Annotated in this window: 46 protein-coding genes, 3 tRNA genes and 1 pseudogene (1 of these 50 running past the window's edge); 20 read left to right on the forward strand and 30 right to left on the reverse strand. The window is 66.3% G+C overall.

Features of this window, described 5'->3' with window-relative positions; translation table 11 throughout:
- Positions 1 to 281 precede the first annotated feature (281 nt).
- Positions 282 to 1,208 (reverse strand): NADP-dependent oxidoreductase, encoded by a 927-nt coding sequence (locus BJ960_RS00010; RefSeq protein WP_185985742.1) that lies wholly within the window; start codon positions 1,206 to 1,208, stop codon positions 282 to 284.
- A gap of 154 nt (positions 1,209 to 1,362) precedes the next feature.
- Here BJ960_RS00010 and BJ960_RS00015 point away from each other — a divergent pair, with 154 nt between their 5' ends.
- Positions 1,363 to 2,193, forward strand: a complete 831-nt coding sequence (locus BJ960_RS00015) for an SDR family NAD(P)-dependent oxidoreductase (RefSeq protein WP_185985743.1) — start codon at positions 1,363 to 1,365, stop codon at positions 2,191 to 2,193.
- A complete protein-coding gene (locus BJ960_RS00020) occupies positions 2,190 to 4,358 on the forward strand; it encodes an SDR family NAD(P)-dependent oxidoreductase (protein WP_185985744.1) in 2,169 nt (722 codons plus the stop codon). The genes BJ960_RS00015 and BJ960_RS00020 overlap by 4 nt, the downstream gene beginning before the upstream one ends.
- A gap of 6 nt (positions 4,359 to 4,364) precedes the next feature.
- Here the strand turns inward: BJ960_RS00020 and BJ960_RS00025 are convergent, their stop codons facing one another.
- On the reverse strand, positions 4,365 to 4,709 hold the full coding sequence (locus BJ960_RS00025; RefSeq protein WP_185985745.1) for a hypothetical protein: 345 nt from the start codon (positions 4,707 to 4,709) through the stop codon (positions 4,365 to 4,367).
- 379 nt (positions 4,710 to 5,088) lie between these two features.
- Here BJ960_RS00025 and BJ960_RS17080 point away from each other — a divergent pair, with 379 nt between their 5' ends.
- Entirely contained in the window at positions 5,089 to 7,608 is a 2,520-nt protein-coding gene (locus tag BJ960_RS17080; RefSeq protein WP_185985746.1) for a response regulator transcription factor, read from the forward strand.
- A gap of 2 nt (positions 7,609 to 7,610) precedes the next feature.
- Here BJ960_RS17080 and BJ960_RS00035 read toward each other — a convergent pair whose 3' ends face one another.
- The 3 genes from BJ960_RS00035 to BJ960_RS00045 are packed head-to-tail and all read right to left on the reverse strand — an operon-like array spanning position 7,611 to position 10,287.
- A complete protein-coding gene (locus tag BJ960_RS00035) occupies positions 7,611 to 8,684 on the reverse strand; it encodes a sugar transferase (protein ID WP_185985747.1) in 1,074 nt (357 codons plus the stop codon).
- 36 nt (positions 8,685 to 8,720) lie between these two features.
- Positions 8,721 to 9,149 (reverse strand): hypothetical protein, encoded by a 429-nt coding sequence (locus tag BJ960_RS00040; RefSeq protein ID WP_185985748.1) that lies wholly within the window; start codon positions 9,147 to 9,149, stop codon positions 8,721 to 8,723.
- A gap of 22 nt (positions 9,150 to 9,171) precedes the next feature.
- Complete coding sequence (locus tag BJ960_RS00045) at positions 9,172 to 10,287, reverse strand: glycosyltransferase (protein WP_185985749.1); 1,116 nt, start codon at positions 10,285 to 10,287, stop codon at positions 9,172 to 9,174.
- Between the two features lie 178 nt (positions 10,288 to 10,465).
- Here BJ960_RS00045 and BJ960_RS00050 point away from each other — a divergent pair, with 178 nt between their 5' ends.
- Positions 10,466 to 11,143, forward strand: a complete 678-nt coding sequence (locus BJ960_RS00050; protein ID WP_185985750.1) for a GntR family transcriptional regulator — start codon at positions 10,466 to 10,468, stop codon at positions 11,141 to 11,143.
- A 34-nt stretch (positions 11,144 to 11,177) separates the two neighbouring features.
- Here BJ960_RS00050 and BJ960_RS00055 read toward each other — a convergent pair whose 3' ends face one another.
- The 5 genes from BJ960_RS00055 to BJ960_RS00075 form a co-directional block, all read right to left on the reverse strand.
- Entirely contained in the window at positions 11,178 to 11,510 is a 333-nt protein-coding gene (locus tag BJ960_RS00055; protein WP_185985751.1) for a hypothetical protein, read from the reverse strand.
- Between the two features lie 280 nt (positions 11,511 to 11,790).
- On the reverse strand, positions 11,791 to 12,684 hold the full coding sequence (locus tag BJ960_RS17305) for a glycosyltransferase family 2 protein (RefSeq protein WP_237463779.1): 894 nt from the start codon (positions 12,682 to 12,684) through the stop codon (positions 11,791 to 11,793).
- Positions 12,629 to 13,555 carry a glycosyltransferase family 2 protein gene (locus BJ960_RS17310; protein ID WP_185985753.1) on the reverse strand — a complete coding sequence of 309 codons (927 nt, stop codon included), beginning with the start codon at positions 13,553 to 13,555 and terminating at the stop codon, positions 12,629 to 12,631. The genes BJ960_RS17305 and BJ960_RS17310 overlap by 56 nt, the downstream gene beginning before the upstream one ends.
- Positions 13,552 to 14,631 (reverse strand): polysaccharide pyruvyl transferase family protein, encoded by a 1,080-nt coding sequence (locus BJ960_RS00070; protein ID WP_185985754.1) that lies wholly within the window; start codon positions 14,629 to 14,631, stop codon positions 13,552 to 13,554. Before BJ960_RS00070 ends, BJ960_RS17310 begins: the two co-directional genes overlap by 4 nt.
- On the reverse strand, positions 14,628 to 16,163 hold the full coding sequence (locus BJ960_RS00075; RefSeq protein ID WP_185985755.1) for a lipopolysaccharide biosynthesis protein: 1,536 nt from the start codon (positions 16,161 to 16,163) through the stop codon (positions 14,628 to 14,630). Before BJ960_RS00075 ends, BJ960_RS00070 begins: the two co-directional genes overlap by 4 nt.
- Positions 16,164 to 16,229: 66 nt before the next feature.
- Here BJ960_RS00075 and BJ960_RS00080 point away from each other — a divergent pair, with 66 nt between their 5' ends.
- From BJ960_RS00080 to BJ960_RS00095, 5 genes and pseudogenes are all read left to right on the forward strand, one after another.
- Positions 16,230 to 17,666 carry a hypothetical protein gene (locus tag BJ960_RS00080; RefSeq protein ID WP_185985756.1) on the forward strand — a complete coding sequence of 479 codons (1,437 nt, stop codon included), beginning with the start codon at positions 16,230 to 16,232 and terminating at the stop codon, positions 17,664 to 17,666.
- Positions 17,611 to 17,754 (forward strand): annotated as a pseudogene (locus BJ960_RS17315) (hypothetical protein); the annotation flags it as partial. The gene BJ960_RS00080 and the pseudogene BJ960_RS17315, both read left to right, overlap by 56 nt.
- 15 nt (positions 17,755 to 17,769) lie before the next feature.
- Entirely contained in the window at positions 17,770 to 18,957 is a 1,188-nt protein-coding gene (locus BJ960_RS16495) for a tyrosine-protein kinase domain-containing protein (protein ID WP_307814722.1), read from the forward strand.
- A gap of 55 nt (positions 18,958 to 19,012) precedes the next feature.
- Positions 19,013 to 19,573, forward strand: coding sequence for an arsenate reductase/protein-tyrosine-phosphatase family protein (locus BJ960_RS00090; protein WP_185985758.1), 561 nt, complete (start codon positions 19,013 to 19,015; stop codon positions 19,571 to 19,573).
- A gap of 90 nt (positions 19,574 to 19,663) precedes the next feature.
- Positions 19,664 to 20,308 (forward strand): GntR family transcriptional regulator, encoded by a 645-nt coding sequence (locus BJ960_RS00095; RefSeq protein WP_185985759.1) that lies wholly within the window; start codon positions 19,664 to 19,666, stop codon positions 20,306 to 20,308.
- A gap of 1 nt (position 20,309) precedes the next feature.
- Here BJ960_RS00095 and BJ960_RS17085 read toward each other — a convergent pair whose 3' ends face one another.
- The 9 genes from BJ960_RS17085 to BJ960_RS00140 all read right to left on the reverse strand — a co-directional run bounded on the left by BJ960_RS17085 (position 20,310) and on the right by BJ960_RS00140 (position 32,698).
- Entirely contained in the window at positions 20,310 to 21,428 is a 1,119-nt protein-coding gene (locus BJ960_RS17085) for a glycosyltransferase (RefSeq protein ID WP_185985760.1), read from the reverse strand.
- 782 nt (positions 21,429 to 22,210) lie between these two features.
- Positions 22,211 to 24,097 carry an Ig-like domain-containing protein gene (locus BJ960_RS00105; protein ID WP_185985761.1) on the reverse strand — a complete coding sequence of 629 codons (1,887 nt, stop codon included), beginning with the start codon at positions 24,095 to 24,097 and terminating at the stop codon, positions 22,211 to 22,213.
- Positions 24,098 to 26,029: 1,932 nt separating this feature from the next.
- A complete protein-coding gene (locus BJ960_RS00110; protein ID WP_185985762.1) occupies positions 26,030 to 26,224 on the reverse strand; it encodes a hypothetical protein in 195 nt (64 codons plus the stop codon).
- Between the two features lie 397 nt (positions 26,225 to 26,621).
- A complete protein-coding gene (locus BJ960_RS00115; protein WP_185985763.1) occupies positions 26,622 to 26,873 on the reverse strand; it encodes a hypothetical protein in 252 nt (83 codons plus the stop codon).
- Between the two features lie 270 nt (positions 26,874 to 27,143).
- Positions 27,144 to 27,353 carry a CDGSH iron-sulfur domain-containing protein gene (locus tag BJ960_RS00120; protein ID WP_185985764.1) on the reverse strand — a complete coding sequence of 70 codons (210 nt, stop codon included), beginning with the start codon at positions 27,351 to 27,353 and terminating at the stop codon, positions 27,144 to 27,146.
- The gene (locus BJ960_RS00125) at positions 27,350 to 28,408 is read right to left on the reverse strand and encodes an iron-containing redox enzyme family protein (protein WP_307814720.1); all 1,059 of its coding nucleotides are present in this window, start codon (positions 28,406 to 28,408) and stop codon (positions 27,350 to 27,352) included. The genes BJ960_RS00120 and BJ960_RS00125 overlap by 4 nt, the downstream gene beginning before the upstream one ends.
- A 109-nt stretch (positions 28,409 to 28,517) precedes the next feature.
- On the reverse strand, positions 28,518 to 30,758 hold the full coding sequence (locus BJ960_RS00130; protein ID WP_237463778.1) for a bifunctional alpha,alpha-trehalose-phosphate synthase (UDP-forming)/trehalose-phosphatase: 2,241 nt from the start codon (positions 30,756 to 30,758) through the stop codon (positions 28,518 to 28,520).
- Between the two features lie 215 nt (positions 30,759 to 30,973).
- Positions 30,974 to 31,047, reverse strand: a tRNA-Arg gene (locus BJ960_RS00135).
- Positions 31,048 to 31,096: 49 nt separating this feature from the next.
- Positions 31,097 to 32,698 carry a fatty acyl-CoA synthetase gene (locus tag BJ960_RS00140; protein ID WP_185985766.1) on the reverse strand — a complete coding sequence of 534 codons (1,602 nt, stop codon included), beginning with the start codon at positions 32,696 to 32,698 and terminating at the stop codon, positions 31,097 to 31,099.
- Positions 32,699 to 32,841: 143 nt separating this feature from the next.
- Between BJ960_RS00140 and BJ960_RS00145 the strand changes: the two genes are divergently transcribed.
- The 3 genes from BJ960_RS00145 (at position 32,842) to BJ960_RS00155 (ending at position 38,336) form a co-directional block, all read left to right on the forward strand.
- Positions 32,842 to 33,387 (forward strand): adenine phosphoribosyltransferase, encoded by a 546-nt coding sequence (locus BJ960_RS00145; RefSeq protein WP_185988068.1) that lies wholly within the window; start codon positions 32,842 to 32,844, stop codon positions 33,385 to 33,387.
- A 35-nt stretch (positions 33,388 to 33,422) separates the two neighbouring features.
- Positions 33,423 to 36,512, forward strand: a complete 3,090-nt coding sequence (locus BJ960_RS00150; RefSeq protein ID WP_185985767.1) for a DUF2207 domain-containing protein — start codon at positions 33,423 to 33,425, stop codon at positions 36,510 to 36,512.
- Positions 36,513 to 36,593: 81 nt separating this feature from the next.
- The gene (locus tag BJ960_RS00155; protein ID WP_372430611.1) at positions 36,594 to 38,336 is read left to right on the forward strand and encodes an AMP-binding protein; all 1,743 of its coding nucleotides are present in this window, start codon (positions 36,594 to 36,596) and stop codon (positions 38,334 to 38,336) included.
- Here the strand turns inward: BJ960_RS00155 and BJ960_RS00160 are convergent.
- Positions 38,333 to 39,358: an o-succinylbenzoate synthase gene (locus BJ960_RS00160; RefSeq protein WP_185985768.1), complete on the reverse strand. Its 1,026-nt coding sequence runs from the start codon at positions 39,356 to 39,358 to the stop codon at positions 38,333 to 38,335. The genes BJ960_RS00155 and BJ960_RS00160 overlap by 4 nt on opposite strands.
- A 190-nt stretch (positions 39,359 to 39,548) precedes the next feature.
- On the opposite strand from BJ960_RS00160, the gene BJ960_RS00165 reads away from it, so the two are divergent.
- The 4 genes from BJ960_RS00165 to BJ960_RS00180 all read left to right on the forward strand — a co-directional run bounded on the left by BJ960_RS00165 (position 39,549) and on the right by BJ960_RS00180 (position 43,571).
- Positions 39,549 to 40,352 carry a VIT1/CCC1 transporter family protein gene (locus BJ960_RS00165; protein ID WP_185985769.1) on the forward strand — a complete coding sequence of 268 codons (804 nt, stop codon included), beginning with the start codon at positions 39,549 to 39,551 and terminating at the stop codon, positions 40,350 to 40,352.
- Between the two features lie 46 nt (positions 40,353 to 40,398).
- Positions 40,399 to 41,313: a 1,4-dihydroxy-2-naphthoyl-CoA synthase gene (locus BJ960_RS00170; protein ID WP_185985770.1), complete on the forward strand. Its 915-nt coding sequence runs from the start codon at positions 40,399 to 40,401 to the stop codon at positions 41,311 to 41,313.
- A 63-nt stretch (positions 41,314 to 41,376) separates the two neighbouring features.
- Entirely contained in the window at positions 41,377 to 42,621 is a 1,245-nt protein-coding gene (locus BJ960_RS16505; protein ID WP_307814719.1) for an AMP-binding protein, read from the forward strand.
- The gene (locus tag BJ960_RS00180; RefSeq protein WP_121074567.1) at positions 42,618 to 43,571 is read left to right on the forward strand and encodes a 1,4-dihydroxy-2-naphthoate polyprenyltransferase; all 954 of its coding nucleotides are present in this window, start codon (positions 42,618 to 42,620) and stop codon (positions 43,569 to 43,571) included. The genes BJ960_RS16505 and BJ960_RS00180 overlap by 4 nt, the downstream gene beginning before the upstream one ends.
- Here BJ960_RS00180 and BJ960_RS00185 read toward each other — a convergent pair.
- On the reverse strand, positions 43,535 to 44,866 hold the full coding sequence (locus BJ960_RS00185; RefSeq protein ID WP_185985771.1) for an acyltransferase family protein: 1,332 nt from the start codon (positions 44,864 to 44,866) through the stop codon (positions 43,535 to 43,537). The genes BJ960_RS00180 and BJ960_RS00185 overlap by 37 nt on opposite strands.
- A 499-nt stretch (positions 44,867 to 45,365) precedes the next feature.
- Between BJ960_RS00185 and BJ960_RS00190 the strand changes: the two genes are divergently transcribed.
- Genes BJ960_RS00190 through BJ960_RS00200 form a run of 3 tightly spaced genes read left to right on the forward strand, consistent with a single transcriptional unit; the run spans position 45,366 to position 49,561 of the window.
- Positions 45,366 to 47,186 (forward strand): ABC transporter ATP-binding protein, encoded by a 1,821-nt coding sequence (locus BJ960_RS00190; RefSeq protein ID WP_121074561.1) that lies wholly within the window; start codon positions 45,366 to 45,368, stop codon positions 47,184 to 47,186.
- Entirely contained in the window at positions 47,183 to 49,009 is a 1,827-nt protein-coding gene (locus tag BJ960_RS00195; RefSeq protein ID WP_185985772.1) for an ABC transporter ATP-binding protein, read from the forward strand. The genes BJ960_RS00190 and BJ960_RS00195 overlap by 4 nt, the downstream gene beginning before the upstream one ends.
- Before the next feature lie 9 nt (positions 49,010 to 49,018).
- Entirely contained in the window at positions 49,019 to 49,561 is a 543-nt protein-coding gene (locus tag BJ960_RS00200; RefSeq protein WP_185985773.1) for an HPP family protein, read from the forward strand.
- 60 nt (positions 49,562 to 49,621) lie between these two features.
- On the opposite strand, the gene BJ960_RS00205 is transcribed toward BJ960_RS00200, so the two are convergent.
- The 8 genes from BJ960_RS00205 to serS all read right to left on the reverse strand — a co-directional run bounded on the left by BJ960_RS00205 (position 49,622) and on the right by serS (position 55,490).
- Positions 49,622 to 49,825 carry a hypothetical protein gene (locus BJ960_RS00205; protein ID WP_121074552.1) on the reverse strand — a complete coding sequence of 68 codons (204 nt, stop codon included), beginning with the start codon at positions 49,823 to 49,825 and terminating at the stop codon, positions 49,622 to 49,624.
- A gap of 83 nt (positions 49,826 to 49,908) precedes the next feature.
- Positions 49,909 to 50,304 (reverse strand): hypothetical protein, encoded by a 396-nt coding sequence (locus tag BJ960_RS00210; RefSeq protein ID WP_185985774.1) that lies wholly within the window; start codon positions 50,302 to 50,304, stop codon positions 49,909 to 49,911.
- A gap of 82 nt (positions 50,305 to 50,386) precedes the next feature.
- Entirely contained in the window at positions 50,387 to 51,439 is a 1,053-nt protein-coding gene (locus BJ960_RS00215; RefSeq protein ID WP_185985775.1) for a hypothetical protein, read from the reverse strand.
- A 150-nt stretch (positions 51,440 to 51,589) separates the two neighbouring features.
- A tRNA-Ser gene (locus BJ960_RS00220) sits at positions 51,590 to 51,681 on the reverse strand.
- 58 nt (positions 51,682 to 51,739) lie between these two features.
- Positions 51,740 to 53,023, reverse strand: coding sequence for an LCP family protein (locus BJ960_RS00225; RefSeq protein ID WP_185985776.1), 1,284 nt, complete (start codon positions 53,021 to 53,023; stop codon positions 51,740 to 51,742).
- Positions 53,024 to 53,180: 157 nt separating this feature from the next.
- Positions 53,181 to 53,271 (reverse strand) — tRNA-Ser (locus BJ960_RS00230).
- 92 nt (positions 53,272 to 53,363) lie between these two features.
- Positions 53,364 to 54,215, reverse strand: a complete 852-nt coding sequence (locus BJ960_RS00235) for an HAD family hydrolase (RefSeq protein WP_185985777.1) — start codon at positions 54,213 to 54,215, stop codon at positions 53,364 to 53,366.
- 3 nt (positions 54,216 to 54,218) lie between these two features.
- Entirely contained in the window at positions 54,219 to 55,490 is a 1,272-nt protein-coding gene (gene serS, locus BJ960_RS00240; RefSeq protein WP_185985778.1) for a serine--tRNA ligase, read from the reverse strand.
- A gap of 42 nt (positions 55,491 to 55,532) precedes the next feature.
- Between serS and BJ960_RS00245 the strand changes: the two genes are divergently transcribed.
- Positions 55,533 to 56,546, forward strand: a complete 1,014-nt coding sequence (locus tag BJ960_RS00245; protein WP_185985779.1) for a diacylglycerol/lipid kinase family protein — start codon at positions 55,533 to 55,535, stop codon at positions 56,544 to 56,546.
- A gap of 7 nt (positions 56,547 to 56,553) precedes the next feature.
- Here the strand turns inward: BJ960_RS00245 and BJ960_RS00250 are convergent, their stop codons facing one another.
- Positions 56,554 to 57,671 carry the 3' portion of a hypothetical protein gene (locus tag BJ960_RS00250; protein WP_185985780.1) on the reverse strand. Its footprint extends 58 nt past the window's final position, so only the last 1,118 of its 1,176 coding nucleotides appear in the window; its start codon lies beyond the right edge, outside the window; it ends in the stop codon at positions 56,554 to 56,556.

Consider the following 57,671-nt stretch of genomic DNA (forward strand, 5'->3'; position numbering starts at 1 on the left):
CGACATCGTGAGCCCGCGCGGCGCGACGTTTTGCAGGACGATGAGCGCCTCGAACTGGGCGCCGGAGAGCCCGTGTTCGTCCTTGATGCGTGCGGAGAAGTACTCCCACAGGCGCCGCTGCCCGATGAGCAGGAGGCGCCAGAGCTCTTGCGTGTCGTGCGAGGCGAGCATGTGGGTCTCCTGTGGTGGTGGGGGTCGAATCGCTGGCGAGAGCGGCGCCGGTCGGCGCCGGGGCTACGCGCCCAATTATCTCAGCGTCTGTCCAGTAGCGCTCTGACCCGTCACTGGACGAGGTGTGGGTTGTCGGAGAGGTCGAGCACGAGCTTGCCCCGCGCCCGCCCCGCGTCGAGGCGACGATGGCCCTCGACGATCTCCGTGAACGGGATTGAGGTCGTGGGGGCGACAAGGTCGCCAGTGGTGAGTGCGGCGAGCAGCTCAGCCAGCACGGTACGGTCGCGCCGCGTCCGTACGAGCGGGATCCCGTGCGAGGCCGCAGTTTCGGGGACCAGGGTGATGGCCTGTTGGCCTCCGGCGAGCAGCGCCGCGGCATACTCGCCGGCCTCGGGCGTTCCTGCGAGGTCGATCGAGGCTGTGACACTCGCGGCGCCGGCGACGCCGGTGATCCGATCCGCGAGGCCGGGACCGTAGCTCACCGGGAGGCCCCCGAGGCGTGTGACGTGGTCGTGGTTCGCCGCGGAGGCCGTGCCGATGACGCGCAGGCCGCGCGCGTGCGCGAGCTGGGTGAGGATCGTGCCGACGCCGCCGGCGGCGCCGTGTACGACGATCGTGTTGCCGGCCGCCAGCTCGAGCGCGCCCAGCGCGGTCATCGCCGTGCTCCCGACCCCGCCGATCCCGGCGGCCGTATCCCAGGAAATCGCCGTCGGCTTGGGGATCAGTCGGCTGGCATCGGTGACGACGAGGTCGCTGTTTGCGCCCTGGACGCCCCACCCAATCACCGCATCTCCGACCTGCAGGCCGGCATCGCGGGTCTCGGCGATCACGCCAGCGAACTCGGTGCCGAGCGCCAGCGGGACGGTCCCGCCGAAACTGCCCGAGCGAATACGTGCGTCGACCGGGTTCATTCCCGACGAACGGACGGCGACGCGCACCTCACCCTGCGCAAGGCCTCGACTGGGGAGGTGTTCCAGCTGGATGACCTCGGGCGGGCCGAAGTGCCGGACGATTGCGGTACGTGCGTGAAGTGACATGGGGGTTCCTTGGCGTTCGAGCCGCGCGACTGATGCGCACGGGGTGTTTTCTCTGTAACTACAGGTAATTGGCAGACATTCCCGATGCGGGAATGGGAGTCGTCTATCTGTAGTTACAGGTAATTGAGTCCGCGAGAGGAAAGAGGAATCGCTCATGACAAGCACCGTCCAGGAACCGCAGGCAGACGGGATCGACCTCACTGGCCGACGCGTCGTTATCCCCGGGGGCACCGGCGCCGTCGGGGAGGGCATCGTGCGCGCCTGGCTGCGAGCCGGCGCCGAGGTCATCGTGCCCTCCCGCACCGCAGAGCGGGTTGCCGAGTTCACCGACGTGCTCGGTGACGAGGCCAACCTGGGCGGGCTGCACTTCGTCGTCGGTGACTATACGACGTTCGACGGTGCCGAGACGCTGGCCGAGCAGATCACGCACGAGTTCGGTGCAATCACTGACGTCATCGCATCAATCGGGGGCTGGTGGCAGGGCAAGCCGCTGTGGGACGTGAGCGAAGCTGAATGGGACCGCTACTTCGTGGGGCTCACCACCGCGCACGTCGCCCAGGTGCGCGCGTGGATTCCGCGGCTCCCGCAGGACGGAAGCTACCAACTCATTCTCGGCGGCAGTGCCACGACGCCGGTGCCTGGCTCGTCGATCATCAACATGGAACAGGCCGCTCTGCTCATGATGCGGCAGGTACTTGCCGCCGAGGTTGGCGAGCAGCGGCGCGTCACCTCGTTGGTGCTCGGGCCCGTCGCCACGAGGCTCAGGCATCGAGTGGATCCGACGTGGGTCTCGAGCGAGGAGGTCGGGCTCGCGACCGCCGCGGTTGCCGCCCAGCCAGCGGTCTCGGCGGTCGACCTGGAACTGCGATCCAAAGCCGACCTACGCGAACTGCTTCAGCGGCTCACCGGCTCCAGTGACTCCGGCGAGGCCGGCGAGCCGGCCGGCCGGCCGGGTGACTCCACCGAGAGGGAGGCACGCGCATGACCGCGACGGACACCACCGTGCCCCGCAACGTGCCGACACTTGCGGGTCGCCGAATCGTCATCCCAGGGGGTACCGGCGGTGTCGGCGAGGGCGCCGTTCGGGCCTGGCTGCAGGCCGGCGCGGAAGTGATCGTGCCGACGAGAAACGCGGCCCGGGGCGCGGAGCTCCGACGCATGCTCGGTCAGGATGGGGGCCGGAAAAGCCTGCACATCATGGAGATTGAGTACGGCACGTTTGGCGCGGCAGAGCGCCTCGCGGCAGCGGTCCGCGAGGAGTACGGCGAGGTCACCGACGTCGTCGCGTCGGTCGGTGGCTGGTGGAGCGGCGATGGGATCTGGGCCGTCACCGAATCCGAGTGGCAGCGGTTCTTTCTTGAACTGGTCACCACTCACGTCGCCCTGCTGCGCGCGTTCGTCCCCGGGCTGCCCACGGGTGGCACGTACTCGCTCGTGCTTGGCGGGTCGGCGTTCACTCCGGTCCCGGGCTCCGCGATTATCTCGATGGAGCAGGCCGCGCTGCGGATGATGCGGACGGTCGTCGCGGCCGAGGCCGAGGGCAGAGTCGGCGTCCACGGCCTGCTGCTCGGACCGGTCGCGACGCGACACCGGCCGTATGTGGACGCAGACATGATCACTGCGGATGAGGTCGGCAGGGTGACGGTGGGCTACGCCGCCGCGGCGAACGCGTCGTCCGAGGCCGTGCTGCGCACGCACGCCGACGTCGCGCGCGAGCTCGAACGTGTTGGCTACCCGCCGCATCTCATCGCGGACGCGAGCTCCGAACCGGTTCGCCCGGCCGTCCCGCCGGCCCGGGCCGAGGCCGCCTGGCCGCCACTCCCCGCGGAGCTCGAGGCGCTGACGCTGAGCGCCTCGGACGCGCTGTATCCGAGCGTCCGGTCGAGCTACATGCGGCAGGGCGCACCCCGAGCGGTGATCCGACCGCAGAACGACGAAGACGCCGCCGCCGCACTCGCCTATGCGGCGCAGGTCCGCCGTGAGGTGGGTGACGACGTGCCACTCAGCGTTCGATCCGGCGGGCACGGCATCGCCGGGACGTCAACGAACGACGCGGGGATCATCATCGACCTCGGGCGCCTCAACGCGGTCGACCTTCGGGATCCAGGCAGCGGCCTGCTGCGCGTGCAGGGCGGCGCCCGCTGGGGCGACGTCGCACAGGTGCTCACCCCGCACGACCTCGCGCTGACCACGGGAAACTTCGGCGACACCGGCGTCGGTGGACTGGCGACGGCCGGCGGACACGGGTACTTCGCTCGCTCCCAGGGCATGACCCTTGACTATGTGCGTCGCGTGAAGCTCCTCACCGCTGACGGAAACGTGAGGTGGGTCGACGCGGAGCACGAGCCCGAGCTCTTCTGGGCCGTGCGCGGCGGCGGCACGCAGGTCGGCATCGCGCTCGAGTTCGAGTTCGAGGTCCCGCGGCTCCACTCCAACGGGGGCCGCGCGAACATCATTCACCAGGAGATCCAGTACGTCGTCGCTGACCTGTCGGACTTTGTCGAGGCGTGGGGGCAATGGATGCGCGAAGCCCCGCGCGAGGCGGTGAGCTTCCTCATGTTGCAGCGGGGGCGTGCCGGCGAGTTCGTCGTCGCGGGCCGCACCGTGTGGGCTGGCGACGACATCGGCGCGGCGACACCCACGCTGCTGGCAGCGCGGGAGCTCGGCGCCGTCGTACACGAGTCCGTGCAGGCGCTCTCCTACCCGCAGATCATCCCCACACCGCACAGCCAGCACACCGGCCAGCAACGGATCCAGATGCGCAACGCGCTCGTCGACACGGTGAACCGGGCCGCGGGCGAGGCGCTTGAGTCGGCGCTCATGCATCCCGTCACCGCGATCGGCGAGTTGCGGGCGCTCGGCGGCGCGGTGAGCGACGTGCCTCGGGAAGCAACGGCGTGGGCCGCGCGCGAGCAGGAGGCGTTGCTCGGGATCTGGGCCAACCCGGCTCCGCTCGGCGTGATTGACACGGCATTCTCAGGGCTTCAGGGCATCGCGACGGGAATGTATGGTGCGTACTCTTCGGACACGCGGGCAGCGGCGGCTCGACTCGCGTGGCCGGGGAGCACCGGTGAGCGCCTCCGAGCGGCGGCAGTACGCGCCGACCCGGAGCACCTGTTCGACAGGGGGCTCACCGTGCGAGAGGCGTGAGCCAGGTCAGTCCCGGGGGAGCAGGCCGATGGCTGCGACCTCGGCGCAGAGGTCGTTCATCTCGGCGAAGAGGGTGAGGAGAACGTCCGCGCTCAGAACTCGGGCTGCGTCCTCGAGACGGTGACGAAGGTCATCGCATGTCGCCTTGGCAAGGACCGCTCGTGCCATACGGATCGGGTCAGTCTCGCGCTCGGTCGCAACCTGCAGCAGCACGGCGATCTCCGCGACCCCAGCCAGGATTGCTGTGAGGTCAGCCGCGAGTTCCGGGTCGGTCGTTACCGGGCGATGCGGTGTTGCACCGGCCTGGCTTGGGCCGGTCGCCGTGATGCGGTGGTCTAAGTTCTGGAGCATTCCCGCTCCTCTCCTCCCGCTGCCTCGTGCTGCGGGATGCTTCAGTGGTGCTTCGCGGACGTCTCGGTTGTGACCGGACTGCCGCCGATTGCAATGCTTGCAGCAAGAGGAGGCCCTAAACGAGAATCCCGGGCCTACGGGACGCAAATGCGTGATTGAAGCTCTCCGAGTGTGTAGTGCGAGGCGGCTCGTTAGGTGGAGATCGACGCGGGCGTGCGCGTCGGGAGGGGCGCGGAAAATATCCTGGAATACACCGGTTTCAGAAGGGTGCCACGGTGAGTATCCATTGCTAAAGTAACTGACAAGCTGCCACCTGCGGTGGCGCTACCAGACAAAAGCCCAGACTGGAGCATCACACTTGAGCGCACGGAATCTCGCAGTGAAACGTATCGTCGCGGCGCTGGCGCAGGGGCGGGACGTCGAACTTATTGGTGCACCGGGGAGTGGGAGAACGACCTTTCTGGGCATAGTCGCGAAGGCCCTCGAAGATGAGCACTGGACGACGCACCAAATTCACGGGCGAGAGGCATACAGGGCAGTGCCGTTTGCGGCGCTCTCGCTCTCGGGCCTTGTGGGCGAGGTGAGTGGCGGGTCAGCGAACTCGCAGCTCTTTGAAGCGGTTGATTATCTGGCGCGACATATCGACTCTGCTCGGACTGCAATTCTTATCGACAACGTCGATCAACTCGACGACGCATCCTGGGCGGCACTCGTTGCTCACACCGCCTCACAACCGAACACCCGAATAGTTGCGTCGCGCGCGCGAACGGGCGGAGCGGAGGACTTGAAGCATCGGCTGCCTGGTCTGACCGTCGAGTTACCGCCGTTGACCTACCGGGAGCTCCGTGCATCGGTAGAACAGAGGCTTGGAGCTCCGCTCGACGATGTCTCACTAGGGTTGATATTTGCTCGATCTGGAGCCTCAGCGGGCCTCGCGCACGACGTCCTCGACGCTGCAGTGCTCAACGGACAGCTCCGAAAGGAAGGCAACGAGTGGGTCGCGCAATCAGGTCTGTGGTCTGAAGAGCTGGCTGGAAGCATCGAGGCATTGCTAGCGCGCCTGGATACTGCAGAACGCGACGCCATCGAGATTCTTGCAATCGCCGGAGTTTCCGACCTTGACACGATGCTCGAGCTCGTTTCGTGGTCTGTGGTGGAGGTGCTCGAAGCGCGGGGTCTTGTCCGCGTGCATCCCGTGAAAGGACGGTTGCGCATCGGTGCCCACCCGCCGATCCTCGAGGATTACTTCAGGCACTTGCCAACCCTTGCGCGCAGGAGCCACTTGAGCGGTCTCGTCGCGAAAGCTCTGGGTAACGGGGGTGACACGTTAATGAACGTTGCCTCGAACGTCGACGAAGCTCCGACGCCGGAGAATGCGGTCATTGCCAGGCTGTTTCAGGAGCAGGCAAACACGCGTATGCAGGTCGCAAGGTCCGATTGGAGCCTCGCGCCGAGCGCGCAGACGGCCCTTGCCGCCATCCGCACGATGATCAGCGCCGAACTGCCAGACGCCGAGATTGACGCGGTATTCGCGACTGAGCTGCCGTCCGGACAGGACAAATCCACCGTGACCCAGCTGTCATTGCGGCGTGCAGAATGGCTTGCCTACGCGCATGGCGACCTCGCTGCCGCGCTAGATTTGTTGGATCGCACACGGTTTTCTGATAGCAGAGAAGCCCGGATGGCTGACGCTGCCGCTGTCTCGATCGAGCACGGCCTCAGTCGTGTGCCGGTCGGGTATGCAGAACGACTCGAGGTGAGCGCAGATATTCCCGCTGAAGTCCAAGTGCGTATGCTCCGCACCCTCGCGAGCATTCAAACTTCTTCGGGCGACTTCCGTGGTGCCTCGCAAACGATCAGCCGAGCTGAGGGGACGATGCGTGAACTCGAGGACTTCGCAATCGACTCGCTCCGGGGTGTCGCTCATATTGGGCTTGGCGAGAGTGCCGAGGCTATCAGATGGGCTCGACGCGGGTTCTCACAAGCCATCACGACGCTCGACGTCGACTCACTTCGCAGCCATGCGGCGGTGCTGATCTATGCGCTTGAGACGGACGGGCGATATGCAGAGGCGGAAAACGTTCTAGCGACGGTGCTGCCGCTCACCTACCCGCCGCGCACGGTTGCAGCGACGGCTTCGAATGTGGCGATACTGGGGTGTGCCGCTTTGATTGCGGCACGACGCGGGCGGACGTCCCAGGCGCAACGCCATCTGGATTCGGTCCGGCATGGGGGCCGTGTCGACGCCCCAGCCTTGCACCAGTCCGTGATCGAAGCCGAGGCGCAACTATTGATAAGCGCGAATCACCGAGACACGGCGGCAGCGTTGCTATGGGAGCGCGGAGGAGATCTGAGTCAACGGGGCTTCAGTTTTGCTGGAACGCTGTTGAAACTCGGCTCTATCGAGGTGTTGGCGGATTCCACCAAACTCGCCGAGATGTCTGCGGACGTCGAAGCCCTCGACAGTCGGTTCGTTGAGACCTACTACTCGGCGCTTCGCTACTTCGACGAAGAGAGCGATGTCGATCCAGTTTCGGTCGCGCAGGACGCTGTCGAGGCGGGTCGGACCGGCCTCGCGCTCAGCGTGCTTGAGCACGCAATAGCGGCGGCTCGGGCCGAAGACGCTGACGTGCTGCGCGCCGTTCGAGATCGGATCCGGGCAGAGCATGCTGACGTGGTGTTTGAGGTGCGGCGGTTCCAGCCGGACCGCGCTCGCCTGACTGACCGCGAGGCAGAGGTGGCGCAGCTTGTGGTGGCCGGGCATTCGAACGCGGAGATTGCGACGCGTCTCGTTCTAAGCGTCCGCACGGTGGAAAGCCATATTCGGCGCCTCACGCGGAAACTTGGTGTCGCTGGGAGGCACGAGGTGAGGGACGCGATCCAGAAGCTACAGGCTTGACGTCAGTAGGCTCCTGAGCTTCGGAGCACAGCACCAAGGGTGCGTCCGAGAATCCGTAGATCAAAGCTGATCGAGCGGTGTGAAACGTACTCTAGGTCGAGTTGCACACCTTCCTGCCAGCCTAAGTCGCTTCGGCCGGTAACTTGCCAGAGACCCGTTATTCCTGGAGGTACAGTGAGTCTCTTACGCTCGAGATCCGTGTAGGTTGCGACCTCGGACGGCAGGGCGGGCCGCGGGCCGACAAGACTCATCGTCCCGTTCAGCACGTTCACGAGTTGTGGGAGCTCGTCGAGTGATGTCTTACGAAGAAAATGGCCGACCCGGGTGACCCTTGGGTCGCGTTTGATCTTAAACAGTGGCCCCTCGGCCTCATTAGCGGCGGCGAGGGACGCCTGTTGCGCTTCGGCATTGGTCACCATTGAGCGGAATTTCAGCATCGTGAAGGGCTTCCCATTCTGCCCAACACGGACCTGCCTAAATACGGCCGGACCGCCGTCTTGAAGCCTCACTGCGAGCGCAATCAGGCCAAGTAGGGGAGCGAGGGTGATGAGCGCGGCACCCGCGATGGAGACGTCAAAGCAGCGCTTTCCCGGCGGAATAAGCGTGGGCGCGGACTGTTTCCTGCTGCGCACGATCGAGATAGCGGTGCGCTCGGCGCACAGCAGGCCGTAGCCGAGTGCGAGCGACGCGAATATGGCGCCTCGTATGTCGTAGCCGTCGCCAATCAATGCGAGCGTAGCCACCGTTCCAACAGTCGCAAGACTCGCGCCTGTTACCGTTCGGAGTTCACTACCAAGGGCCGGTCGCGGTCGCGGATCGTACGCTCCGGCAACAAGCAGGGACATCACCCATACGCCCGTCAGTAACAGCGCGTCGATTGCTAGCTGTGGGTGTTGAATGGCAGCCAGGATCGCTGTGCCGTTGTGCGCTGCCAGCATTGCCGACACCAGAAATGGCGATGCGAACAACAAGAGAGCCTCGACCGCCGCTAGTGCGGAGCGCGCGCGAAAGTTCGGCGCAGTCGTGGGAACGAGTGCGGCGGCCGGGGCTTGCGGCCGAACATCGATCGTGGACATTCCAGTGTTCCTTTCGTGCTCTCCGGCTGGGCGCGGCTATTTGTCTTCGGGGAGGACTTCGTTCTGCTTTCCGTTGTCGACGACATCCGCGTCCGCAGAAGTCACGACCTGGTTCCCGCTCGAGGTTTCGACGAACTCGATGGTCGACACGCTCTGTGCTTCGACCCTGTTGATCGAGCCATCGACGACCAGGGTTTCCACCTCTCCCTCGGCAACGATGAGAGAGTTCACGCCCGTGATCTCCAGGCGAGCGCAGTCCTTCTCGACAGTCAGGATCGCGTTGCTAGCCTCTGCCTGCGCGAGCCCGTCGACACATTCGACTGTTTGCCTTTCGGGGACATAGCTCGACACCTCTTTTGTCTCAGCCTGGGCGTTACCGCCCGTCGCGGACGAGGTGCATCCTGCGAGTGCGGCGCTGAGCGCAAAGACGGTTGTTGCCGTGATGACTGCTGTGGTGTGCTTCATGGGAGCTTCCTTTTGGTGTGGGTTAGGCGGGTTGGAGAGACAGTGACATCCAGTCACGAATCTCGGAGGTGAATCGGTTGGTGCTGAATTCGCGGGCTCGTTCGCGGCAGGCAAGGCCCGAGAGGCGGCTCGCCGCGGTGACTGCTGAAGCGAGTGACTCGTGCGAAAAGTCGTGAACCGAAACGCCGGTGACGTCTTCGAGCATCGACTCAGACGCGCCACCGACCGCGTTGACGACCACGGGAGTGCCGAGGGCCATCGCCTCGACAGGCATGATGCCGAAGTCCTCGACCGCGGGAAACACATACACGAGCGCGTGTTGCATGAGCGCCGCAACCATCTCGTCGGATGGGCGCGAGACAAAGATGACGGGCGTAGAGCTTTCTGCCGCGTACGCTCGCAGCCTCGTCTCGTCGGGGCCGGAACCTGCGAGCACGACCGGTACGCCCGCAGCGGCACCGGCGTCGATGACGCGGTCGAGCGCCTTATACGGTACGAAGCGGGAGGCTCCGAGAATGTATGTGCCTGGCAGGGCTTGGAATGTCGCCGCCTCAGTAGCGCTCAGTGCATCGCGCCAATCGCCACGCCGGGACAGTCGTGAGATATCGACCGGAGGATAAATGACCGTCGCGTCAGTGTCCCAGACACGCCGAATTCGGTTGCGCACGAACTTGCTGTTGGCAGCGACATTGCGATTACGGCGGGCAGCGTGCCGATCGATCGTCCGGAACGTGGGGGCGACCGCTCGGAGATACCACGACGAGGCCCGGCCATCGAGCTCCGGTTCCCACAAATACCGTGCCGGAGTATGCACGTAAACGAACTTACGTTCTGCTGTCACGCCAGCGACCTGCGCGTGGTGGGCAAAGAGGTGGGAGCTAATTAGAGACCAGTCGTATTCCCCAACTCGTAGTTCACGCCACACGTGCGGCATGAACGGCATTGCCAGCGCCTTCTTTCCCCGGACTGGGGTGCGGGACAGGGGGCTCTCGATGACTCGCCTCGGATAGCGCCCCGGGGCATCATCCCAGAGGCAGTAAATGTCGGCTTCAGGGGCCAGATCCGCGAACGCGTCTAGGACGCGCTCAGCTCCTCCGACGCGTTCAATCCACTCGTGGACGATCAGTCCGGTCATCATGTCACCTCGAATGTAGTCATCTAGTATTTCAGAATGTTAAATACCAACAACCCCAAGAGTAGCCGCGCTGCTCACAAGATGCAATGCAGTATGCTGAAATTCTACTTTGCCAACATTGGCTAACGCTCGTGTTAATTGGGTGTGAAATCCGAAATTTCAATTAGATAGGTAGGTGGTTATGGCCGCTCACCGAGACTCGGTCGCGCAACGTCCGCTGCTGAGGCAGCACGTCTACGACAGGCTGCTTGAGAAGCTCATCGATGGGACGTTGGCCCCTGGCATGCGCCTGCGGGACGACGAGCTGGCGGGGATGATGTCTGTATCCCGCACCCCTGTGCGGGAAGCAATCGCCCAGTTAAGCGCAGCGGGCCTCGTAGAAACCGCGCCGAACCGGTATACGCGGGTGACTGAGCTGTTCTCGCCGGAACTCCCCACGATCTTGGATACATTCGAAGCACTTTGTGCGCTCGCGATCGCAAACGCGGCGCCCGCGTTGCGCTCCGTCCGGGGCATCGACGCGGAAGTAATGCTCTTCAGGATTGAGCGGGAACTCACCGAGAACCCGTTCGAAGCAATGATTATGATCGGACGGTTCTGCGGGCGCTATGTGACATCCCCAACGCTGGTCCAACTCATCGAGGTGGCCCAGCCACGGCTGCTTCGGATAGCTGCGCAGCGTCCCGAAGTTCTCCGCGCGCGAGAGGTGTTGAGTGCCGCCGAACGTGCGCTCGAGGCGCTCAGGCGATGCGATCCGGTGACGTTAGGCGATGAATTCTCCAAGGGGTTCGCGGCGATCCGCGAGGGCATCATTGGCCTCGCCGAAGGAGCGTGGCTGAACGCTCAGAGTTCAATCTGAGGAGCTCTTTCCAGTGTCGACGATTCTGATGTCTCTAGGCGGCAAGCGCGCGGACATCCTCGATCTCGCGGCATAGGAGCCGCATCTCGCCGAGCAGGTGTTGCGTCGAAGCCCAATCGCGGGACGCTGCGGCTTCGAGCGCTTGATTTCGGAGATCGATGCAGGCAACGCGTAACTGCCGAACGTGGGTTCTTCGAATTGCATCCGTTTCAGCGCGTGAAAGCGAGTCGAGCGCAGTGCAGATGTTGTGGACTCCGTCTGCGGCAATGGCGACCTGCCGAGAGAGAAGTGATGCGTCGACATCTGCACAGGGTGCGCCCTCAGCATGCCCCGTGATGCGCTCGGTTTTCGGGTTCTTCACCAGCATTGATCTCTCCGTCCAGCTTGGAGTTCGGGTCCAACGTGCGATGACAAGGCCACCAACGACACTCCGTTAGTGTGCCCATCACCGCTGATTTGTCGGCTTTCGAGCGGTTCCGACTCGGCGGTCTTGGACCCTGACGGGCGATGCTCGAGAGCACATACCTATGCTTCCACGCGACACGACGCTGGAGTCAGGATTGGGCGCCGCAGGGTGAGAGTTGCGCGAAGACAAGCCCCAATGCGGGGCGGCGCCTCCTGTACGTCAGTGGCGGGCGGCGGGAACGTCAGTGGTGTCGCCGCTGAGTAGCTCGGGACGCCAGCGCCAGCCTTGAAAGGTCAGTGATATGGCCCCATAGGCGTCCCGCCCGGGTGGCGAGAGCGCCCGTCAGGCTTCGTCTTGCCAGAGCCTGCGGTAGGGCAAGGCACACGCCTGCCACTTCGCGAAGCAGGTCGCTGACGCCCCATGAGGCCCCATTCAGCCGGTGCCGCGCAAGCAATGCCGCATCGCTCCGCGCATCTTCGCAGCCCTGTAGAAAGAGCTCTCGGGGCGTCTCGCGACGTCGAAAGTGGAGCACGGACTCTGGTACGAATTTGGCCCGATAGCCAAGATAAGCGGCGCGCCAGGAGAAGTCCACATCTTCGCTGCGTTCGAGGTGTTCATCGAATCCACCGGTCTGTTCGAGCACGTCACGCCGGACGCCAAGGCTGCAACTTGAGGCGAACGGAAGATGATGAAACTTGGTTGGAAGGCGGTGGACATTAATTTGTCCCCACTCGTTAAGCCCGGTGGCGTTGAGTCGCGCGTATTCCAGTGTTGTCCCCACGACATCGGCACCCGATTCGAGTGCGGCCACAATCCCGGCTGCCCAGCCTGGCGCAGCCACGTCGTCAGCGTCACAGAACAGCACGAGGTCTGCGTCGCATGCGGCCCACCCGATGTTTCGAGCAGGGCTTCGCCCACGCCGAGCCGACGAATCAATGGCCCTAATCGTCCAAGCGCTCGGCCAGGAGACGTCGCCGGCGAGGCATCGAACGGTCTCCAGGTCGGACCCGTTGCAGCTCAGCAACAGCTCGATCGGTCTGCCCGCAAGGCCCTCCTGGGTAGCGAGCGCATCGAGTTGTTCAGAGAGAAACCGAAAGTCGGGACCGATTGGCACGACTATTGCGACAGTACTCATGCTTCCGGTACCAGGGGAACGTGGCGGCGCCACGCAAGTGAACGCAGGTGCCCCAGCGCGCGCCCGGACCGGGCCGCGAGCTTCGCGCGCTGCATCGGGCCGAAGGGCGCAAGCGGAAGAGCAGCAACAACCGCTGAGAGCTCGCGCACGATAACCCACGGGGTCCACCGAGCTCCATGGCTGCGGTGGCGTGCGTGGACACGTAATCGAAGCTCGCGTCGTCTCGAGCTTGCACATACAGGTCGCGCAGCGTGATACGTCGTCGTACGTGGAGCAGCGCGCCGGCAGCGAATCCAACTGTCAGGCCTGCGTAGGCGGCCCGCCACGAAAAGTCGACGTCTTCGCATCGCTCGAGGCTCTCGTCGAATCCTTCAAGGAGGTCCAAGGCTGCTCGCCGTGCGCCGAGGTTGCCGCTTGGGGCGAACGGCAAGTGACCGAACTTTATTGGCAGTCCCTGCATGTTTTGGCCCCAAGTGGCGATGGGGCCGTGGTTGAGCCTCATGTAGTCGTACTCGCCACCGACGACGTCGGCGTCATCGAGTGCCTCAGTGAGAGAGGCGGCCCACCTCGGCGATACCACGTCGTCGGAGTCGCAAAACAGTATGCGTTCGGCGCTTGCGAGCCGCCACCCGGCGTTTCTGGCGTAGCTTGGGCCACGGACTGCCGAGGCGTCGTGGACCCGCACTCGCCAGGCGTGTGACCACGCAACCTGGCCGGCCCACTCCGCAACAGCGCTGACGGCGGAACCGTTGCAGCACAGAATCAACTCCATCTCAGCGCCAGCCGGCACTGCTTGGGCCGCGAGCGCTTCAAGCTGCGCAGGCAGATGGTGGCACACTGGGCCAACTGGTACGACCACTGCGATCCTCATTCGCGTTCCCCCTGGGTGGCTGCTGAGCTCGCGCCTGGTTCCGAGGTGCCTCCTGCGAGCCACTCACGCAGCTCTTGCGCTAGCGTCGCGTGCGCCGCGCGGTAGGCAGCTGTGCGGGCCGCAATGCCACTTCGAACCGCGGGTTCCATGCTTCGCAGAATCTCCGCGGTCATCTCCTCGCTGCTGCTGGTGGCGGTGAGCCGGGGCCGCTCATCAGCAACACTGAGCCAAAAGTCGTCACACTTGCTTGCATACGGCAGAGGTGTCGCCGGCACGCCGGCCGCGACCGCCGCTATCGTGCCATGCAGCCGCTCCGAGACGAAGGCGGCGCAGCCCGCGATTCGGTTCATCATCTGGACCACATCGCCATCGAACTCGACCACCTCGACGGGCCCAAGATGAACGGCAAGCTCTGCGTTCACGGGGGCATCGGCGTCGGTCATCTGGAAGAGCACGATGCCGTACCCGAGGATGTCGGCTGCGGAGCGGACTGCCGCCGCAACGGCAGCGACAGAGAAGCGGCTTGAGCCTTCGGAGCCGAGGCTGAGCCCGATTACGGGCCGCGTGATCGGGCTCAGCCTCACGACGTCCGGGTAAGCCAAGGCCGGATCGCCCACAACGGGGGCCCAGCCGATCTCACGGGCGAACTCGCGCTGAGACAATGGACCGCGGATTCCAAGTGTGCGTAGCCCACTGTTCGCGCGCCACGCGTTCCAGTCTTGTGGCTGGGTGCGGAGTGTGAAACTGTCATCCGCAGCTGCGATTCCCGCGCCCGCAGAGAAGACGTGGTGCGCCCCAAACATACGTTGGGCAAGTCTCGTGTGGTTGGCCCACGCAGCAAACCCGATGGTGGTGCCGCCGCCGAGCAGGATCGCGCGGTCGCGGCCTAGAAGCTTCGCGCGGTCGGCGAGAAAGCGCGGCGCGCGGCGCATGAGGTACTTCCGCAGAATGAGGGGAGCCTTCACGTCTAGCTTTCGGCCGAGCGCCGCCCGCCAGTAGTCATAAATGAGTTCGTCTCCGAAGTTTCCCTCGCCTTGCCAGCCGAGATAGACAAGCTCGCGGGATCGAATGCTCATGGGGAGACCTCCTGTTGGGGTGACGGGGTTGGGGTAGTGCGCGTGGGGTCGGCCGCAGGCGTCGTGGCTTCGCGCGGCGAGCGTCCGCGAAGCGCTGGACGCCAAGACAGTAGCTCGGACCTCACCGGGCGGATTAGCGCGCACATGAGCGCGGTCGTCCCGAGGCCAACTGAAATGCTGAGCGCCAGGAGGGTCGTTGGCGGGAGCCCGAAGAATTGCGTGACTGCGGTTGTTGCGCCGGCCGTAGCGGCGATTACGGACGGCCATATGAGCGGTGTGAAGACATCGCTGTAGCAAAGGGACGAGTTCCGCACCGCCAGGAGGAGAGCTGGTGCAACGCCAACGACTGCAGAGATGCTTACGGCGAGGGCGACGCCAGTTGCGCCGTGCTTCGCTCCCATGATGATTGCGACAATCGTCGCCAGTGCTACCGCGAGAACCAACTTCGTCTGGGCGCTAACCCGGCCGTTGGACACAAGAACCCACGAGGTTCCGAAAACGAGTGGGGCGGCGAATCCGATACCCGACAAGAGGCGCATGGTGTCGCCGGATCCCCGCCAGGCCGACCCAAAGACCAGCGAAACAAGATCCGGTGCGACCACGACGAGGATCGCCATCGTGGGCCAGAGCGCGAGCACAAAGACGTGAAGGGCACGCCGAAAGAAGGCCGCGTAATCTTTGGGATCATGAACGAGCCGGCTGAGGATTGGGAGCACCACACGCTGCAGGGGGGCGCTGAGCTGGCCGAGTGGCAGCTGGACGAGCTGCATAGCCTGCGAATACAGCCCGGTGGCGAGCGCGCCACTTGTCGCGGACAGTAACACCCGGTCGAGGTTCTGGGAAAGGTAGCGCGTGGTCTGGGTCGCTGCCATATTGAGGCCGAACCTTACATAGGGACTGGAAGATGCTCGGGATGACGGCCTTCCTGGCCACCATCCGCCCAGGCATTGCATGCCGATGAAGGTGAAGAGTGCAACCGTCGCTGCCTGCCAGGCGAGGCTGCCCGCCCCGAATCCAGCTGTTGCGAGCGCGATTGCCGTTGCGCAGCCGGTGGCCGAGGCGAGGAGCTCCACTCCAGCGATGAGCGTAAAGCGCAGCGATCTGGCGAGGAGCGCCTGAGGCACGGCGGTCATGCCCGCAAGCAGCAGAACGGCCGCGATGAGGGGTGCGTACCTTGGCAGACGGGGTTCTGACAGCGCCTGCCCCAGCGGGGCTACGAGCACGAGAAAGAGCGTCGCAATAACGGCGCTGATGCATGCACTGATGTAGTGCACACGGCTTGCAATCTGGGGATTCAAGTCGGTGCGTTGCAGCACAGCCGTCGCGAGCCCGGAACCGCGCAGCACCTCCGCGAGAGTCACGAAGACGAGCATGACCGCGGCGAAGCCATATTCGGCAGGCCCGAGGATGCGGGCAACGACTACTACTGTGCCGAATTGCATAAGAAATCGCAGCGCAGTGGAGCCCGCGGTCACCAGGCCGCCCCTCAACGCGGCTCGGCCGAGCTCGGCCGACGACTCGAGAGTTCTCATTGCCACCTTTCACCAAACTCATATTTCAGTATACTGTAGGGACAGAGTATCAGGTAGGAGGTGTGTGTGACAGTTTTGGGTGCGATCTTCGCGGCGCTGCTTGCGGTGAGCGTCTTTAGGCGCTCGCTCTTCCCGTGGGTGTTCGCGTCTTCGGCGGCATTTCCGTTTTCAGCAGCGATGCAACTCGGCGGGAATTCACTTTCGCCGTTTCACCTCGCCGCTGCGCTTGCCACGACCTTTCTCATCGCCGACACTGCTTCCTCGCGACGCACACCTCAGCAGGAGGGACGTGCGGGGAGGTTCGCCTTGGGCGTGTTTGCCGTGTGGGCCTCCGTGGTCACCTTGCTTGCTCCGCTGATGTTTGGTGGTGTGCGGGTATTGAGCGCTCGCGCCGGAATCGATGCCGCAGTCGACGCGCTTGATCCGCTTACCTACACCGTGTCGACGATTGCGCAACTTGCCTATGCGCTGCTGAGCGTAGGTGCGGTGCTGTACCTCGGCAGGACTCGGATCCCTGCGTCGCTCGCGTTTGTCCCGTTTGGTCTGGGCACGGTGATTGCGGGAGTGAACTATCTGTGCAGAATGGTGGGACTGCCGTGGCCGAGCGAGCTCTTCGACACGTCTGTCAACGTGATCTACGGCATCGCGCATTACCGCGGCGGGGTGTTTAATGAGCCATCCGAACTCGCCGGATTCTCGGTTGCCTCTTTTGCGCTTTTTGCAGTCGGGGCGTTCTGCTCGCGCGGGAGGCGCCGAGTCGTGCTCGCGTCCCTTGCAGTGCTCGCGGTCGTCAACGCACTCAACTCTCAGGCGGGGACGGCCCTCGCGAGCCTCTTCGTGGTTGCGGCGCTTCTGAGCGCGTTGGCAGCGTGGCAATTTGTCACACGAGGGAATGGCACAGTGGCAATGATCATTTTGGCTGGTCTAGCTGCGCTCGCATGGATCGCCTGGGGCGACGCGCTCACCTCGTGGGGCGCGAGCATCTTCTTGAACAAGCTCGACAGCAGCTCGTTTTCCGTGCGGACCGCGAGTGATCGGATCTCTCTTCATATCGTGTCGCAGACCTGGGGGCTTGGGGTGGGGCTTGGCGCCAACCGCCCATCGTCGTTTGCCGCGATGATGCTGTCTTGCACCGGAGTGATCGGCGCCGCTGCCTTCGCTGTCTTTCTGTTTAAGATCTGCGCTACCGCGATGCGGTCGTCGCTCGGGTTGCCCGCGGCCTGGGGTCTCATCGCCATGCTGTGCGCGAAAACCATCAGCCTCCCGGACCTCACTACGCCTGCGATGTGGGTTCTCATCGCCGCGTGCGCCAACAGTGCGTGGCAGGCGCACGAGCCGCTACGCACCGCTCGTCACACACAGTTTCTTCACCCAGGGACAGGGGAATCACATGGACCTCAAGGACGTCATTCGAACAGTACGCCGACGGTGGGTTTCGATCCTGCTGATCACGCTCGCAGGCGCCGCCTCCGCGCAGGGCGTCACGCTGCTGTCCAAGCCTGACTTTGCGGCGACCGCGGAGTTGTTCGTTGCGACCCAGGGCAACGACTCAGTTGGTGACCTCAACCAAGGCAATACCTTTGCGCAGGGGCGAGTCGCTTCGTACGTGACACTCGCGACAGGAGACCGGGTGTTGGGCGCGGTAAGCGAAGCCCTCGACATACCGGTCGTCCAGCTCCGTGGACAAGTGAGCGCAGAGAATCCTGCAAAGACGGTCCTTATTGATGTGCGCGCAACAAGCCCGGACGGGGGAGAATCTGCTCGGATTGCGAACGCGGTCGCCGATGAGCTCGTCGGTCTGGTTGCTTCGGTTGAGAACGGTGAGCAGGAAGGCGCGTCGCTAGCGCCTGTCTCGCTTACGCACGTTCAGGAAGCAACGGTGCCGCACCACCCCTACTCCCCGAATCTCAGTAGGAACATAATGCTGGGAGTGGTCGGGGGTGCACTTCTGGGGTTCTCGACGGCGCTCCTCCGAGATCGTTTCGACACCCGGCTCCGAGGGCGTGACGATATCGCTGCAGTGACCCAGGCAAGCGTGCTTGGCGAGTTCTCCTCGGAGGCCGCCAGCGGGCAAGACTTAATCCTCAAGGATCTTGCGAGCTACAGCGGCCGTACCGAGGCCTATAGGCAGCTCCGAACACATCTCCAATTCATGAACGTTGACGGGGGTGTTCGATCGATCCTGGTCTCGTCGTCGATTCCGGCTGAGGGAAAGAGCACGACCGCGGCGAATCTCGCGATCACGCTCGCAGAAGGAGGAGTGCGCGTGCTCCTCATCGACGCGGACCTTCGGCGACCAAAGATAGACAGCTTGTTGGGGCTCGAGCGCACTGTTGGCCTCACCACGGTGCTGACGGGGAGAATCGGGCTCGCCGACGCCGTGCAACCTGCGGGCCCCAACTCATCGCTTGTCGTGCTGACTTCGGGAACCGTGCCGCCGAACCCGAGCGAACTCCTGGCCTCAGCAGCGATGGAACGGTTGCTGCATGCAGCACAGGAATCGTTCGATGTCGTGATTGTTGACAGTCCCCCACTAGTCGGCGTGAGTGACCCGGCCGGCCTCTCGACGCTCGTGAGCGGGGTGCTGCTGGTCACGAGCGCGGATGGCAGGTTGCGCCGCGAACAATTGACGTATGCGCTCGAGCAGTTGTCTCTCGTGCGAGCGAAACTGTTTGGTCTTGTGCTCAATCGAGCAGAGGTCGAGCGCCGGAAGGGCTACTACGAGTACGGCTATGAGATTGCGGAACCGCCGAAGCATCTGGGGCGGGGGCGACGTCGGGCAGCGCGAGTCTAGCGGCGCTAGAGGAACTGCCCGGAAGTGGACCCGAGCGGCTTGAAGGAGAAACGCGATGAGCAGTGATCAAATACTTATCGTCTGCACGGCGAATGTTTGCAGGTCCCCGTTCGTTGAAGCAGTCTTGCGCGGAAGGTTCAGCATGGGAGCGAACCCCGACATGATAGTTGAGAGTGCCGGAACCCGTGCTCGACCCGGCGAGCCGATGGCCCATGGGAGTGCTGCCATGCTTCGCGAGATGGGCATAGCGCCGGACCCGGGCTTTGCCGCGAGACAGCTGAGCCCGGCCATGATCGCTAGCGCAGACGTCATTTTGACGATGACCCGCGAACACCGAGGCCAGGTGCTTGACCTTGTGCCAGCCGCACTTCGGAAGGTGCTGACGCTCAAGGAGCTCGCGCGGTTTGCGCCATCGCCGACAACGGACGCAGCGCCGGCTTGGCCTGAGGCCGCGGCCGGAGCAATCGCGGAACGCGGTAACCATCGAGAGATCGCTAATTCTCTCGAGCTCGACTTGGCCGACCCGTTTGGGCAGGATAGGGAGGCATTCGAGCGGATGCAGCGGGACGTGGTGGGCATAGTCGCGCAACTGAGAGAGAGACGATTGCTTCCTTAAACCCTGCAGAGCGACGGTGGTATACTCCCGATATATCAGAATGTTCAGTGTGATTGGAGCCCCGTGCCTGTTCCCTCCGCCCCTGCGGCCATGACTCACGCCCGCGTGCTGCTGCGTGATACCGTGCGCGACCGCATTCGAAACGCGATCATGGACGGGACGCTTGCGCCCGGCGAGAAGCTCAACGACAAAGAACTCCAAGACTGGCTTGGTGTGTCACGCACCCCAATTCGCGACGCGATCAATGAGCTCGCGAGGATGGGCCTCGTCGAGATGGAACCCAACCGCTTCACGCGCGTCGCGAGCCCGACCCAAGAGGACACCCTGGCGTCGCTTCAGACTCTTGGGGTTCTCTACTCGGGGGCACTTCGCTTGGCGTTGCCCGTGCTCGATGACGAGACCGTTGGCAGGATAGCGAGCCGCATTGACCTCATCGCCCAGGCCGCGACCACCGACGACAGTGCCGCAATTCGAGAGCTCGCGTTCCCCACATTTGAGATGTTTGTGGCAGCCTGCGGGAACCAGCCGCTCATCAGGCTCTGCAGGGAGTCGACTGATGGGCTGGCATATGCCGTGCAATCGCAGAGAATCGTGGATCAGTTTGATGGTGAGACCGCGAATAAGGTTATGGCCCGACTAGCAGAGAACATTCGCGCGCGTGACGTCGAAGCGGCGACAAGTTCGCTTGAGGAAGCGTTTATGCTGCATCTCCCGGTTGGCGCGCACGCTCAGTAACTTAGGCGCTGGGGCCCGCTGCCACAATGAGTTCGTTCTCGATCCGTGGCCCGATCTCCTTCACGGAAAGCGACTCGGCCGTGAGCCTGGCATTCTTGGCGATGCGTCGAGCCTCGTCGGGCTGCGCGAGTAGGTGGCTGACTTGGCGAGCGAGGCCCCGGGCGTCACCCATGGTGTAGGTCGTGCAGTCGGAGCCCGGTGTCAACCATTCGATTGCGCCGGCATTTGATGCGGCAACGATGGGGGTCCCGGCTGCCATCGCTTCAACAATGACCTGACCGAAGGGCTCAGGCCGGAGACTCGTGTGAAGTGCGATGTCGGCGTCCCGCAAAGCCGAGGCGGGGTCTTCGCTGTGGCCACGAAAGTGTACGCGGGCAGCGATCTTGGGGTTGGCCGCAAGGGCGTGGAGCCTGAGTTCGTACTTGCCGTCTCCAGGGAATTGAGGCGATCCCACGATGTGAAGTTCAACGTCGTGTCCCGCGTCGACTAAGTGCTCAAGCGCCCTGAGAGCAATCTCTTGTCCTTTCCAAGCAGTGATGCGACCAAGCACGAGTAAGCGAGCTCGCCGATAGTTCGCTGCGTTCTCTGCTGAGACGCATGGCTCCGCGAGTAGTTCGTCCGGGACTGGACAAGGGAAAACAGACCACTGACGCCGGGCTACAGTGCCCGCCGATGCCCTCGTTAACGTTGAGTTTGCGAATCTGCGGTTCGGCAGCATTGCGAAGCAGAATCGCATGAACGCCGAACCGAGCAGCCCCCGTGCGGGGGGTCCAAGGAGATCGTGCGCGTGAAAGACTACGGGGATTCGTGCTAGGCGACCAGCGATGCCGCCGAGCACGTGTGCCTTCGCGGAGTGCGTGTACAGCACGGCGGCGCCCGATGAGCGGAGGAGTGCTGCGAGGTGGCGGCAACAACGGAGCCGCCCCGCTACGGAGCCGAGGGTCCCCCCTGGGAGGACGAAAGTCTTGATGCCGGAGGCCTCGACGATTGAGCGTAGGGGGCCGTCCTCCCCGAGGATAACGATTGGGTTGACCCGGTTGAAACCCGCTGCGATTCGGGCGAGGAAGAGTTCAGCTCCCGAGAGTTGAGCGCTTTGGGAAAACAGCGCGATGGTGTGCATTGGGGCTCCAGGGTGAGGTTCAGTTTTCAAGGGGGGGGGCAGTGCGCGATGGGTGTGCGAAAGGTCGATTGGTGTATCAGAATTTTTCTGTTCGTGATGGCGACAAAGTGTGCCACCGACTGCCGTGTTCGTGTCCGATTGTGCCCATTCTTCCCTTTGTTTTCTGCGATTCAGAAACCGCGCAGGCTAAGCTGCTGCGGAGGTCGCTTGACGCGGGGGCGCCGAGAACGAGGGTTTCTGATATGGTGATATTTTAGCAGGTCTGGCTCGAATGAAAGCGTTGGAACTGGACCCGATCTGCACGGAGGAACCAATGTGCGATTGCTCGTGGCATGTGGTCATTTCCTCCGTTGGGATGCTGGTGACCTCCGTGGCGATGACATCTTCTACGTGCCGTGACCATTTATGTGATTGTTGCGGTTGTGGTGGCCGCCCTCGGGCGAAGGGAAGCGCCGATGGCCGGCCCCGGGCGACGGGCTCGGTAGAGGAGCGGGCCCAGAACCAGGACGTGGAAGGGTGCGCAGGGCCCTGGGAATGTTTCGATAAGGTTCGCCGTCTGCGGCGCTGCAGTCGAGACGTCATAGGCGGCCCAATCGAACAGGCGGATGTGCAGTGCCATAGGGGCGGTCATAGCGACGGCTCGAAGTGAGCCAAAGCATACGGAGGAATACTGGCGAGCCGCATCCGTCGCTAGCGGGGTGAGGAGTGGACACAGGCGTGGGCCCCCGGAGGCTTGTCGCCGAAACCGGAGGCCCACGCCTGAGCGGTGGTGAGTGCGTTGGCTACTTCACGGTGAACGCGCGATCGAGCTGGAGAGCGCCATTCTTCACAACGATGATGTAGGTTCCCGCCTGGAGATCTCGATTCACGTCTGCAGACCAAGTTCCGTCGGCCGCAGCCACAGCGGAGCCGAGCTCATTGCCGGACTGGTTCGATACGAGCTGGACCTTTGCGCCCGCGTTTGCCGTGCCGGTGAAGGTGACGGTGCCGGGAGCGACGACAGAGTTCTCAGCTGGCGCTGTGACCTTGAGCGTCTCAACGACGGGCTTCTTCACGGTGAAGCTGCGAATGACGTCGGTTGAGCCGTTTCGGACGATGATCTTGTAGTCGCCTACGCCGAGCTCACGGTTGACGTCGGCGGTCCAGTTGCCGGTGGCGTCTGCAGTGCCCTCGCCGAGGATCGCGCCGGCCTGGTTCGATACGAGCTGGACCTTTGCGCCCGCGTTTGCCGTGCCGGTGAAGGTGACGGTGCCGGGAGCGACGACAGAGTTCTCAGCTGGCGCTGTGACCTTGAGCGTCTCAACGACGGGCTTCTTCACGGTGAAGCTGCGAATGACGTCGGTTGAGCCGTTTCGGACGATGATCTTGTAGTCGCCTACGCCGAGCTCACGGTTGACGTCGGCGGTCCAGTTGCCGGTGGCGTCTGCAGTGCCCTCGCCGAGGATCGCGCCGGCCTGGTTCGATACGAGCTGGACCTTTGCGCCCGCGTTTGCCGTGCCGGTGAAGGTGACGGTGCCGGGAGCGACGACAGAGTTCTCAGCTGGCGCTGTGACCTTGAGCGTCTCAACGACGGGCTTCTTCACGGTGAAGCTGCGAATGACGTCGGTTGAGCCGTTTCGGACGATGATCTTGTAGTCGCCTACGCCGAGCTCACGGTTGACGTCGGCGGTCCAGTTGCCGGTGGCGTCTGCAGTGCCCTCGCCGAGGATCGCGCCGGACTGGTTCGATACGAGCTGGACCTTTGCGCCCGCGTTTGCCGTGCCGGTGAAGGTGACGGTGCCGGGAGCGACGACAGAGTTCTCAGCTGGCGCTGTGAGCTTGAGCGTCTCAACGACGGGCTTCTTCACGGTGAAGCTGCGAATGACGTCGGTTGAGCCGTTTCGGACGATGATCTTGTAGTCGCCTACGCCGAGCTCACGGTTGACGTCGGCGGTCCAGTTGCCGGTGGCGTCTGCAGTGCCCTCGCCGAGGATCGCGCCGGCCTGGTTCGATACGAGCTGGACCTTTGCGCCCGCGTTTGCCGTGCCGGTGAAGGTGACGGTGCCGGACGGAACCGTCTCACCTTCTGCGGGGGTAAGTACCTCCAGTGCCTCGACTGGGGCGTCCTCTCGGTGGATCGTTACCTTGGCCGAAGTAACATTATCACCACGGCCGCGGACGCTAGCCTCCACCTCTACTGCCCCACTGGGCAAGTCGGCAACATCAACGGACCACGATCCGGACGCGGATACGACCGTGGAGGCAACCTCTCCGCCGCCCGTCGTGTTGCTCAGTGTCAGGTCGCCACCGGGCACACCACGCCCCTCTAAGAGAATAGTGCCGTCCGAGGTAACCGTGCCGTCTGCGGGCGACGTAATCGAGACCGGCTCACCATAATCCGGGGTGAGCTGCACAGTGTTTGGCCCGACGGTTCCTTGGCTTCGTTGGAGGACGTCTATTTTGTCGACTCCGCCCTTGTTGGGCGCGGGGGTCCTGACGCTAAAGTTGCCGTTCCACGATACTTCTGCCGAAGCGATCAAACTTCCAGCGCGGGTTACCTCGATTGTCGCCCCTGGCTCTCCGGTGCCCGTGATGGTCCCCTGCGCCGAGTTCGCGTGGGAGAAGGAGAAGTCTGCCGTGATGCGCGAGAGGGCCAAGGAGATCTCAATGTCCTGCTCGCCTGCGATCAAGCCCCCAACATAGCTCTTCACTGTGACAGCGAAAGACCCGAGGGGCAAGTTTGTGAGGGTATGCCTCCAGTTCCCGTTCGCATCTACAGAAACCTCGAAGCTTCCGCCGATAACCACCCGCGAATTTGGGGTTGCGCGGCCGGAGAGGGTGGCAGTTCTCTCGTGTGCGTTTGTGGATTCAACCTTGACTTCGAGCCCCGCCATCATGTGGTCGAGGGCTAGCATTGTCGCTGAACTTGTCGAAGAACTTGCGCGGTACTCTACCCAGAAAGGGTCTGCCGCGTGGTTCGTGTAGGTAGCGAGGCGGCCACCGGCGCTGGGTCGCAACTCCCCGTCGGGGTCGACTGCCCACCGCTGTGCAGGTGTTCCATTGCACGCCGCAAGCTTTGGGAAGTCGGTTGCGGTTAGGCACTGTCCATTCTCGTGCACGACTGGTCCGGTTGTGCCTGGACTCGGGATAGTAAATGTCTCGCTGTCGGCTTCTGCCGCGGCCAGAGTGGAGTATCGATAGCCCGACAGATTTCCCTGGGCCGAGAACTTCATGGAACCGAACTGAGACGTCAATTTGGATACAAGCTTACCTGTGAGGGAAGTTGAAGCCGCCCGGGCCGTGTCGGTTTCGTCGGAGAACGCGAGGGCCGGAGAACCTCCGGAAACAAGTCCGCCGAAGACCATTGCTGTTGTGAGGCCGACTAGCGTGGCCTTCTTTATCGATATTCGAGGATTCACGAGTTCTCCGCTTCGTTTATGCGTTCCAGTATTGCTGTGGGGTCGCCGGAGAGTTCAAGCCTTCACCGTCAACCCATTGCAATCTTGATATTACAACATTCTGAAATTTTAGGCAAAGAATGGTATTCATTCTTGCGACGAACACCGGCATTGCTGAACGTCACGCCCCGCAATGCCGGAGCCGATCCAGGGGTCCCTAGGGGTAGCGCCGGCCTCCCCGGCTCGAAGCGAGGTGGGTATCGCCATCTCGCCCGTCTTTCGCTTCGACTCAGCCGGGCGGGCCGGCGCCTCGATCTGGCGTTGCGGCTTCGCGCCGCTGACGAGGGTTCTCGTCTCCACTGTGCAAAGAAAGTTAGGCGGAGGTAGCACACACGAACTGGGCGACACGGCACATCCCAGCTCTAAGCCACGTCGGGGGTCGTTGTGAACGAGAACGGCATCCAGGACACGGGCTTCACCCAAGACACCGATGCGTTCACGCTCGTCCAGGGGTGCGGCCATCGGCCGGCACCCGGTGTAATAATTGGCAGCGAGCGCTGGTCAGGCTTCCGAACCGCGTGCGATTTCCCCCTCCTCGACCGCGGCGGCCGCGCAACCTTAGGTGAGCACAGCAGCTTTTACGAAGCATCCGCCGCTATGTCACGGTCGAGTCCTTCCGCGTCCAAGGCCACATCGTTCCGAGCATGTCGACAGGCATCGAATACGTATCCTTAGCCGGCTCCCTAAAAGCTGAGTCGCCCCGTCACGACACGGAAAGGACGCAGCATACACAGCTGCACCTCAGCTCCCGCATGCCTGACGCCAGCGACCGACATTGTGTGCTTGCTCGACCCCAACTTCGACGCTACTGCCGAAAGTGAGCGCACCTTCGAGTGGACGATCGACGGCGACCAAACCGCTTTCCCTCGGGGGCGCCTCCTCTTGGCTTGACGCCCGATACCACCCAATTGTCCACTGGTGCGTGGCGCATCTGCCGCTGTCCAGAGCGGCAAGTTTAAGCGCACAGGAGGAGGTCGTTGCACAGATGAGCTCGCTCGGCGTCCCCTCAACCTCCTGTGGGGATTACTTATGCGAGGGGACCGATCACAGGCAGCCGGAGAGCGTGGGCTTAGCGTTGCCATAACAACTCAAACTCAGAGCCGTGAACACGTAGTCGATGGCCCTTGATGAGATGGACGGGCTTTGTCCATTGGGAATTGACGCCTAGCACACGCCAGGGGCGCTCGCTGCAAGCCAACGTTGGAGCGATACGAAGCCAAGCTCGACAAACTCGCAGATCATCCCGGATCGACGGTCTTTGGAACCAAGGAACTCACCGACGGCCGCGGTCGACTGATCAGGCTCTTCGTCGACGCGTCCGTTGCGCGCTGTCGAAGGCTGCACTTTGAGCCTCGTCAAGATCATCATCGTGGGGGTTCGGCGCGAGAAACGGGGCCGGCCCGCTCGGGGCTGGGAGGGTGCCGGGGTGGAGAAGTGCCACGGCGCGCGGGAATGGCAGAGGAAGGAAGCCTGAGTCGCGTGCAAGCCTCTCGGCCAAGTGCCCCCGTACGCTGAGCGCGGGCGAAATGGACATCTCGTTCAAACACTCTCGAATGAGTTCTTCACGGCCGTCCGTTCGTCATCGGCTCACCCTACCTCTCGATTTCCGCGACGGCGGCAATTCGTGCCGACCCCGCGCACCTGTTCGACAGGGGGCTCACCGTGCGAGAGGCGTGAGCCAGATCAGTCCCGGGGAGCAGGCCGACTCCATTACGTTGAAAGGGGGACCGGCGTGCGCATGGACGTTCTCCCAAGGTCACCGCGCCGTTCCCGCGGGGCTGACGATATCGTCCACCGCTCGAGTGATGCCCTCCCGCAAAGAGCCGCGCAACTGCAGGATGCGACAGGCCTCCGCAAGCCTGGGTACCGCTTCGTCAGCCTGACGGATCGTCGCAACCGCTTCGAGGAGCGCGTCTCGTTCGTGCACCCGCAGGCGGCCGAGCTCGTGCAACCCGTTGAAGAGTTCGGTGATGCTGACGAGCTGGGTGTGTGTGAGGGCGGCGTTCATGGGATGCAGTTCTATCGGGAGGTGCGGACAGCCTGTGTCGACCGCAGCAGGAGCAGGCCGAGGCGCCGTGGTCACCTACGGCCCATAGTGAGGTATCTCGGTAGACCTTATTCTTCCCCTGTGATCCGGCGCTGAGGGCCGCGCGCTCAGGATTGAGTAGTGGCCACTGGCCACCGCGCAGAAACTGAGGGGAAAGACGGAGAAGTCGGGTCTGTGCCCACACTCGCAACGCACGCGAGACAAGCAGGCCGCCGCACACGGCGACCACCGTTAGCTGTCGCGGTCGTCCGTGCGGAACCCGGCCGTCTTGTGGCTGCCATCGCAGAACGGCTTGATGAGGGAAAGCCCGCAGCGGCAGAGAGCGACGGTCTCGCGGCCCTTCGAGATCTCCTCTCCCGCTGGGGTCAGCAGCACAACGTCTCCTCGCACGATGAGCGGCCCGTCGGGATAGGGCGTCACGCTGGCTGTCTCGTCGGTCATGCCGCCTTCCGTTCCCGCAGCGAGCTTTGTCCTGCCGACCAAGAATCGTGGAGGTGCTGACTGATGGCGCCGTCCACCATGAGGCACGCCGCCGCCCCAAAGAGAATGTCCTCGAGTAATTCGGGCCGGTCCTCCGCAAGCGAACCCGCGAGGTCGTGCGCCGCGATCTGTTCGTGCACTGCATCCGCCTCGACGTGTTCGTCGAAGTAGGCCGTCACGTCCTCGCCGAACCCGAGGCGACGAAACCCGTCCCCATAGAACCGGTTCGGAATCGAGGAGGTCATCTCGAACGCCGCGAGATGCCCCACGATTGCTCCGACAAGGCGGCGGTTGAACCCGAACATTGACATGGTGTTGTGCGATGCCAGCGTCACAGCCGGCGCGTCGTCGATGTAAGCGCCGTACGAGCTGTCGAGACCCGCGCCGCGCATCGTGCGGGCGAACATAGTGGCGTGCACCCGTTCAGCGCGGCCGCCTCCGTACTCGTCCGCCTGAATCTCGACGAGGGCGGCTTTGGGCCGACCGACGAGCCGCGGGATCGCCAGCGAGTGCGGGTCTGCCTCGCGCAGCGTGTAGATCGACCGCTGCACAAGAAATTCCTCGGCTTGCTCGAGCGTGGCTTGCCTCGCGAAGTACAGCGCGGTGTTCGGTCCACTCACGTCGTTCGTCATGGCGAAGAGCACGCGGGCGACCTCGGCTGCCTCGGCGGCCGGGAGGTCGGGCACTCGCACACGCTGTCGCAGCTCGGCCTCGAAGACTCGCTCGATCGCTGCCCGTGCGGCTATGACTTCGGGGTCCCACTCACGCTCGGCGGGGAACACGGGAATCGTTCCGTATGACGATGCGTAGAGCAGGAACAGCGCGAGCTGCAAGTCCTCATCCTCGGAGACCGCGTCGGTTTCGCCGAGCGCCTCCAGCGTATGCTGCAGCAATGCGACACGTTCCGGGTCTGCGTCGGGCGCGAAATACGCCAGTACGGCGGCACTGGCAGGGCCGCGGGCTGCGCACACGGCGCGGGGGCTCGCTGCCGCTGAAAGGTCTGAACGGTTCAGCACGGAAACTCCTTACGTTCGAACGTCGAACGCTTATCCTCCAACAGCTCGTGCGGCCCGGCTAGGCCCTTGACACCCGCCAGCCGCGCGTGTAGTTGCGACGCCTGCGCCCCTAGGCCGAGCCGACGACCACGCCCGTCCTGAGCTCGGCGAGGAGCGCGAGAACCGCCGCCGCTGACTCGGGCGTTCCGACCCGCTCGTGCGCGCGCGTGGCGCCGTCGCCGACCTTGATTCCGAGATCGCCCTGGCGCAGCACCGCAAAAGCGGTCTCGTCGGTGACGTCATCGCCGAGGAACACGGTGGCGGCGTCGGGGAAACGCTCCATGATTCTCCGGAGCGTGACGCCTTTGTCGGACGAGAGGACCGAGAACTCGCATACTTGCTTGCCTCGGAGCGGTATCAGCCCGGCGCGAGAGCCCAGCTCGCGGGCGGCGGCAAGGAGCTCCTCAGCGTGCGCGTTGTCGGGCACTTCACGCGTGTGGACCGCGATGCCGTACGGCTTGTACTCGAGGCGGACGCCAGGCTCGCCCTTGAAGACCCGCCACACTCGTCGAGTGAAGCTTTCGAGCAGCTCCTGTCGCTCGGGCGTCATGAACTTCTGGGGTGCCGACTCGCCAATCAGCTGTTGCGCGGTCTCGTTGAGTTCGAGGCCGTGAGACCCGCTCACCATCCATCCAGCGCTGTCGAGCCCGGTCGCGTGTAACGCCTCCAGGGACCGTCCGGTCAGGAGGGCCACCTGGACACCGGCTGCGTCCCGGAGGATGTCGAGGGATCGGATCGCCCGCGGAAGCGCCCGGGCGTCTGCCGGACGCGCCACGAGGGGCGCAAGCGTGCCGTCGAAATCTGTGGCCACGATGAGCTGCGGTGCGGCAGCGAGCCGTCGCAGCCGCTCTTCGAGCTTGCGCGGGATGTACGCCTCGCCGATTGTCGCCGCAGCAGTGGGGGCCGGACGACCAGCTTCCCGGGCGTCGGCCGCGCCTGACACGGCCCCCAGGTAGCTTCTCGCCCAGTTTGCGACATCGTTCGAGCGGACGGTGGCGCGCATCGCGCGCATGCGCCGGTGCTGCTCCGCGATCGGCATCGTCGTGGCACGGACGATCGCGCTTTTGAGGCCCTCGATGTCGTGCGGATTCACCAGAGTTGCCTCACCGAGCTCCTCTGCCGCGCCCGCGAACTCGCTGAGCACAAGCACCCCGTCATCCGTCGTCCGGCAGGCGACGTACTCTTTCGCCACGAGGTTCATTCCGTCACGCAACGGCGTGACGAGCAAGACGTCCGCGGCGAGGTAGAGCGCGGCCATCTCTTCACGGTCGAATGACTGATGCAGGTAGACGAGCGGCGTGTGCGCGACGGAGCCGTGCTCACCATTGATCCGGCCCACCGCGGTTTCGACCTCGTCGCGAAGCTGCATGTAGGCACCGACGCGCTCTCTGCTCGGGCTAGCCACCTGCACGAGCACCGTGTCAGTGGGGTCGAGCTCGTCGTCCGTGAGGAGCTCGCTGAACGCCTTGAACCGGTGCAGAATGCCCTTCGTATAGTCGAGGCGATCCACGCCGAGCATGACCACCGCGGGATTCCCGAGCTCGGCACGAATCTCGCGAGCGCGCCGCTGCATCTCGGGCTCACTGGCGGTCCGCGCGAAGGCTTCCGCGTCGATCGATATTGGAAACTCCTGGGCGAGTACCGCCCGCGCCGGCGAGGAATCGCGCGCGGGCAGCGCGATGTGGTTCCCGAGGACCGGACAGCCGGTCAACGCTTCCGCCGTGAGCCGGAACGTCTCGGCATCTGCGGCTCGCTGGAAGCCGAGCACGTCGGCTCCGAGCAGGCCCTCGATGATCTCTCGCCGCCAGGGGAGCTGGGCGAACAGCCCACGCGGCGGAAACGGAATGTGCAAGAAGAACGCGATGGTGAGATCGGGGCGAAGCTTGCGAAGCATCGCGGGTACGAGTTGCAGTTGGTAGTCGTGCACCCAGACAATCGCGCCGGTCGCGGCAACCTCCGCGACCTGTGCCGCGAAGCGCTCGTTCACTGTGACGTAGCTGTCCCACCAGTCGCGATGGTACTCCGGCGGTGCAATGACGTCGTGATACAGCGGCCACAGGGTCGCATTCGAGAACCCTTCGTAGTACAGGTCGACCTCGCGCGCACTGAGCTCCACGGGAATGAGCCGCATGGAGCCCACCTCGAAGGGCTCGCCCCCAGTCGATGCGCTGCCTTCCCAGCCCACCCAGACACACCCGAGTTGCTCGACGATCGGCTCGACGGCGGTGACGAGTCCCCCGGGAGAAGTCCGCCACGTCTTCGTGCCGTCCGCTGCCTCGACGCAGTCGACGGGCAGCCTGTTCGACACCATTACCAGTTCGCGTCCCCCGGTAACATCCCGCATATCGTGCTCAATCCTCCTTCACATCCACGAACGACGAGCCACCCACATTGGCTTCCCCGCCCCTATGAGCACACACCATAGCCCTCAAATAGGAAAGGTGGCTCTGAACCCGGCCGAAGCCGTCGCGAAGCGTTCAGGGAACGAAAAATCCCCCGCCGCTTTCGCGACGGGGGATTTAGACGTGCGCCCCAAGGGATTCGAACCCCTGACCTTCTGATCCGTAGTCAGATGCTCTATCCAGCTGAGCTAGGGGCGCAGTGTTGATCTCTCAACTTGGAATACGTTACACGAGAATGCCGTGGAACTCAAAACGAGACGGGTGAATCCTCGGCGAACCGTTCTCTCAGCTCGCGTTTCAGGATTTTGCCGCTCGGGTTTTTCGGGAGCGTCGCGACGACGTGCACGACGGTCGGCACTTTGAACGCGGCGAGCCGTTCGCGTGTGTGTGCACGCAGCTCTTCCTCGGTGGCGGTCGCGCCCGCGGTGAGCACGACCGCCGCGGTCACGGTCTCGACCCACTTCGGGTGCGGTGTCGCGAACACGGCGCACTCGGCGATCGCGGCGTGCTCGTAGAGCGCCTCCTCGACCTCGCGGCTCGCGACGTTCTCGCCGCCCGTGTTGATCATGTCCTTGCTGCGGTCGACGATCCGCAGCCTGCCGTCCTCGTCGAACACCCCGAGATCGCCGGAGTGGAACCAGCCGCCGCGGAAGGCCTCGGCGGTCTGCTCGGGGGCGTTCCAGTAGCCGAGCGCGAGCTGGGGGCTGCGGTGCACGATCTCGCCGACCTCGCCGACAGGCACGGGCTCGCCATGTTCGTCGACGACGCGGGTCTCGACGTGGAGCACGGGGCGCCCGGCCGAGCCGGCGTGGCTGAGCTGTTCGTGGGGCGGCAGGATCGTCGCGACGGGCGCGAGCTCGGTCTGGCCGTAGAAGTTCCAGAGCTGCAGGTTCGGGAGCCGGCGCTGCAGCTCGAGCAGCACTTCCACGGGCATTGCTGCGGCGCCGTAGTAGCCCTTCTTCAGGCTGGAGAGGTCGGCGTCGTCGAATTCGGGCGAGCGCAGGAGCGAGATCCAGACCGTCGGCGGCGCGAAGAACTTCGTGACGCGGTGCTCAGCGATCTTGCGCAGGATCGTCGCGGGGTCTGGCGCGGGCAGCAGGATGCTGGTCACCCCGAGCATGATGTCGGGCCCGAGGAAGCAGTCGAGTTGGGCGCAGTGGTACAGCGGGAGCGCGTGAAGGTCGATGTCGTCACCGTCCATGCCGCCCTCGACGACCGAGCTCAGGTACTCGGAGCCGAGCGAGCGGCTCGAATGGACGGCACCCTTCGGCCGTGACTCGGTCCCGCTGGTGAACATGATCCGGATCGGGTCATCGGCGCCGACCACCGGCGCGGGGGCCTCGTCGCGGGAGGTCGCGAGGATCTCGTCGAAGGGGATCCACCCGGGCGCGGGTGCCACTGCGGCCTCGGCGGTGATCTCGACGAGCGTCGCCACCGCCCAGCCAGACTTCGACACCGCGGCCTCACCGGTCTCGACGAGCTCGGTTTGGGCGATGAGGATCTTCGGCTGGGCGACGTCGAGCAGCGGGCCGATTTCTCCCGCGGTGAGAACGAAGTTCAGGGGAACAAGGATCGCGCCCGCGCGCGCGGCGCCATAGGCCGTGACAGCGAACTGCCAGCAGTTGCGGCTGAGTAGCGCGATGCGCTCTCCGGGCTGCACGCCGCACTCCGCGAGCGCGTTGGCGAACCGGTTCGCGAGCCTGTCGAGCTCGGCGAACGTGAGCGTCGTGTCGCCGTCGATGAGCGCGGTCTTGTGCGGGCGGCGAGCGGCCGAGCGTCGGAGGTGCTCGCCGAGCGTGTCCGCCCGAGCCGAAGAGATCGTGGCCTGGAGCGCCTCGTCAAACAGCAAAGTTCTACCTCACTTCGTCGTAAAGTACTCGCCCGGTCGGGCGGGGTGCTGGCAACGATAGCAACGGCCGCCGGGGACTGCCACCCCCGCCGGGAGGTACGATGAAGTACGTGCCTACGAACACTGACAGCAACGAGCTTGCGATGCCGCACTTCCCTGAGCCGAGCGCCGAGCTCCAGCGTGCCGAAAAGCTGATTCTTGGGATCCCCGATTACCCGGCGCCGGGCATCATCTTCCGCGACATCATGCCGCTGCTCGCAGACGGCCCCGCGTTCAAAGCCACCGTTGACGCGCTCATTGCCCCGTTCCTCGGCACGTTCGACGTGATCGCGGGGCTCGAGGCGCGCGGGTTCCTGCTCGCGAGCGCCGCGGCGTATTCGACGGGGGCTGGGCTGCTGCCGATCCGTAAGGCTGGCAAGCTGCCGCGCCCTGCGGCGTCTGTCGGATACGAGCTCGAGTACGGCGTCGCCGAGGTCGAGGCGCACAACGACCTCCCCGCTGGCACGCGCGTCCTGCTCATCGACGACGTCCTGGCGACGGGCGGAACCCTCGAGGCCGCCCGCGAGCTCGTCGAGCTGCTCGGGTACACGGTCGCCGGCACCGCCGTGCTCTTTGAGATCAACGGACTCGGTGGTCGCGCCGCGGTCGCCGACCCGAACCTGCACACGGTGTTCTCGAGCGGCGAGTAAGCCGCTCTCGGAACCACCACGACGGGCAGCGGCGCGTGACGCAGAGACGAGACCATTCCGGCGCCGTCGCCGAGTTCCTCGACCTTGCGGGGTCCGATCCTGATCTGCTGCGATCGGGGAGGATCCCGGACCCGCAGCCGGCGCACACCCCGCTCTTCCGGTGGCTGGCCAGCGTCGTCGGGGCCATCGAGGAATTTCTCCGCGCCCGGGGCGGCACGGCGCTGCGCGCCGGGATCCGCGTCTTCTGGGGCGTGCTCGCGGCGGCCGGAATCCTGCTCCTCGTCGGGCCGGTCATCAACAAGCCGATGGACTTCGACGACGTGCTCGCTTCCGCAGAGGTCGCCGACGTCGAGTGGATCGCCCGCGACGCGGCGATCGACTACCGGGTCGCACGGGAGGACGACGGCACGTTCTCGACGGTCGTGACTGAGCGTTTCACGGCGAACTTCGTCAACGGGCCCGAAGACCGGGTGCTGCGAACCCTCGTCACCGAGGTCGACGGCAAGGACACCGGCTTCGCGCTGCTCGATGCGACCGTCGACGGCGCGCCGGCCCGAACGGAGGCGAAGCGCCACCCGACGACCACGGACATCACGGTTCGCACGCCGTCGGGGGAGGCGTTCGCAGGCGAGCGCGAGGTCGCGCTGAGCTACGAGCTGCATCACCTCGCGCGTTCGCAGGCAGATGCGGCCACGGGCGACGCGGTCGACGTGTGGGACTGGCCGCTGTTCGCGCCAAGCTGGCCGCAAGCCACGAAGGGGCTCACGGTGTCCGTGACGCTCCCCACCGAGCTTGACGCGGCGCTCGTGCGTCAGCCGCACGCCGCCGTCGGGTGGTTGCTCGTCAGCGGAAACGTCTGGCTCACGCCCGACGAGACGGCGGAGGGCTCCGTCACCTACTCCTTCGACAACACCGATTCGCTCCCGCCGCACTCCGACGTGTGGATCGAATTCACCTTCGCGGACGGCACCTTCGCAGAACCGCCGAAGACGGCGCTCTTCTGGCTGCAGACCTGGGGCCCGCTGCTCCCGCTCGCAGCGCTCGGCGGGCTCATGCTGTTTGCGCTCGCCGCACGCTGGGTGGTGTGGGCCGACTCGGCAGGGGACCCCTGGTTCGTCGCGCGCGATTCACCCCCGGAGGGCCTCTCGCCGCTGCTCGCGGCGGACCTGCTGGGCAAGCCGCGCCACGCGGAGCTCGTCTCCTCGCTCGCCGCAGCCCCCGCTCGCGGGCCGGCGGACGCCACGGAGCGCTGGCTGCGCGCGGTCGCCCGGGCCGGCCGCCGGGCTGGCCGGCTCGGCAACCTGCCCACGGTCGCGGGCTGGCGTGCGCGCTGGGCGCGCGCCGACCAGCCGGTCGCCGAGAAGCTCCGCTGGGCGCCCGACAGCTATGTGCGCGACACGTTTCTGCTGGCCCCGCTCGCGGTCACGCTCGTGCAGTGGGGGATCCTGCGGCAGCTGTCGCACCAGGTGATCCTCAGCGCGGTCTGGTGGCCGGTGGCCTTCGTGCTCGGCTCGACGGTGATCGCCGGTGTCACGCTCTGGGCCGTCTGGCGCCCGCGCCCGCTCACTCGCGCGGGCGCGCTCGCGACGCAGCAGCTCCGCGGCATTGACGTGTTCGCGCGGGCGACGCGGCTCCTCGAGCGCGGGCCGCTCGCCGATCCGCTGCTCCCGTACGCGACGCTCTTCGAGCGGCCGCGCAGAGCCGGCAACGCTGTCGGCGTACAGGCCGCGCGCGAGAGCGGCGACCGGCGCGTGGCCGATGGCTGGCGCGGCGAGCACTTTCTTGCCATGCCGGCGCTGCTGGCCACCGTCGCGGCGGGCGCGCTCGCCGCGGGATCGATTGTGCTCGTGAGCACGCAGCCCGCCCCCTACGGGCAGGCCGAGTTTCTGACCTGGCCCTCCTCGGAGGCGAGCGGAACGATCTGGACGCAGACCGAGGGCTTCGAGATCGAGGCGGAGCTCGCACGCGACGAACAGGGCCGCGCCCGGCTCGACGTGACGGAGCGGCTCACGGTCGGGTTCGAGCCGGGCGGAGCGTCGGTCCCGCAGTTCGAGCGTGAGTGGCCGCGCGAGCGATGGGGTCAGGATCTTGGCCTCGCCGTGGCGGAGGTGCGGGTCGATGGCGCGGCAGTGCCGTTCGTCGAGACCGCGGGCAGACACACGACGAAAGTGACCACGAAGCTCGGCGAGGTGCTCACCGGCGACCTGCCGGTGGAGGTCCGCTACGCTCTCGCAAGCCCGGCGGTCGAGGTCCGCGACGGTGGTGACGCCGTCCAGCAGGTGCGCTGGACCGCGATGCACTGGTTCTGGGACGACACGTTCTACTCGAATCAGGGCAATCCCTACGACGGTTCAGAGCCCGTCCGGCCGGTCCGCGTGCAGCTCACCGTCGCCCCCGACCTCGCCGCTGAGCTGCGTTCGGGCGGCTGGATCGGGCACGGCGACGCGGACCGGATGCCGGGCGAGAGCGGGCAGGGGATCATGCCCTGGTCGGCCGAGCGCGACATGTACACGGACGCTGGCCGCGTCGAACTCATCGTCGGGTCCGAGCAGGCAGCGCCGGATGGGGCGTTGATCGCGGGGCTCGACGCCGACGCTGTCGAGTCCCGCCCAGCACCCCTCCCGGGTGACGGCGAGGGGGAGCCGGGTGAGCCGTATGCCGTCGACCCCGCGCTGAACGCGACGCTGGGCCAGTACGAGCTCGGTCTCACCGGCGACCTGGGCGCCACCCTCAACTTCCCGGCAGGCACGTTCTCGAATGTCGCCGACGGGGTTGCCGAACGCTACAGGATTGCAGCCGGCGCGCCGCTCGCGCTGCTTGTCGGACTGATCGTGGCCGTGCTCGCCGCTGCCGCTGGCGTCTTCGTCGCGGCCCTGCGAGGCGGCAGGGCGGCCGGACCGTCGCTTGCGCTCGTATCGTTCGCGGCCATCCCGTTGCTCGCCGTCGCGCAGTCCGTCGTGTTCTGGTGGGTCACCGGGCCGATGCAGGGCGACTCCGCGGTGGTCCCCGCGCTCGTTGCCTGCTCGCTCATGATGTGGGCGGCGGTGGTCGCGCAGTGGGTCGCGGTCGTGCGCGCGGGCTCCGGAGCCGCGCGGAATGGCGCTGCGGAGGCGGACTCTCGGTAGTAGCGCGGCAGGTGGATCACAATTCACCATCGATCGTTGCGCGCTCTGGCGGTTTTGCGGCATCCCCGTAGTCTGGGGATCGTGAGTGACTCCTTTTTTGCAGCAAGAGACCAGCTTCTCGATCTTCAGGGGGACCCCGCACGGGCGCGGGCAGAGTTCCGCTGGCCAGACGTGGGAGACGCATTTAACTGGGCGCACGACGTGTTCGACCGCATCGCTATGGACAATGACACGACGGCGCTGTGGATCGCCGAGGAAGACGGCACCGAGGTCAAGCGCAGCTTCCGCGAGCTGAAAGCCCGATCCGATCAGGTGGCGAACTGGCTGCGGAAGCTCGGGGCTCAGCGCGGCGACATTGCGATGCTGATGCTCGGCAACCACGTCGAGCTCTGGGAGATCATGCTTGCGGCGATGAAGCTTGGCGTCGTGATCCTCCCCACCTCCGTCGTGCTCGGAACCCAGGAGCTCGTTGACAGGGTCGAACGCGGCAAGGTGAACTGGGTGTTCGCCGGGCCCGAGGACGCGGTGAAGTTCGCCGGAATCCCCGGCGGTTTCCGCCGCGTCGGCGTGCGCATTGATACGGGCACGATGGACCAGCGTGCGGCCCTCTACGACTGGGAGCGTTTCGAGGAGTCGCGCTCGGCGTCGCTCGCGCCGATCGTGAAGCAGACGAGGAGCGTCGACCCGGCGCTCTTGTACTTCACCTCCGGCACGACGAAGCTGCCGAAGATCGCCGTCCACTCGCACACGAGCTACCCGCTCGGGCACTTCACCACGATGGCGTGGCTCGGGGTGCGTCCGGGCGACATCCACTCGGTGATCAGCGCGCCGGGCTGGGCGAAGCATGCGTGGTCGAGTTTCTTCGGGCCGTGGAACGCTGGCGCGACGGTGTATGTCGCGAACTATGGGAAATTCAAGGCGGAGCGGATCATCGCCGAACTCGACCGCGTCGGCGTGACGAGCTTCTGCGCCCCGCCGACGGTGTGGCGCATGCTCATCCAGAGCGACCTCGGCTCGAAGCCGTCGGCGCTGCGCGAGGTCGTCTCGGCTGGCGAGCCGCTCAACCCCGAGGTCATCTCGCGCATCGAGCAGGGGTGGGGCCTCGTGCTCCGCGACGGCTACGGGCAGACCGAGACGACGGCGACGATCGGCAACATGCCAGGCGAGGCCGTCGTTCCTGGCGCGATGGGCAGGCCGCTTCCCGGCGTCGATATCGTGCTTGTCGACCCGATGACTGGCGAGGAGGGCGACGAGGGCGAGGTATGCCTGCGCCTCGGGCCTGAGGACGGCGGAAGCGGCGCGGCCCGCCCAGTGAACCTCATGACGGAGTACTTCGGTAACCCGGACGCGACGGCCGAGGCGTTCGAGGGCGGCCTCTACCACACGTGCGACGTCGCGCAGCGGGACGAGAACGGCTCGTTGACGTTCGTTGGCCGCACCGACGATATCTTCAAGGCCAGCGACTTCAAGGTCTCGCCGTTTGAGGTGGAGAGCGTGATGCTCGAACACGATTTCGTCGCCGAGGCCGCCGTCGTTGGCGCTCCCGACGACACCAGGCTCAACGTGACGAAGGCGTACGTGTCACTCGCAGCTGGAGTGGAGGCGACGGAAGCGACGGCGAGAGAGGTACTGCTGCATTCCCGCCGGGCGCTCCCCGCGTACATGCGGGTGCGGCGCGTGGAATTCTTCGAGCTCCCCAAGACGACGTCGGGCAAGATTCGCCGCGTCGAGCTCCGGCAGCGCGAGGAGGCGGCTCACGCCGCCGGCGAGCGGGTCGCCTCGGAGTGGCGCGAGGAAGACTTCCCGGATCTGAAGGACGCCTAGGCTCGGGCCGCGAGCGCCGCGTAGCAGCGCTCGATCCGCTCAAGCCACCAGCGCTCGCGGTCCGGGGTCGCCCGGAAGCGCTCGAGCGCACCCTCGTCGAGGGTGGGGCGCCGCACGCTGAGCACGCCCTTGACGGGGATCATCGGATCCTGCGCGACGTCTCCCGCGAGCAGCGCGACAGTGCCGAGCCCGCACGCGCCCGCGAGCATCCCTGCGGGCAGTGCGGCCGCGAGGTGCAGCCCCATGGAAATGCCGACCGAGGTGTCGAGCGCGCTCGACACGATGACCGGCAGCTGCGCCTCCTCGATGATGGCGAGTGCCGGTGCGATGCCTCCCAACGGTTGGGCCTTCACAACGATGAGGTCCGCGGCGCCCGAGCGCGCCACCGCGAGCGGGTCTTCCGCCTTGCGCACGCTCTCGTCCGCCGCGATGCGCACCGGCACCCCGGCTCGCGTGAGCCGCGAGCGCAGCTCGGCGAGTTCGGCAACGGTGGCGCACGGCTGCTCGGCGTAGTCGAGCCCGAACGGCGCGAGCGTCGTGAGCGCCTCGGCGGCCGCGTCGACCGACCACCCGCCGTTTGCGTCGACGCGCACGAACGCATCGGCCCCCATCGCCTCTCGGACCGCCCGCACCCTGGCGATGTCGTCCGCGAGCTCCTGGCCGCGCTCGGCGACCTTCACCTTCGCGGTGCGGCAGCCGGGGAATCGGGCGAGCACCGCTGGCACCTGCTTGGCGGGCACGGCCGGCACCGTCGCGTTGACGTCGATCGCGGAGCGCAACGGCGGTGCCGGCTCGGCCCACCCGTACTCGAGCGCGGCCGCGAGCCAGCGGGAGCTCTCGTCGTCCGCGTACTCGACGAACGGTGAAAACTCCGCTGCGCCCAGCGGGCCGACGAAGATGACGGCCTCGCGGGTGGAGATGCCGCGGAAGCGCGTGCGGGTGGGGATCGACACGACGCGCGCGGCATCGTGCAGCTCAGCGAGCGGTGGGAGGGGCGACTCTGGGAGCTGCGCGGTAGCCATGCATCGATTGTCTCACCCGGGCCAGGCGGCCCGGCCAGGGCGCCTCCGCGCAAGCCATTCGTCCGACGAAGGTAAGCCTAAGAAAATGGCCCTGACCAGGGGAAAGGCTAGCCTTCCCTTGCTTGCGGGCGGCCTCGAATGGGAGGACACTTGAGCGCAGAACAACCCGCACACCGGGGGAGGGAGACCCATGACACTCGAAGCAACTCGCCGCAGCGACATCGATTCCGTGGCGTCCGTGCAGGCGCCCGAGCAGACAGGCGCACTCCCCGGCTCGACGCCCGACGGGCCGGCGGGCGGGGAGCCGCGCTCGGCGCGTATCGGCCAGAAACTCAACTGGCTGCGCGCTGGCGTGCTCGGCGCGAACGACGGCATCGTCTCCGTCGCCGGCGTGGTCATCGGCGTCGCGGCGGCGACCCCCGGCAACACGGTGGCGGTCGCGACAGCGGGCGTCGCGGCGCTCGTCGCTGGCGCGTTCTCCATGGCCGGCGGCGAGTACGTCTCGGTGAGCACGCAGCGCGACACCGAGAAGGCGCTCATCGACCAGAAGCGCCGCTCGCTTGCCGAGCGCCCAGCGGAGGAACTCCGGGGCCTCGCCGGGTTCTACCGCCGTCGCGGCGTGTCCGCTGCGCTCGCGACCGAGGTCGCACGAGAGCTCAGCGAGCACGACGCACTCGCCGCGCACGCCGAGGTGGAACTCGGCATCGACCCCGAGGAATACACGAGCCCCTGGGCCGCGGCCATCTCGTCGTTCATCGCATTCACGATCGGTGGGCTGCTGCCGCTGCTCATGATCCTGCTGCCGCTCGGCGCCGGCAGGATCCCGGCGGCCGGCCTCGCCGTGCTCATCGGTCTCGTGCTCACCGGCTGGATCTCGGCCGCACTCGGAGAGGCCCCGCGTGCCCGCGCGATCCTGCGCAACGTGCTCATGGGCGGGGCGACGATGGTCGCGACCTACCTCATCGGCCTGCTGTTCGGCGTCGCCGTCGGCTAGCCGCGAAGGCGACGCGGAAGTGCCCCCAGCCGAATAGGCTGGGGGCATGACCACACAGGTTTCTGACATCTTCGACCCGAGCGTCTGGGAGGTTGCCCCCGGCGCCGAGGGCTACACCGACATCACCGCGCACCTCAGCCTCGACGGGCGCATCGCCCGCGTCGCGTTCGATAGGCCGGAGGTGCGCAACGCGTTCCGTCCACACACCGTCGACGAGCTGTTCGACGCGCTCGATCGCGTGCGCGTCAATCCGAAGGTTGGCGTCGTGCTGCTCACCGGCAACGGGCCGAGCCAAAAGGACGGCGGCTGGGCATTCTGCTCGGGCGGCGACCAGCGCATCCGTGGCCGCGACGGCTACAAGTACTCGGACTCCGAGACCGCTGTCGGCCCTGAGGCCCTCGCACGCGCCGGACGACTGCACATCCTCGAGGTGCAGCGTCTCATCCGGTTCATGCCGAAGGTCGTCATCGCGCTCGTCCCCGGCTGGGCCGCCGGCGGTGGGCACTCGCTCAACGTGGTCTGCGACCTGACGATCGCGAGCCGCGAGCATGCAAAGTTCAAGCAGACCGACGCCGACGTCGGGTCCTTCGACGCTGGCTACGGCAGTGCGTACTTCGCGAAGCAGGTCGGCCAAAAGAACGCCCGCGAGATCTTCTTCCTCGCCCGCGAATACGACGCCGAGCGCGCCCGCGAGATCGGCGCCGTGAATGAGGTCGTGCCGCACGCGGAACTCGAGACGACCGGCATCGAGTGGGCGCGCACGATCCTCGGCAAGTCGCCCACCGCGATCCGCATGCTGAAGTACGCGATGAACGCTGTCGACGACGGGATCGTTGGCCAGCAGCTCTTCGCTGGAGAGACGACCCGACTCGCGTACGGCACTGACGAGGCCGTCGAGGGCCGCGACTCCTTCCTCGAGAAGCGCGATCCTGATTGGTCGCCGTTCCCGTACCACTACTAGGGAACGCGGGCGGGGCGGCGCCTGCCGCGCCCGCCACCCATCCGGGCGCGGTACCCTAGGGGGGTGACGGCCCACCACGTTCTTCGCGCGATCCCAGTTGAGGATCGAGCCTGGCTCATCGCCGCGCTCGACGACGCACTCGCGGGAGGTGCTCCGATCCTGCCGCTCGCGCCGGGCCAGGACCCGGGCGACTCCGACGTCGAACGGATCCGTTCGCTTCCGCTGCCGGCCGACCTCGCCGTCGTTGTGCGCACATCGGGATCAAGCGGGATCCCGAAAGCGGTCGCGCTCTCGCGGTCGGCGCTCGTCGACAGCGCGATGGCGACCCACGAGGCGCTCGGTGGGCCCGGCCAGTGGCTCGTCGCCCTCCCGACCCAGCTCATCTCCGGGCTACAGATGCTCGTGCGCAGCGCCGTCGCCCGCACCGAACCCGTCTTCGCGCCAGACGGTGCCGACGCCCGCCAGCTCCTCGACGCCGCCGAGCAGCTCGATCACGAGCGACGCTACGTCTCGCTCGTGCCGGTGCAGCTCGCGCGACTGCTCGACCTCGCCGAGGACGATGCCGACGCCGCTGAGACGCTCCGCCGGTTCGACGCCGTGCTCGTCGGCGGCCAGGCCGTATCGCTCGAGCTGCGCAGGCGCGCCCACGCGCTCGGCGTGAGCCTCCGCCGCTCCTACGGCATGACCGAGACCGCCGGTGGCTGCGTCTACGACGGCGTCGAAATCGGCGACACGCTCGTGCGCATCCGCGGTGGCGAGGTGCAGCTCGCCGGGCCGACGCTCGCGCTCGGGTACCTCGGCGACGAGGCACAGACCGGAGCACGCTTCATCACCGAGCCCAACCGCGACGGAGAACCCGTCCGCTGGTACCGCACGGGCGACGCCGGCGAGCTGCTCGGCGGCATGCTGACAGTCACCGGGCGGCTCGACAGGGTCGTCATTTCCGGCGGCGTGAACGTCTCGCTCGACGAGATCGAGCGGGTCGCCCGCGAGTACCCCGGCTGGGGCAGCGCGGTCGCGCTCGCCACCGAGCACTCGGAGTGGGGCGAGCGGCCAGTCCTCGTCGTCGAGGTCGACCCCGCCGCCGTGCCCTTCGACGAGGTGCGCGAGGGGATCCGGTCGAAGCTCGGGGCCGCCGCGGCACCCGAGTGGGCGAACGAGACCGAGCGCATGCCGCGCCTGCCGGGCGGCAAACCAGACCTGCCAGCCATCGAAGCGTGGCTTCGGAGCCTGCGGGCAAGCTTTGCGCGGCTGCGCGACGACCGCGCCGAGCAGCCCCGCGGGGCCGACGAAGGGGAGACAGAGTGAGCACGAAGAACCCGAAGCGGTCAGGCAACCCTGCGCTGCGCGCGGCGGCGGACGACCTCATCGAGGCCGGCGAGACCGCGCACGTCACCTGGCGCGACTGGGTATCGGGCGCCCGCCTGCGAACGCTGCCGCTCGCGATCGCCCCCGTCGCCGTCGGCGCTGGCATCGCCCACATGCTGCAGGCGTTCTCGCTCACGCTGAGCCTGCTCGCGCTCGCCGTCGCACTGCTGCTGCAGATCGGCGTGAACTACGCGAATGACTACTCCGACGGAGTGCGCGGCACCGACGCGTTCCGGGTCGGTCCCGCGCGGCTGACCGGCTCGGGCAGGGTGAACCCGAAGCACGTGCTCACCCTCGCGCTCGTCTTCTTCGGCCTCGCCGCGGTCGCGGGGCTCGCGGCCGTCGTGATCAGCGGCCGCTGGTGGTTCCTCGCCGTCGGCGTCGTCGCGATCATCGCCGCCTGGTTCTACACGGGAGGCAAGCGGCCCTACGGGTACGCGGGCCTCGGCGAGCTCGTCGTGTTCGTCTTCTTCGGCATCGTCGCGACCGTCGGAACCGTGTGGCTGCAGACTGAGATCTCGAACCAGGAGATGTGGGTCGCGGGCGCCGGCGTCGGCTTCTTCGCCGTCGCGGTGCTCGTCGTGAACAACCTGCGCGACATTCCGACAGACCGCGCGGCTGGCAAGCGAACGCTCGCCGTCAGGATCGGCGAGCGTTGGACCCGCGTGCTCTACGTCGTGTGCATGGTGCTGCCGTTCGCGGTGCCGCTGCTGTACGGCTGGGCCTACTCGGGCATGCTGCTCGTGTGGTTCGTGCTCGCCGCAGCGATTCCCGCGATCATCATTACGCTCACCGCCCGGACGGCGCGCGAGCTCATCATCGTGCTGCAGCTCACGAGCTTCGCCGCGCTCGGCTACGGCCTGCTGCTCGGCGCGGCGTTCGCCTTCTGACGCCGATCGAGGCACAGCCCGATTGCGGCCGCAATCAGGGCGGCCCCTGAGAGCCAGGCGGTGAGCGACCCGGTCGCCGCGAGCACCACGAGCACCCCGCCAGCACCGCACAGCACCGCGAGCAGCGTTCGCGCCGGGGCGGGATGCGTGACGAAGCGCAGCCGCGGGACCAGGCGCCGCTCGAGCCGTGTCGCAGCCGTCACCGTGCACGCGACGACCGCCGCGACCGTGACAAGCCAGAGCGGTCGCGACAGCCACCACTCGCTGCTGAGCGGGAGGGGGAGCGCCGTCTCCGCGCTGCCGCCCAGGTGGGCTGCGACGAGCAGCGCGCCGGCGAGGAGCACGGTCGCCGACATGTGCCAGGAGTAGATCGTCATGGCGCGCCCGTTGACTGCTGCCGCGCCGCGGCTGAACGCGGGCAGCGTCGCGAGGCGGGTGAGCGCCGGCCGGAGGGCAGTGAACGCCGCGAGTTGGACGACCCCGAGGAGGGCGAGCACCGCCGTCGGCGGATTGAGCGCCCCGAACAGGTTTGCCGGGGACGCCCCGACCGCGATCCACAGGCCGGCGCCAGCGAGTGCCGCTGCCGCAGCCCGGGGCCCTGCGGTGACCCCGTCAGCGAGGAGGAAGCCGAGCTGCTGCACGAACAGCCAGACGAACGCGAGGTTCGCGAAGCCGACAGCGTCGACGCCGGTCGCGAGCCGCACGAGGTCGACCACGACGATTCCGGCCCCGAGCGCGCCAAGCGTGAGCCGCGGGGCACGCTCGTGGAGCGCGAGCATCGCCGGGACCAGCGCCGAACACAGGACGTACACGCCGAGGAACCACAGGGGCTGACTCATCCGCCAGCCGGCGGCCGCGACGATCTCGGGGCTGACCCCGGCGACCGAGAGCCCGCCCAGCACGAGGGCCGTCGCCGTCGCCGCCAGGAGCGGGATCGGGAGGAGCCTGCCGAGCCGGGCCACGACGTAGCCTGAGGGGGTGGCGCCCTGGGCGCTGACACGCCTGTAGTGCGTCGCCGACGCGAAGCCGCCAGCGATGAAGAACAGCGGCATCATCTGGGCGCACCACGAGAAGACCGTGAAGCCGCCCCAGGACTCGAGCGCGTTCTCGAGCACGACCTCGCCGCCCTGCACGCTCACGCCCACCATGAGCGCGTGCACCACGACGACCGCGAGCAGGCAGGCCGCCCGAGTGAGGTCGACGGCGGCGTCGCGGGCGGGTGCCGTGCCTGCGCCGCGGGGGTCCCTGCCGGGGGACGGGGCGGCCGGGGCCGGGGGAATGCTGATGAGCGACATGGGGTTCCTTTCGGGCAGACCCCAAGCGTCCCGCCACGGTGCGGGTCGGCGCGTCACCTGTGGGAGCGAATCGGTGCCCCTACCTGGGGACTAGGGGAGCCCCTGAGCCTGCACCCGGCCTTGCCTTGCCTTGCCCTGCCCTGCCTTGCCCTGCCCACGCCGCGCGAACGAGTACCTTCCCTGCGGAATGCCCCCTTCCCAACCGTCGGGAAGGGGGCGTGTTGCAGAGAAAGGGCGAGTTGGCGGAATGCGGGCGCCGGCCCGCTGTCCGGCGTGGCGCAGAAATAGTGCTTGCGCCGTTTCGAGAGATGTAGATAGGGTGTCTTCTTGGAATCCCTACGACCTGGAAAGGAGAAGACCATGTTTCGAATCGTCACGTTTACACCGTCTCTCCGTCCAGGCAACCCGCTGACCGGACACTAGACCTCGGCCGTTCCAGGCCACCTCTCTCTCCACAGCATCCGCGCTCTCCGTGCGCACCTCTCTCGTTTTAGGGACCATGTCTTCTTCATCCTCTGCTTCACTGTCTCTGCCCAAGGCGCTCGCCAGGCTGATTCCCTTCGCCAAGCCCGCCAAGTGGTGGATCCTCGCGGGTCTGCTCGTCGCGCTCGCCGGTTCGGTCGCAAGCCTCGCCATCCCGATCGTGCTGCAGGAGGTCGTTGACGGGCCGCTGCTCACCGGCGACCGCTCCGCGATCATCTGGGGCGTGGCCGCCGTCCTCGCGCTCGGTATCGCCGAGGCACTGTTCATCTTCCTGCGCCGCCGCTTCGTGCTGCGCCCCATGACCGAGGTCGAATTCACGATCCGCCAGACGTTCTACGAGCGGCTGCAGCGGCTTCCCGTCGCCTTCCACGACCGGTGGCAGTCGGGCCAGCTGCTGAGCCGCATGATGCAGGACATCGGGCTGATCCGCCGCTGGCTGACGTTCGGCATGATCATGCTCGTCGTGAACGTGCTCACGATGCTCATCGGCATCGGGCTGTTGTTCCGCTGGCACTGGGTGCTGGGAACCGTGTTCTTCATCTGCTCGCTGCCGATCTGGATCGTCGGCTACAGCTTCGAGCAGAAGTACGGCGCGCTCTCGCGCACGAGCCAGGACCAGTCGGGCGACCTTGCGACCGCGGTCGAGGAGAGCGTGCACGGCATTCGCGTACTGAAGGCGTTCGGCCGCGGCGGTCACTCGCTCGCGAAGTTCCGCGAGCAGGCCGAGTCGCTCCGCGGCACGGAGATGCGCAAGGCCCGCGAGGTCGGGCTCATCTGGTTCTGGTACGACCTCGTGCCGTTCCTCGCGCTCGGCGCCTGCCTGTTCACTGGCATCGTGCTCGCGAGCCTTGGGCAGCTCACGGTGGGAGAGCTCTTCGGCTTCTTCGCGCTCGCCGCGGCGGTGCGCTGGCCGATGAACTCGCTCGGGTTCCTGTTCTCGTTCCTCATCGACGCCCGCACCGCGACCGACCGCGTCTTCGAGGTGTTCGACGCCGAGATCACGATCACCGATCCCGAGCACCCACGCACCGTGGAGCACCCGCGCGGCGAACTCGCGTTCCGGGGCGTGCACTTCCGGTTCCCGGACGCCCGCGACAGCGAGCGCGACCTCGTCGATGGGCTCGACCTCGTGCTGCGGCCCGGCGAGACGATGGCGCTCGTTGGCGCGACGGGCTCCGGCAAGACGACCCTGACCGCGCTGCCGACTCGCTTGTACGACGTGACGGCGGGCTCGGTCGAACTCGACGGCGTCGATGTCCGCGAGCTCAGGCTCGAGGAGCTCCGGCGACGTATCGGCGTGGCGTTTGAGGATCCGATCCTCTTCTCTGCCAGTGTGCGCGACAACGTGCTGCTCGGTCGTGACGACCTCGATCCTGCCGGTCCCGAGGCCGACCGCGTGCTTCGCGAGGCGCTCGACGTCGCGCAGGCGGGGTTCGCCTACGACTTGCCCGAGGGCCTCGACACCGAGGTCGGCGAGGAGGGCATGAGCCTGTCCGGCGGCCAGCGGCAGCGCCTCGCGCTTGCCCGCGTGGTTGCCGCAGCGCCGGACGTGCTCGTGCTCGATGACCCGCTGTCAGCGCTCGACGTCGACACCGAGGCGCTCGTCGAGGCGGCGCTTCGCCGCGTACTCGCGAGCACGACTGCGCTGATCGTTGCACACCGGCCGTCGACGGTCTCGATGGCTGATCGCGTTGCGGTCATGCAGCGCGGCCGCGTCGTCGCGGTCGGCACCCACAGCGAGCTACTGCGCACGAGCGATCACTACCGCTACCTCATCACGTCGCTTGAGGCCGGCGAAGAACCCGACAACAACGGCACCGAGGAGGTGGCACGATGAGCCCGGAGAGCGTCCGCGGGACGCGCGGCGAAGACCGCAGCAGCTACACGCGCGAGGAGAGTCGCGCCATCAGGCGACGGTCGCTCAGGCTGCTCGCCTCGCTCCTTGGGCCGTTCCGGCGGCTCATCATCCTCACCGCCGCGGTCGTCATCGCGTCGGCCGTATTCCGCGCGATCGGCCCCTCGCTCATCGCGTTTGGTATCGACGAGGCGCTGCCCCGCGCGGTCGAGCAGGGCGACTGGGGTCCGGCGATCGGGATCTCGCTCGCGTACCTCGTGATCGGCGGCGGCGGAGCCGCGCTCGTCGGCTGGTACGTCGTGCTCATCGCGAAGCTCACGCAGGCCGTGATGCTCGAGCTGCGTACGCGCATCTTCAGGCACACGCAACGGCTGAGCCTCGAATTCCACGAGGGATACACGTCGGGCCGCATCATCTCGCGGCAGACGAGTGACCTTGAATCGATCCAGGAGCTGCTTGACGGCAGCCTCTCGGAACTCATCGATGCTGTGCTGCTGGGCTCGTTCACGCTCATCGCGCTGTTCCTCATCGACTGGCGCTCCGGCGTGCTGCTCGTCTGCATGGGACTGCCGCTCGGACTGCTCATGTGGTGGTTCGTCATCGAATCGCAGAAGGGATTCCGCGCGACCCGAACGGTCAGCGCGCGGCTCATCGTGCAGTTCGTCGAGACGATGACCGGCATTCGGGCGGTGCAGGCGTTCCGGCGAGAGAAGCGCAACGATAAGGCGTTCGCGAAGGTGTCTGACGACTACCGCCGCGCGAATCTGCGCGTCGTGAACCTCTTCGGTGTGCTCGATCCGGGGCTTGTGCTGCTCGGCAACATCACGATCGCCGCCGTGCTGCTCTGGGGCGCGTTCCGCGTCACCGACAACGCGCTCGCGGTCGGCGTGCTGCTCGCGGCAGTGCTGCACGTGCGCAACTTCTTCGGCCCGCTCGAGGACGTTGCGATGTTCCTGAACTCCTACCAGTCGGCCGTCGCCGCGCTGGAGAAGGTGTCAGGCGTGCTGGAGGAGGAGCCGACGGTGCAGGATCCCGAGCAGCCCGTCGCGCTGCCGGCGGCGCGGGGCGAGTTGAAGTTCGACGGCGTGAGCTTCCGCTACGGCGGGGCTGACGACCCACGCGTCGTGCTTGCGGACTGCAACCTCGATATCCCTGCCGGGCAGACGATCGCGCTCGTGGGAACGACGGGTGCCGGGAAGTCGACGCTCGCCAAACTCGTGGCGCGCTTCTACGACCCCACCGAGGGTGCGTTGACGCTTGATGGCGTCGACCTGCGTGCGCTCGACCCCGTCGACATGCGGCGTGCGATCGTCATGGTCACGCAGGAGGCCTACCTGTTCAGCGGCACGATCGCGCAGAACATCGCGCTCGGCAAGCCTGACGCGACCAGAGAAGAGATCGTCGCTGCGGCCACGGCGGTTGGCGCGCACGAGTTCATCGAGGCGCTGCCCGACGGGTATGACACCGACGTGAACAAGCGTGGCGGCCGCGTGTCAGCTGGTCAGCGTCAGCTTGTTTCGTTTGCGCGCGCCTTCCTCGCGGACCCGGCCGTGCTGATTCTCGATGAGGCGACCGCGTCGCTGGATCTGCCGAGCGAGCGTCTCGTGCAGGACGCGCTGCAGCGGCTCCTCGCGGACCGCACGGCGATCATCATCGCGCACCGGCTTTCCACGGTCGCGATTGCGGACCGGGTGCTGGTGATGGAGCACGGTCGCGTTGTCGAGGACGGTTCGCCACAGGAGTTGATCGCCGCCGGGGGCCGCTTCGCCGGGCTGCATGCGGCCTGGGAAGACTCGCTCGCGTAAGGTAGAGCCGTGCACAAACGGTGGGGCGAGGGGCTGCGGTCGCTCGTGAGGAGCACGCAGCCCCGCCTCCCGTGGCGCAGGATCGCGTTCGCGGCGCTCGGCACTGGCGGCGCTGTTGCGCTGCTCGGGGCCCTCGGAACATCGATGGACCTCACGCTGCTGTTCCTCGGCTTCGCGCCGAGCTGCCTGCTCGTATTCGCGCTGCCTGAGGCCCCGGTGTCGCAACCCAGTGCCGTCGTCGGCGGCCACATGGTCTCGGCAGCTGTCGGCCTCGGCATCGGGGCGATCCCGCACGCGGGGTGGTGGGACGGAGAGCTCGCCTCATCCCTCGCCGGGGCGCTGGCCGCGGCGCTTTCGGTCGTCGCGATGCTGGTGCTCCGCGTGCTCCACCCGCCAGCGGTCGCGAACGCCGTGGTCGTGTGCGTCACGGGAGCGAGCTGGAGTTACCTTGTTGCCCCGGTGCTCGTGAGCGCCGTCTCGATCGTCGTGATCGCGCTGGTGTGGCACCGCCTGACTGGAGCAACCTATCCGCACCGGTCGGCGATTCGCTGACCGGTGCGGGGCGGTGTCCGGGCCGTTTGTCCCGCACACTCCGCCTTCCAGGACTCTGCCTTACAGGTAGGGGTGGACCGTCGGCCGCTCTGCCTCTGTGTCCCGGATGAGTTGCGGGTCTTCCATGCCCTTGCGTGGATCCACGTCAGGATCGTCGGCCTCGTTCGCGCCGTCGAGCACCGGCTCGTCGATCGTCTCTGGCGAGTCCTCGTGGTCGGCTACGACGGCGGCCTCGTCGGCTTCGTGAGTGCGCTTGTCATTCATCTGTGCCTCCTAGGTTTTGCGTGGGTTGCAACCGTAGAACGCCAAGCTGGAGGATTGCTCAGTGGCGGCTGTGTGTCGCCCGACTACGCCTCGCGGCTGGTGTTCCAGAAGATCCGCGACCCATCCGCCTGTGAGGCCTGCCAGATGTCGCCGCACTTCTCCGCCTGCTGAATCCCGACGTCCATCAGGAGCAGCGCGCTCGCGTAGGCCCCAGGCCCGTCCGTGCTCGGGACGCAGTCGGCATCAATCGGACTGCCCTTCCACGACGCCGCGATCTGCGCACCCTGCTGAATCACGCGGACGCCCTCAGCGTCCTGAGGAAACCCCGCTGGAAGCGTGCCGTCGGTGATGAACTGTTTGATTTCCTCTGCCGAGGGCTTCGACTCGGTGGGCGCCGGGGGCTCCCCGCTTCCCGCGCAGCCCGCGAGCAGAAGGGCGGTGAGTGCGACGGCCGCGACGGCTGGAATTGGGTGCTTCATGTGGTGCCTCCCGGGATAGCGAATGCCTAACGCTATCCGACAACGCTATGCGGTTCCAAGGCGGCGTCGGGGAAGGGCGACCCTACAGGCACCGCCGTGAACCCGCGAGCAGCGTCATTCCGAGGATCGCCGCGCCACCGGCGATCAGGATCATGAGAAGCCCCGACGGCGAGCCAGCCTCCGCGATGCGTGCGTCCTGCTCCCTCTCGCTGCCGGAGCGCTGCGCCGGTGGTGTCGTGGTCGGCGTCGGCGTAGCCCGATCCTGATCTGCCTCGGGGTCAGCGGCGGCCGACTCGCCCCGCGCTGGCGCCTCCTCGGCTCCGGCCTCGGCGCGGTCGCGCTCGCCGTTCTCCCGCTCCGCGGGTGGCGCCTCCGCTGTTGGCTCCGGCGTCTCCCGTGTGGTCGCGTCGGGGTCCGCGGCCTCGACCGTGACTGAGCAGCCCGGGACGGCGAGCGTGTGCGGTGCGCCGGGCTCCCACGTGCCGGCCTCGTCATCGAACGTCGCATCGGTGTGGGTCGATGTAAGTCCGCTCAGAAGCGTGACCTCGCCGCTGGCGGTGTCGGGAAGCGTCAACGTGAAATCGAGCACGCCAGCGGACGCGGCCCGTAGCTCAGCTGGAGGGCCGCCAGCGCTCGGCGTGAGCTGGACACCACGTTCGTCGCTGCGGGCGTCGATGTCCTGCACCCAGGAGATCGCCTGCCCGCTGACCTCGACAGACTCCCACGGCGCGGCGCCGATCCTGAGGTAGTTCGCGATCGGATCGGTCGGCGTCGCGCCCGCGTGCTCGAGCGCGACCGCCTGCGAGATCGTGACGTCGGAGACCGCGAGGCCCTCGCCGACCTCGACGGTGTTCGCGCCGACACGCAGGCTCGGGTCGAGCGGGAGCGGGACGAAGGCGTCGCCGGTCAGGCTCGCCTGCGAGACGAGCGTGAAGTCAGTGATCGCGACCCTGAAGCTGCGCCCAGCGAGCCAGTCAACGCGCACATGGAAAGAGTCGGCCTCGCCGCCCCAAAAGGAGCAGACTGTGTTCGGGTGATCCGCATGCGCTGGCGCGGGGCTCGCCGCCACGAGCCCGCCGCTGACCATGAGCCCGGCGGCGGCCAATGCGATGGTGCCTGCGAATGTTTTCCGCATCACTCCCCCCTGGTGCGAGTGCCTACACGCTACCCCAAAGCTATGGGAACGTCGAGGATGCGCACCGGCCGTCGCGTGCGGGGTGTCGCGCGCCGCAGAAACACGAAGGCCCCGCTCCGAGGAGTGGGGCCTTCGTGTGTTACCTGTCTATGGCGGAGACGGGGGGATTTGAACCCCCGGTCGAGTTTAACCCCGACCCTTCATTAGCAGTGAAGTCCGTTCGGCCGCTCCGGCACGTCTCCATGAGCAGGCAACGCCACTTAGTCTAACGGGAAAATCCTGAGCCAGGAAATCCTTGGACTAGTAGTTTGTGCGACCCACCGAACAGGTTTCGACATCGGGCTTCAGGCCGGTGATCTCGGGAGGCAGCTGCACGCGATCGCCGCCCTCGGTCGGAGTGCTGCCGTTGGTCGCAGGCGCCTCACCCTCGGGCGTCGCGGGCGTCTCCGTCGCCGGGGCCTCGGTTGCAGGCGTTTCGGGCGTCTCAGTAGTCGCGTCGTCTGGCGTTGCGACCGCGCCGCCAGTTCCGGTGACGTCGAACGCCGCGCCGCTCTGGAGCGTCTCCATGAGCACGGCCGCGAGCTCGGAGTTCGGGAGGAGCCGGCCCGACTGGTACGGGTGGTCGACCGTGGGGTACTGCACGAAGTTGATATTGCCGAGATCGATGTCGCGGACAGTGCCGGCCGCGGCCTGCATGAACTGCATGCTCTTCATGCTCTCGGACAGCAGCATGTTGTCGACCGCAGCCTTCGCAAGGTTCCACACCTTGAACGGGTCGGACAGCGTCTCGGCGCTCTTCAGCTTCCGCATGAGCGACGACATGAAGACCTGCTGGTTGTTGATGCGCGAGATGTCGCTGCCGTCGCCGACACCGTAGCGGGTGCGCAGGAACTGCAGTGCGTCCCAGCCTTCAAGCGTGTTCATTCCGGCCGGGAGGTCGAGATCCGTTTTCGGGTCGACGAGCGGCTCAGTCAGGCAGACCTCGACGCCGCCAACGGCCTCCGAGATCCCGACAACACCGTCGAACGTGATCATCGCTGCGTACGGGATGTCCATGCCGGTGAGCTCGGAGATCGTGCGTGCGACGCAGGGGAGCCCGCCGTACCCCATCGCCGTGTTGAGCTGCTGCTCGCTCATGGCTGGGTAGAAGTCTTCCTCGCCGTCCTCGCTCGGGCAGCTCGGGATCGGCACCATGAGGTCGCGCGGGAAGCTGACGACCGTGGCGTTCTTGTGGTCGGCGGAGACGTGCAGGAGCAGGTTAACGTCGTTGAGCTCGCCCTCTTCGCCGTCGTCGTAGCCCTGGCCGGCGCGGGTGTCGGAGCCGGCGAGCAGGATCGTGAGCTCGCCGTCAATCGACTGCTTGCCGGCGCCAATCGCCTCGCTCGGGCCGCCCAGATCAACGGTCTTCGCGCTGTTCACGAAGCCCCACACGGCGTATGCGGCGGTCGCGACACCGGAGAAGGCCACGACGAGCAACGTGGTGAGCAGGAACCTGCTGAAGTTCTTCACCGACGAGGAGCGAGACAGCCGTCCGTGGCGTACGACTGATCGGCGCGGCTGTTCCGGCTGCGTCCTTCTCGCCATGCGGTGTTCCCCTTGCTTGTCGCTGCGGCACAAACGTCCGCAAGATTTCCCCAATTTACCCGAGAGCCCTGGGGGCATCCTGAGGCGGGCAGAGAAAATCCTGTCAATGAGAAAGCCCCCGACCCCGGCACGAAGTGCCTGATCGGGGGCTTTCACCTGGCGGAGGGTAGGAGATTTGAACTCCTGAGACGGGGTTACCGCCTGCTTGTTTTCAAGACAAGTTCCTTCGGCCGCTCGGACAACCCTCCGCAGAAGAGCCTAGCAAATGTTCGCCGGGAAACGTTCCACTGTGTGAGACTCGGGGCGCACCGCTTGTGGGAGCGCCCGCGCGCAGCCTCGCCTAACTGGCGAGCAGTTCAGGGAAGCGCTTGCGCAGCGCGAGCAGCAGCCCGCCCGCCTCCGCGGTCGCGGTCACCTCGGTTGCCGCGGCCTTCACCTCGTCGACGGCCTGGCCCATCGCGACCGAGACACCGCGGCGGCCGGCCCATTCGAGCATCTCGATGTCGTTGCGGCCGTCACCGGCGGCGAACACGTTCGCGGCGTCCACGCCGAGCTTCGCGCGAAGCACCTCGAGCGCGCTCGCCTTCGTGACGCCATCGGGAGCAATGTCCAGCCAGGAGCTCGTGCCGACGGCATACGAGACGTGGGTCAGCCCGAGCGACTCGATGGCGCTCATGAATTCCTCGACACGGTAGTCGGGGGAGAACACGATGACGCGCGCTGCCTGCACGCCGAGCAGATCCTCGAACGCGACCCGGCGCTGATTCGACGGGAGGGTCCCCGACGGGATCTCCTTCGTGTACAGGAACGTGCCGTCAGCGAGCTCGACGGCGAAGTGCGCGGTCGTGAGCTGCGGACGAATCTTCTGCAGTGCGTCAGTCGGGTTGAACGCCTCGACGTACTCGCGCCGGTAACCCCGCGTACCAAACGGATCGCGCTTCAGCGTGACGGCGCCGTTCGCCGTGACGACCCAGTCGGGCCGAATGCCCAGGCGCTCGACGATTGGCAGGGTCGCGTCGACGGATCGCCCGGTGGAGACGATGACCTCCTGGCCGGATTCGTGCAGCGTGCGGATCGCCTCTGCGAGCTCGGGATCGATGATCCCGCCAGCGGCATGGTCACCCGCGCCTTCAAACCCGTGACGCAGCACGGTTCCGTCGAGGTCGAGGGCGATGATGTGGCGATCCTGCATTGATTACGTTCCTTCTACCGGGCTGAGTACTTCAAGTCCACCGAGGTACGGGCGCAGCGCCTCGGGAACAGTCACGCTGCCGTCAGCGTTCTGGTGGGTTTCGAGGATCGCGACGATCCAGCGAGTCGTGGCCAGCGTGCCGTTGAGCGTCGCGACCGGCGCGGTCTTGCCGCTCTCGGTGCGGAAGCGCGTCTGCAGTCGGCGCGACTGGAAGGTGGTGCAGTTTGAGGTCGACGTGAGCTCGCGGAAGGTGCCCTGCGTCGGGACCCACGCCTCGATGTCGAACTTGCGCGCAGCGCTGGAGCCGAGGTCGCCTGCGGCGACGTCGATCACGCGGTAGCTCAGGCCGAGGGCCTGCAGCATTTCCTCCTGCCAGGCGACGAGGCGGTCGTGCTCGGCCTCCGCATTCGCGGGATCGGTGTAGACGAACATCTCGAGCTTGTTGAACTGGTGCACGCGCAAGATGCCACGGGTGTCCTTGCCGTGCGAGCCGGCCTCGCTGCGGTAGCAGGTCGACCAGCCAGCGTAGCGGACGGGCCCGCGCGAGATGTCGAGGATCTCATCGGAGTGGTACCCGGCCAGCGCGACCTCGCTCGTGCCGGTGAGGTACAGATCCTGATCCTCCAGGTGATACACCTCGTCGGCGTGCTCACCGAGGAAGCCCGTTCCGCCCATGATTTCGGGCTTCACGAGCGTCGGGGTGATGAGCGGGGTGAAATCGTTGCGCATCGCGAGGTCGAGGGCCATGTTCATGAGCGCGATCTCGAGACGCGCGCCAACGCCGCGCAGGAAGTAGAAGCGTGCGCCGGAGACCTTCGCGCCGCGCTCCATATCGATCGCGCCGAGGAGTTCGCCGAGGGCGAGGTGTTCGCGCGGCTCAAAATCGAACTCGGGAATCTCGCCGACGGTGCGGAGCGTGACAAAGTTGTCTTCACCGCCTGCGGGGACGCCGTCGATGACAATGTTCTCAATGCGCGAGGCAACGCGCTCGAACTCCTGGTCGGCTTCCTTCGCGCGAGCCTCGGCTGCCTTCACCTGCGCAGCGAACTCCTGCGCCTTGGCGATGAGCGCGGGCTTGTCTTCCTTCGCAGCGGTCTTCACGGTTTCGCCGACCGACTTCTGCTCCGAGCGCAGCCGCTCGAACTCGCCACGTGCCTCGCGGCGGGCGGCATCAGCCGCGAGCGCCTCGTCTACAACCGACTCATCGTTGCCTCGGGCGCGCTGCGAGCGCTTCACGACGTCGGGATCGTTGCGGAGAAGTACTGGATCGATCACCCCCTTAGCCTAGCGCGCCGGGCTCGCGGCTACGATTGATCCATGAGTATGGTCCCCAGCCGCACGCAGCCGCACGCAGCGGTTGTGTACCACCCGCTGAAAACTGACGTCGCGGGGCTGCGGAGCGCCGTCGAGGCGGCCGAGGCGAAAGCCGGCTGGTCGAGCACGCGATGGTACGAGACTGAGGCCGAGGACGCGGGGCTTGCCGCGGCGAAGCGCGCCATTGCTCACGGGGCAAGCGTCGTGCTCGGCGCCGGCGGGGACGGCACGGTTCGCGCGATCGCCGAGGGCCTCAGGTATACGGAGGTGCCGCTCGCGATCGTGCCCCAGGGCACGGGCAACCTGCTCGCCCGCAACATCGGCATGCCGCTGGGCGACCTCCAGGCGGCGGTGGAGGCCGCCTTCTTCGGATCGGGACGAACCATTGACCTCGGGAGCATGACGATCGTGCGCCCCGCGGATGAGCACGGCGCCTCGGACGAGGAGGAGCACGCCTTTCTGGTGCTCGCCGGCATGGGGCTCGATGCTCGCGCGATTCGGGCGACGCGGTCGAAGCTGAAGAAGCGAGTCGGCTGGCTCGCCTACGTCGACGCCGGCGTGCGCACGATGGTCAAAGATAAGCCCCTCGAGATCCAGTATTCGATGGACGGCTCGGAGGCCAAGCGCCTCACCGTCTACACCGTGATGATCGGCAACTGCGGCCTGCTTCCCGGCGGCGTGCTGCTCATCCCTGACGCGAGCATCGACGACGGGCTACTCGACGTCGTCGCGCTTCGGCCGCTCGGTCCGTTCTCGTGGATCAGGATCTGGAACAAGATCGGCTGGGAGAACGGCGTGCTTAGGAAGACGAAGGCGGGGCGCCGGATCATTGACCTCGTCAACGACACGAAGAACGTGACCTATGTCCGCGCTCGAGAGTACTCGCTTGCCGTGGAGGGCCCTGAGCCTGTTCAGCTCGACGGCGATGACTTCGGCCTTGCGGTCGAGGTCCGCGGCCAGGTGGACCCGGGTGCCCTCATCGTCCGCGTGCTTCCCGGCTGGCAGCGGCCTGAATAACATCGCCCTACCTCGACGCCGGTTGACCGGGAGTTGTCCGGCTCGAAGAAGCCGCCACCGCCGCGGCCGGGCGGTCAGTCTCGGCTGAGCCGTCGTTCGCGGGCTTCTCCGGGGTGGCGGGCCCCTCGCCCTCGGCGTCGTCCGTGGCAGCCCCCTCCGTGGTGGCGCCCTCGGCGCTGTCGGCGTTGTCGGCGCTCGCCGCAGGGTCGACACAGTCTCGCGACAGCGGCGGGAGCTCTGTCCGCTGTGGCTGCGCGGCGGCGGGGGCGCCGGGCTCTCCCGTCACATCCGAGTAGGGGGCGTTGCTGAGGGGGAACACGTTCCACGCCTCCGCGTCGCGCGCGACAGGGTTGAACGAGTGCGCGTAGCTGCGGTCCTCGCCCTCGACCCAGCTGTCCGGCGGGGTTGGCTCGTCTTCGCCCATTGTGGTGAGCGGGTTGCCGTCCTGGTCGTACAGCCGCACTGCCTCGAGCAGGTTCCCCGCGCAGTCGTAGGCGTAGATGTTGGTGATCTGTCCACCGTTGTGGGCGAGGCCCTGGTAGCTCATGTCCTCGACGATGTAGTCGACCCTCGGGGTGCTGATGTTCGCCCAGCTTGCGACGAGGAACGGCACCGTGAGGATCACGGCGGCGACGTTGGCGATATCACGCACGCGGACGAGCCACTGGTGTGGCAGCCACCGTCCCCGTCCCCACTGCACGCTCACAACGATCAAGGCGAGCGTAAATACGAGCGACCAGAAGGAGATCGGAAAGCCGTTGACGAGCGGATGCTGGAGCAGCAATAGCGCGACCCAGGCGCCGACGACGGCGCGCAGCACCCACCAGACGGGGCGAAGGGAGACCATCAGGTCACGGAACCCCTGCCTGCCGGGAGTCGCGTCGAACCACGTGGCGCCCCGCTGCTTCAGGCGTTCTACCCGTTCGGCAGTCGTGAGCTTCGCGGGCTTCGCGGTGGCGCGGACGGGGAGACCTGCGGCCTGCCGAAGCTCTTCCGCGTAGTGCGCGGCGTCGCCGAGTGAATCCAGCGAGTCGCCCTCGCTGAGGCGCTCGGTGATGTCTGCCCCCAGGCCGTCGAGGAGCTCGTCAAGCTCGTCCGTCGGAAGATCGCTCAGATGGGAGCGAA

Source organism: Leucobacter aridicollis (assembly GCF_013409595.1).
Classification (GTDB): Bacteria; Actinomycetota; Actinomycetes; order Actinomycetales; family Microbacteriaceae; genus Leucobacter; species Leucobacter aridicollis.

Excerpts from the sequence above, each read along its gene's own strand:
- BJ960_RS00010 (WP_185985742.1), bottom strand. The coding sequence starts at position 1,208 with ATGTCACTTCACGCACGTACCGCAATCGTCCGGCACTTCGGCCCGCCC.
- BJ960_RS00015 (WP_185985743.1), top strand. The coding sequence starts at position 1,363 with ATGACAAGCACCGTCCAGGAACCGCAGGCAGACGGGATCGACCTCACT.
- BJ960_RS00020 (WP_185985744.1), top strand. The coding sequence starts at position 2,190 with ATGACCGCGACGGACACCACCGTGCCCCGCAACGTGCCGACACTTGCG.
- BJ960_RS00025 (WP_185985745.1), bottom strand. The coding sequence starts at position 4,709 with ATGCTCCAGAACTTAGACCACCGCATCACGGCGACCGGCCCAAGCCAG.
- BJ960_RS00035 (WP_185985747.1), bottom strand. The coding sequence starts at position 8,684 with ATGTCCACGATCGATGTTCGGCCGCAAGCCCCGGCCGCCGCACTCGTT.
- BJ960_RS00040 (WP_185985748.1), bottom strand. The coding sequence starts at position 9,149 with ATGAAGCACACCACAGCAGTCATCACGGCAACAACCGTCTTTGCGCTC.
- BJ960_RS00045 (WP_185985749.1), bottom strand. The coding sequence starts at position 10,287 with ATGATGACCGGACTGATCGTCCACGAGTGGATTGAACGCGTCGGAGGA.
- BJ960_RS00050 (WP_185985750.1), top strand. The coding sequence starts at position 10,466 with ATGGCCGCTCACCGAGACTCGGTCGCGCAACGTCCGCTGCTGAGGCAG.
- BJ960_RS00055 (WP_185985751.1), bottom strand. The coding sequence starts at position 11,510 with ATGCTGGTGAAGAACCCGAAAACCGAGCGCATCACGGGGCATGCTGAG.
- BJ960_RS17305 (WP_237463779.1), bottom strand. The coding sequence starts at position 12,684 with ATGAGTACTGTCGCAATAGTCGTGCCAATCGGTCCCGACTTTCGGTTT.
- BJ960_RS17310 (WP_185985753.1), bottom strand. The coding sequence starts at position 13,555 with ATGAGGATCGCAGTGGTCGTACCAGTTGGCCCAGTGTGCCACCATCTG.
- BJ960_RS00070 (WP_185985754.1), bottom strand. The coding sequence starts at position 14,631 with ATGAGCATTCGATCCCGCGAGCTTGTCTATCTCGGCTGGCAAGGCGAG.
- BJ960_RS00075 (WP_185985755.1), bottom strand. The coding sequence starts at position 16,163 with ATGAGAACTCTCGAGTCGTCGGCCGAGCTCGGCCGAGCCGCGTTGAGG.
- BJ960_RS00090 (WP_185985758.1), top strand. The coding sequence starts at position 19,013 with ATGAGCAGTGATCAAATACTTATCGTCTGCACGGCGAATGTTTGCAGG.
- BJ960_RS00095 (WP_185985759.1), top strand. The coding sequence starts at position 19,664 with ATGACTCACGCCCGCGTGCTGCTGCGTGATACCGTGCGCGACCGCATT.
- BJ960_RS17085 (WP_185985760.1), bottom strand. The coding sequence starts at position 21,428 with ATGCACACCATCGCGCTGTTTTCCCAAAGCGCTCAACTCTCGGGAGCT.
- BJ960_RS00115 (WP_185985763.1), bottom strand. The coding sequence starts at position 26,873 with ATGAACGCCGCCCTCACACACACCCAGCTCGTCAGCATCACCGAACTC.
- BJ960_RS00120 (WP_185985764.1), bottom strand. The coding sequence starts at position 27,353 with ATGACCGACGAGACAGCCAGCGTGACGCCCTATCCCGACGGGCCGCTC.
- BJ960_RS00130 (WP_237463778.1), bottom strand. The coding sequence starts at position 30,758 with ATGGTGTCGAACAGGCTGCCCGTCGACTGCGTCGAGGCAGCGGACGGC.
- BJ960_RS00145 (WP_185988068.1), top strand. The coding sequence starts at position 32,842 with ATGCCGCACTTCCCTGAGCCGAGCGCCGAGCTCCAGCGTGCCGAAAAG.
- BJ960_RS00160 (WP_185985768.1), bottom strand. The coding sequence starts at position 39,358 with ATGGCTACCGCGCAGCTCCCAGAGTCGCCCCTCCCACCGCTCGCTGAG.
- BJ960_RS00165 (WP_185985769.1), top strand. The coding sequence starts at position 39,549 with ATGACACTCGAAGCAACTCGCCGCAGCGACATCGATTCCGTGGCGTCC.
- BJ960_RS00170 (WP_185985770.1), top strand. The coding sequence starts at position 40,399 with ATGACCACACAGGTTTCTGACATCTTCGACCCGAGCGTCTGGGAGGTT.
- BJ960_RS00185 (WP_185985771.1), bottom strand. The coding sequence starts at position 44,866 with ATGTCGCTCATCAGCATTCCCCCGGCCCCGGCCGCCCCGTCCCCCGGC.
- BJ960_RS00190 (WP_121074561.1), top strand. The coding sequence starts at position 45,366 with ATGTCTTCTTCATCCTCTGCTTCACTGTCTCTGCCCAAGGCGCTCGCC.
- BJ960_RS00195 (WP_185985772.1), top strand. The coding sequence starts at position 47,183 with ATGAGCCCGGAGAGCGTCCGCGGGACGCGCGGCGAAGACCGCAGCAGC.
- BJ960_RS00205 (WP_121074552.1), bottom strand. The coding sequence starts at position 49,825 with ATGAATGACAAGCGCACTCACGAAGCCGACGAGGCCGCCGTCGTAGCC.
- BJ960_RS00210 (WP_185985774.1), bottom strand. The coding sequence starts at position 50,304 with ATGAAGCACCCAATTCCAGCCGTCGCGGCCGTCGCACTCACCGCCCTT.
- BJ960_RS00215 (WP_185985775.1), bottom strand. The coding sequence starts at position 51,439 with ATGCGGAAAACATTCGCAGGCACCATCGCATTGGCCGCCGCCGGGCTC.
- BJ960_RS00225 (WP_185985776.1), bottom strand. The coding sequence starts at position 53,023 with ATGGCGAGAAGGACGCAGCCGGAACAGCCGCGCCGATCAGTCGTACGC.
- BJ960_RS00235 (WP_185985777.1), bottom strand. The coding sequence starts at position 54,215 with ATGCAGGATCGCCACATCATCGCCCTCGACCTCGACGGAACCGTGCTG.
- BJ960_RS00245 (WP_185985779.1), top strand. The coding sequence starts at position 55,533 with ATGAGTATGGTCCCCAGCCGCACGCAGCCGCACGCAGCGGTTGTGTAC.